This window comes from Pararhodospirillum oryzae (assembly GCF_007992075.1).
In the GTDB taxonomy this organism is placed as follows: domain Bacteria; phylum Pseudomonadota; class Alphaproteobacteria; order Rhodospirillales; family Rhodospirillaceae; genus Pararhodospirillum; species Pararhodospirillum oryzae.
Genome location: NZ_BJZO01000012.1, coordinates 1 through 57671 on the forward strand (window position 1 = coordinate 1; position 57671 = coordinate 57671).

At 66.2% G+C, this 57671-nt stretch carries 48 protein-coding genes and 2 tRNA genes (1 of these 50 running past the window's edge); 29 read left to right on the top strand and 21 right to left on the bottom strand.

The features are described from left to right. The first annotated feature begins 156 nt into the window (after window positions 1–156). From ROR02_RS03470 to ROR02_RS16540, 6 genes are all read left to right on the top strand, one after another. A tRNA-Gly gene (locus tag ROR02_RS03470) sits at window positions 157–231 on the top strand. A gap of 76 nt (window positions 232–307) precedes the next feature. After that, window positions 308–382: transfer RNA gene (locus ROR02_RS03475), tRNA-Gly, on the top strand. 205 nt (window positions 383–587) lie between these two features. Next, window positions 588–4331: an SIR2 family protein gene (locus ROR02_RS03480; protein ID WP_147162624.1), complete on the top strand. Its 3744-nt coding sequence runs from the start codon at window positions 588–590 to the stop codon at window positions 4329–4331. Between the two features lie 47 nt (window positions 4332–4378). Continuing rightward, a complete protein-coding gene (locus tag ROR02_RS03485; protein ID WP_170244936.1) occupies window positions 4379–4972 on the top strand; it encodes a class I SAM-dependent methyltransferase in 594 nt (197 codons plus the stop codon). Between the two features lie 189 nt (window positions 4973–5161). Continuing rightward, window positions 5162–5809, top strand: a complete 648-nt coding sequence (locus tag ROR02_RS03490) for a DUF6962 family protein (protein WP_147162626.1) — start codon at window positions 5162–5164, stop codon at window positions 5807–5809. 184 nt (window positions 5810–5993) lie between these two features. After that, window positions 5994–7082, top strand: a complete 1089-nt coding sequence (locus ROR02_RS16540; RefSeq protein ID WP_170244937.1) for a cyclic nucleotide-binding domain-containing protein — start codon at window positions 5994–5996, stop codon at window positions 7080–7082. Between the two features lie 43 nt (window positions 7083–7125). On the opposite strand, the gene ROR02_RS03500 is transcribed toward ROR02_RS16540, so the two are convergent. Continuing rightward, window positions 7126–8292 carry a glycosyltransferase gene (locus ROR02_RS03500; protein WP_147162627.1) on the bottom strand — a complete coding sequence of 389 codons (1167 nt, stop codon included), beginning with the start codon at window positions 8290–8292 and terminating at the stop codon, window positions 7126–7128. Between the two features lie 329 nt (window positions 8293–8621). Here ROR02_RS03500 and galE point away from each other — a divergent pair, with 329 nt between their 5' ends. Genes galE through ROR02_RS03515 form a run of 3 tightly spaced genes read left to right on the top strand, consistent with a single transcriptional unit; the run spans window position 8622 to window position 11804 of the window. Further along, a complete protein-coding gene (galE, locus tag ROR02_RS03505) occupies window positions 8622–9626 on the top strand; it encodes a UDP-glucose 4-epimerase GalE (protein WP_147162628.1) in 1005 nt (334 codons plus the stop codon). A gap of 28 nt (window positions 9627–9654) precedes the next feature. Next, window positions 9655–10623: a fatty acid desaturase family protein gene (locus tag ROR02_RS03510; RefSeq protein ID WP_147162629.1), complete on the top strand. Its 969-nt coding sequence runs from the start codon at window positions 9655–9657 to the stop codon at window positions 10621–10623. After that, window positions 10620–11804: a glycosyltransferase family protein gene (locus ROR02_RS03515; protein ID WP_147162630.1), complete on the top strand. Its 1185-nt coding sequence runs from the start codon at window positions 10620–10622 to the stop codon at window positions 11802–11804. The genes ROR02_RS03510 and ROR02_RS03515 overlap by 4 nt, the downstream gene beginning before the upstream one ends. 19 nt (window positions 11805–11823) lie before the next feature. Here the strand turns inward: ROR02_RS03515 and ROR02_RS03520 are convergent, their stop codons facing one another. Beyond that, the gene (locus ROR02_RS03520; protein WP_307725137.1) at window positions 11824–12117 is read right to left on the bottom strand and encodes a tautomerase family protein; all 294 of its coding nucleotides are present in this window, start codon (window positions 12115–12117) and stop codon (window positions 11824–11826) included. A gap of 59 nt (window positions 12118–12176) precedes the next feature. On the opposite strand from ROR02_RS03520, the gene ROR02_RS03525 reads away from it, so the two are divergent. The 9 genes from ROR02_RS03525 to hxsA all read left to right on the top strand — a co-directional run bounded on the left by ROR02_RS03525 (window position 12177) and on the right by hxsA (window position 22340). Beyond that, complete coding sequence (locus ROR02_RS03525; protein ID WP_147162632.1) at window positions 12177–12623, top strand: hypothetical protein; 447 nt, start codon at window positions 12177–12179, stop codon at window positions 12621–12623. Continuing rightward, window positions 12607–13935 (top strand): ImmA/IrrE family metallo-endopeptidase, encoded by a 1329-nt coding sequence (locus ROR02_RS03530; RefSeq protein ID WP_246135381.1) that lies wholly within the window; start codon window positions 12607–12609, stop codon window positions 13933–13935. The genes ROR02_RS03525 and ROR02_RS03530 overlap by 17 nt, the downstream gene beginning before the upstream one ends. A gap of 598 nt (window positions 13936–14533) precedes the next feature. Then, window positions 14534–15253, top strand: coding sequence for a hypothetical protein (locus ROR02_RS03535; protein WP_147162634.1), 720 nt, complete (start codon window positions 14534–14536; stop codon window positions 15251–15253). A gap of 190 nt (window positions 15254–15443) precedes the next feature. Then, the gene (locus ROR02_RS03540; protein WP_147162635.1) at window positions 15444–16142 is read left to right on the top strand and encodes a hypothetical protein; all 699 of its coding nucleotides are present in this window, start codon (window positions 15444–15446) and stop codon (window positions 16140–16142) included. 368 nt (window positions 16143–16510) lie between these two features. Next, the gene (locus ROR02_RS03545; protein WP_147162636.1) at window positions 16511–18541 is read left to right on the top strand and encodes a glycosyltransferase family protein; all 2031 of its coding nucleotides are present in this window, start codon (window positions 16511–16513) and stop codon (window positions 18539–18541) included. A gap of 383 nt (window positions 18542–18924) precedes the next feature. Then, complete coding sequence (locus ROR02_RS03550; protein ID WP_147162637.1) at window positions 18925–19167, top strand: hypothetical protein; 243 nt, start codon at window positions 18925–18927, stop codon at window positions 19165–19167. Further along, window positions 19164–20588: a radical SAM protein gene (locus tag ROR02_RS03555; protein ID WP_147162638.1), complete on the top strand. Its 1425-nt coding sequence runs from the start codon at window positions 19164–19166 to the stop codon at window positions 20586–20588. Before ROR02_RS03550 ends, ROR02_RS03555 begins: the two co-directional genes overlap by 4 nt. Continuing rightward, window positions 20575–21657: a radical SAM protein gene (locus ROR02_RS03560; protein ID WP_170244938.1), complete on the top strand. Its 1083-nt coding sequence runs from the start codon at window positions 20575–20577 to the stop codon at window positions 21655–21657. Before ROR02_RS03555 ends, ROR02_RS03560 begins: the two co-directional genes overlap by 14 nt. 107 nt (window positions 21658–21764) lie before the next feature. Then, window positions 21765–22340 (top strand): His-Xaa-Ser repeat protein HxsA, encoded by a 576-nt coding sequence (gene hxsA / locus ROR02_RS03565; RefSeq protein WP_147162640.1) that lies wholly within the window; start codon window positions 21765–21767, stop codon window positions 22338–22340. Between the two features lie 123 nt (window positions 22341–22463). Here hxsA and ROR02_RS03570 read toward each other — a convergent pair whose 3' ends face one another. The 3 genes from ROR02_RS03570 to can form a co-directional block, all read right to left on the bottom strand. Beyond that, complete coding sequence (locus tag ROR02_RS03570) at window positions 22464–22940, bottom strand: hypothetical protein (protein WP_147162641.1); 477 nt, start codon at window positions 22938–22940, stop codon at window positions 22464–22466. 114 nt (window positions 22941–23054) lie between these two features. Further along, the gene (locus ROR02_RS03575; RefSeq protein ID WP_170244939.1) at window positions 23055–24503 is read right to left on the bottom strand and encodes a sensor histidine kinase; all 1449 of its coding nucleotides are present in this window, start codon (window positions 24501–24503) and stop codon (window positions 23055–23057) included. 39 nt (window positions 24504–24542) lie between these two features. Beyond that, on the bottom strand, window positions 24543–25184 hold the full coding sequence (gene can, locus ROR02_RS03580; RefSeq protein ID WP_147162643.1) for a carbonate dehydratase: 642 nt from the start codon (window positions 25182–25184) through the stop codon (window positions 24543–24545). Between the two features lie 220 nt (window positions 25185–25404). Between can and dut the strand changes: the two genes are divergently transcribed. Further along, entirely contained in the window at window positions 25405–25860 is a 456-nt protein-coding gene (dut, locus tag ROR02_RS03585; protein ID WP_170244941.1) for a dUTP diphosphatase, read from the top strand. 48 nt (window positions 25861–25908) lie between these two features. Continuing rightward, entirely contained in the window at window positions 25909–26766 is an 858-nt protein-coding gene (gene thyX, locus ROR02_RS03590; RefSeq protein ID WP_147162645.1) for an FAD-dependent thymidylate synthase, read from the top strand. Between the two features lie 62 nt (window positions 26767–26828). Here thyX and hrpB read toward each other — a convergent pair whose 3' ends face one another. Continuing rightward, window positions 26829–29351 carry an ATP-dependent helicase HrpB gene (gene hrpB / locus ROR02_RS03595; RefSeq protein ID WP_147162646.1) on the bottom strand — a complete coding sequence of 841 codons (2523 nt, stop codon included), beginning with the start codon at window positions 29349–29351 and terminating at the stop codon, window positions 26829–26831. 186 nt (window positions 29352–29537) lie between these two features. Between hrpB and hspQ the strand changes: the two genes are divergently transcribed. From hspQ to ROR02_RS03615, 4 genes are all read left to right on the top strand, one after another. Beyond that, entirely contained in the window at window positions 29538–29867 is a 330-nt protein-coding gene (gene hspQ / locus ROR02_RS03600) for a heat shock protein HspQ (protein ID WP_147162647.1), read from the top strand. Between the two features lie 64 nt (window positions 29868–29931). Continuing rightward, on the top strand, window positions 29932–30465 hold the full coding sequence (gene msrA / locus ROR02_RS03605) for a peptide-methionine (S)-S-oxide reductase MsrA (protein WP_147162648.1): 534 nt from the start codon (window positions 29932–29934) through the stop codon (window positions 30463–30465). A gap of 454 nt (window positions 30466–30919) precedes the next feature. Continuing rightward, the gene (locus tag ROR02_RS03610) at window positions 30920–34201 is read left to right on the top strand and encodes a putative bifunctional diguanylate cyclase/phosphodiesterase (RefSeq protein ID WP_246135382.1); all 3282 of its coding nucleotides are present in this window, start codon (window positions 30920–30922) and stop codon (window positions 34199–34201) included. Then, window positions 34198–34836, top strand: coding sequence for a GntR family transcriptional regulator (locus tag ROR02_RS03615; RefSeq protein ID WP_147162649.1), 639 nt, complete (start codon window positions 34198–34200; stop codon window positions 34834–34836). The genes ROR02_RS03610 and ROR02_RS03615 overlap by 4 nt, the downstream gene beginning before the upstream one ends. Before the next feature lie 57 nt (window positions 34837–34893). Here ROR02_RS03615 and ROR02_RS03620 read toward each other — a convergent pair whose 3' ends face one another. The 3 genes from ROR02_RS03620 to ROR02_RS03630 form a co-directional block, all read right to left on the bottom strand. Then, window positions 34894–36360 (bottom strand): sulfotransferase, encoded by a 1467-nt coding sequence (locus ROR02_RS03620; RefSeq protein ID WP_147162650.1) that lies wholly within the window; start codon window positions 36358–36360, stop codon window positions 34894–34896. 145 nt (window positions 36361–36505) lie between these two features. After that, window positions 36506–37522 (bottom strand): porphobilinogen synthase, encoded by a 1017-nt coding sequence (gene hemB / locus ROR02_RS03625; protein WP_147162651.1) that lies wholly within the window; start codon window positions 37520–37522, stop codon window positions 36506–36508. After that, window positions 37519–38811: an O-acetylhomoserine aminocarboxypropyltransferase/cysteine synthase family protein gene (locus tag ROR02_RS03630; protein ID WP_147162652.1), complete on the bottom strand. Its 1293-nt coding sequence runs from the start codon at window positions 38809–38811 to the stop codon at window positions 37519–37521. The genes hemB and ROR02_RS03630 overlap by 4 nt, the downstream gene beginning before the upstream one ends. Window positions 38812–39076: 265 nt before the next feature. Here ROR02_RS03630 and ROR02_RS03635 point away from each other — a divergent pair, with 265 nt between their 5' ends. The 5 genes from ROR02_RS03635 (at window position 39077) to phaC (ending at window position 45468) form a co-directional block, all read left to right on the top strand. Then, the gene (locus ROR02_RS03635) at window positions 39077–40216 is read left to right on the top strand and encodes an acyl-CoA dehydrogenase family protein (RefSeq protein WP_147162653.1); all 1140 of its coding nucleotides are present in this window, start codon (window positions 39077–39079) and stop codon (window positions 40214–40216) included. 60 nt (window positions 40217–40276) lie between these two features. Then, window positions 40277–41329, top strand: coding sequence for an enoyl-CoA hydratase/isomerase family protein (locus ROR02_RS03640; protein ID WP_147162654.1), 1053 nt, complete (start codon window positions 40277–40279; stop codon window positions 41327–41329). A gap of 111 nt (window positions 41330–41440) precedes the next feature. Then, window positions 41441–42331, top strand: a complete 891-nt coding sequence (mmsB, locus tag ROR02_RS03645) for a 3-hydroxyisobutyrate dehydrogenase (RefSeq protein WP_147162655.1) — start codon at window positions 41441–41443, stop codon at window positions 42329–42331. Window positions 42332–42590: 259 nt separating this feature from the next. Beyond that, window positions 42591–43550, top strand: coding sequence for a glycosyltransferase family 2 protein (locus ROR02_RS03650; RefSeq protein WP_170244942.1), 960 nt, complete (start codon window positions 42591–42593; stop codon window positions 43548–43550). Between the two features lie 112 nt (window positions 43551–43662). Next, window positions 43663–45468 (top strand): class I poly(R)-hydroxyalkanoic acid synthase, encoded by a 1806-nt coding sequence (gene phaC / locus ROR02_RS03655; protein ID WP_246135383.1) that lies wholly within the window; start codon window positions 43663–43665, stop codon window positions 45466–45468. A gap of 40 nt (window positions 45469–45508) precedes the next feature. Here phaC and ROR02_RS03660 read toward each other — a convergent pair whose 3' ends face one another. From ROR02_RS03660 to pdxR, 12 genes are all read right to left on the bottom strand, one after another. After that, a complete protein-coding gene (locus ROR02_RS03660; protein ID WP_147162657.1) occupies window positions 45509–46345 on the bottom strand; it encodes an Eco29kI family restriction endonuclease in 837 nt (278 codons plus the stop codon). After that, complete coding sequence (locus ROR02_RS03665) at window positions 46342–47505, bottom strand: DNA cytosine methyltransferase (RefSeq protein WP_147162658.1); 1164 nt, start codon at window positions 47503–47505, stop codon at window positions 46342–46344. The genes ROR02_RS03660 and ROR02_RS03665 overlap by 4 nt, the downstream gene beginning before the upstream one ends. Next, window positions 47502–47918, bottom strand: a complete 417-nt coding sequence (locus ROR02_RS03670) for a very short patch repair endonuclease (protein WP_218032758.1) — start codon at window positions 47916–47918, stop codon at window positions 47502–47504. Before ROR02_RS03670 ends, ROR02_RS03665 begins: the two co-directional genes overlap by 4 nt. Before the next feature lie 223 nt (window positions 47919–48141). Then, window positions 48142–48972: an alkaline phosphatase family protein gene (locus ROR02_RS03675; protein ID WP_147162659.1), complete on the bottom strand. Its 831-nt coding sequence runs from the start codon at window positions 48970–48972 to the stop codon at window positions 48142–48144. After that, complete coding sequence (locus ROR02_RS03680; protein ID WP_147162660.1) at window positions 48969–49766, bottom strand: ABC transporter permease; 798 nt, start codon at window positions 49764–49766, stop codon at window positions 48969–48971. Before ROR02_RS03680 ends, ROR02_RS03675 begins: the two co-directional genes overlap by 4 nt. Window positions 49767–49785: 19 nt before the next feature. Next, on the bottom strand, window positions 49786–50823 hold the full coding sequence (locus tag ROR02_RS03685; protein ID WP_147162661.1) for an ABC transporter permease: 1038 nt from the start codon (window positions 50821–50823) through the stop codon (window positions 49786–49788). After that, a complete protein-coding gene (locus tag ROR02_RS03690) occupies window positions 50816–51922 on the bottom strand; it encodes an ABC transporter ATP-binding protein (protein ID WP_147162662.1) in 1107 nt (368 codons plus the stop codon). Before ROR02_RS03690 ends, ROR02_RS03685 begins: the two co-directional genes overlap by 8 nt. A 101-nt stretch (window positions 51923–52023) precedes the next feature. After that, complete coding sequence (locus ROR02_RS03695) at window positions 52024–53178, bottom strand: extracellular solute-binding protein (protein WP_147162663.1); 1155 nt, start codon at window positions 53176–53178, stop codon at window positions 52024–52026. Window positions 53179–53364: 186 nt separating this feature from the next. Next, window positions 53365–53715, bottom strand: a complete 351-nt coding sequence (locus ROR02_RS03700) for a hypothetical protein (RefSeq protein WP_147162664.1) — start codon at window positions 53713–53715, stop codon at window positions 53365–53367. A 23-nt stretch (window positions 53716–53738) separates the two neighbouring features. Next, window positions 53739–55292, bottom strand: a complete 1554-nt coding sequence (locus ROR02_RS03705; RefSeq protein WP_147162665.1) for a cobyric acid synthase — start codon at window positions 55290–55292, stop codon at window positions 53739–53741. Between the two features lie 146 nt (window positions 55293–55438). Further along, entirely contained in the window at window positions 55439–57091 is a 1653-nt protein-coding gene (gene bchE / locus ROR02_RS03710; protein WP_147162666.1) for a magnesium-protoporphyrin IX monomethyl ester anaerobic oxidative cyclase, read from the bottom strand. Window positions 57092–57443: 352 nt separating this feature from the next. After that, a protein-coding gene (pdxR, locus tag ROR02_RS03715; RefSeq protein ID WP_246135384.1) for a MocR-like pyridoxine biosynthesis transcription factor PdxR crosses the window boundary here: on the bottom strand, window positions 57444–57671 show its 3' end. The gene runs 1320 nt beyond the window's last position; only the last 228 of its 1548 coding nucleotides appear in the window; its start codon lies off the right edge, out of view; its stop codon occupies window positions 57444–57446.

Below are 57671 nucleotides of genomic sequence, written 5' to 3' on the forward strand. Positions count from 1 at the left end.
CGGGCGGGGGGGCGAGAAAAATCGTAAAAGGGCCAAAAAAGGGCTTGCAAAGGCCGCCGGCATGGCTATTATCCGCCTCCACCGAACGACGGCGGCTCCGACGACAGGGAAACTTTCCCTGAAGAATCAAGGGGTTGATCGTCCGGCGAAATGGATGCGGGTGTAGCTCAGGGGTAGAGCACAACCTTGCCAAGGTTGGGGTCGTGAGTTCGAATCTCATCACCCGCTCCAATCCGCCGGGACTGGCTCTTGCAGGGCTGGGGCGTTCAGGGTAAGTAGGTCTATGGGGCGCGCGTCCCGTTCGGATGCGGGTGTAGCTCAGGGGTAGAGCACAACCTTGCCAAGGTTGGGGTCGTGAGTTCGAATCTCATCACCCGCTCCAATTCTTCTTGATCTTCGTCAAGACGCCAAACGGTCCTTCGGGGCCGTTTTTTGCGTTTGGGCCTTTTCGTTTTTCACGAAAAGATTGAGTTGATTTTCAGACCCGGCGTAGGCTGGTGAAACCGCGAGCACAAGCTGTTTCGTGCTGTTTCGTGGCGTCAAGGGGCTGGCCGTTCGGGAACGGTGCGGGGGAAAGGGATGAAGCCGTGAAGCTGTCCATCCGAGTGCCGACCGAGCTTCTTTCCGCCCACGACGACGGCCAAGTGGTGTTTTTTTGCGGGGCCGGAATCTCGCGCTACACCGGGTTGCCGGATTTCAAGAAACTGGTCGAGGATATTTTCAAGAAGTGCGGCCTGCCCCTGGTGCCAGAGGGGCAGGCCGCTACCGGTACTGCTCCCGTGTTTGCGACGCGAACGCCGGAAGAAGAAGCTTTTTGCCGTGGGGCGTATGATCGCGCCTTGCATCTTCTGGAAGCAAAAAGCGAGTACATGCGTCCGGCAACGGTGGAACTGCTGGGAGGAGATTCCACGGATCCGGCGCTGGCCACCCACAAGGCACTGCTGGCGCTCTCAAGTCATCCGGGTGGGGGGCACCGGCTGGTCACCACTAATTTCGATCTCCGGTTCGAGGAAGCCGAACCGGGGGTGCCGTTCCAGGCCGGGCCTTTCTTGTCGATGCCGCGAAAGGAAAGCTGGCGGCGACTGACGTATCTTCATGGCCGCCTTGACCCGGCAAACGATCCGGAAGGCCGTGATCTTGTCCTGACCAGCGGGGATTTCAGCCGCGCCTACCTTCAAGATGGGTGGGCGGCTCGTTTTGCCTTGAGCCTGCTGGAAAATTATACGGTCGTGTTCGTCGGCTACAGCCTGAACGATCCGGTGGTGGGCTACTTGATCGACGGCGTGGCCGCCGACATGCGCTGTCGGGGCGAAAAACTGAACGCCTATATTTTTGCCGACCACGATGGAACGCCCGCCGATCAGCGAGCGGTCGAGACTTCATGGACCTCGCGCGGGGTGACGCCACTTCCCTTCAACCGGGCGGGTGACTTTATCGAGTTGCACCAGACCTTGCAGGAGTGGGCCGCCCTCCACACCGCCCGGCGCGCAGGGAATTTTTCGGTCCTTCTGGCTCCTTTCCAGCGTCCCTACGATTCGAAGGAGGTGGACGAGGCCGAGCGTGAACGGCTGGTGTGGCTTTTGTCGGCGGGGCAGGGCGCCTTGGCCACCGCGTTTGCCAACACCGATCCACCGCCGGATGTTTCCTGGCTGAGCCCTCTTGCCAAGACAAAAGTAACCCTTGCCGGGGGCAGGGATCCCGTCTCCCTTTTTGATCTGCCCTCGCCCCGGTTGCCAACCGTGCCTCTGGCCGGTCCTGGGGCTGTTCCCGGGGTGGGACTCCCGTTGTCTCCGGTGACGTTTCAATTGGGGCGGTGGCTGGCCAGGCATCGCGACAAAAAAGAACTGGTTGAATGGGTGATCGATAAGAAAGGTATCCTTCATCCCGGGTGGGCGTTCTTTATACAAAATGGGTTGAACAAAATCCCCGAGCCCTACGCGGCATTCTGGCGCCTTGTTCTTGATATTCAGCGCCATGCGGGGGGCGGTGAGATTTTCTTGCGCGATCGTCCCCTTGGCTCCGGGCCATGGCCCATGAATGGGGATGCCCGGCTTGCCCAGGCCGTGAAGCTGCGCCCCCGGCTTTCCAAGTCGTTCCGACGTTTTTTCGCTAAGGATTTGCAGGCGGGGGACTCGCAGCCCCGGCACCTCTCCGACCTTGTGGAGATCAAGCTTGAAGAGGCGGGCGCTGATGATCTTGCCTCTATTTGGGACGCCCGAACCCAACCCGAGATCAGTACCGCTTTGGTCCGCAATGCCGATGTGTTGACCTCGGCGCTGGCCGAAGGGGCGCGGCTGCTCCGGGCGTTTAATAGGCCCATAAAGTTACATTCAAGACGTTCCGCGTTTCGAGCGGGCGAGGACCAGAACGATTCTGCGGGTATTGAGATGGCGCCAAGGGGCGTTGCCTTGGTCGCTCGTTTATGCTTGGCAGCGTTCGAGGCGGCGCGGGAGGGGGCTCCCTTTCAGGCTGCCGCGTTGGTTCACCGCTGGATGGCCCTGGGCCGGGGTGAAGACCTGTCGATTTTTCGCCGCATGGCGTTGCACGCCCTCGCCACCGTGCAGCCGGGGACGGCTGACGAGGAACTGGGGCTGGTGTTGGAAAATCACGGCGCGGTGCTTTGGGGGGACGAGTACGAAGGAGAGCTTGGACGTTACCTCCGCCAGCGGGCCCCCGCGCTGCCCGCCGCTGCCCGGGACCGCTTGATCGCCGCGATCACCAGCGGGCCGACGCGCGAACTGTGGCCAGGGTTTACCGGTTCCGGTCGGGAGTTCAGGAAACGCGTCTTGCGGGATACTGCAAATCGGCTGGCCAAGTTGAGGGAAGGGGGCGTTGCCCTTTCCGCGGAGCAGGACGAGCTCGTCAATTCATGGGAAACCAAAGATCTTGAACAAGATGCGCCTGTTCGGAGTGTTTCTGATGGCGGGGTCCCCGAGGAAAAAGCCGACTCATTGCTGGATCTCTCGTCCGAGGCAATGGCGGATCACTTTGCCAAGACACCAAACACTGATGCGGCGGAGGAGCGTCTAGCCGATCTTTGCGCCAACCATCCGGATGTCGCGGTTCAAGTGATTCCCCTGCTGGCGGAGCGCGTGAACGGGGCTTCCCTCCTGTGGGGCGGTATTTGGAATTTCCGCGACATTAAGGACGCGACTCAACGTTTTTCAATCCTGCGCATGCTGTCCGACGTGTTTTCCCCTCATCCCCAGATGGTCGAGGCTAGGCTGTGCTGGGCGTTGGGCGAGATCTTGAAGACCTTCGCCGAAACCATTCCGGACGCGGGCGAGGAACGGGGTGTGTTTCTGGCTTTTTGGGAAACGGTGTGGACCCGCGCCGTGGCCGGTGCCGCCGACGGCAAACAGGATCTTCTCACGGCGATCAACGAGCCTGGGGGCGAGCTGGCTACTGCCGTGGTCGATCTTGCCCTGCGGGGCGAGGGACCCGTGCCCCCCGATGTGATGGCGTTGCTTGAGCGGATCGTTGACGGCGAGACACCCACCCATCGCCTGGGCCGGATCGTCCTGGCCTCGCGCTTGTTATGGCTGTATCGGCGGAATCCGGCCTGGACCCAACAGCACCTGATGGCCCGCATGAACGGGGATCACCCGGAAGCCCCGGGGCTGTGGCAAGGTTTCTGTTGGGCGAAACGGCTTGATCGCTTCTTGATGGTTGCCCTGCACGACGCCTTCCTGTCCGTCGCCGGCCGCATCGAGGATTGGGAGACCAGGAATGCCTGGAATGACCTGTTTGCCGAAACACTGGCGGAGGCCCCGGATCTTTTCACGGCGGGGGAAGTCGGCCAGGTCATGAAAGGCGCGACGGGGCAGGATCTTGCCCAGATGGCCTCTCAATTGACCGAACGGCTGAAACGGGCGGGGGACAAGGCGCCGGCGCAGTGGGCGACCACGATTCGCCCGATTATCGAAAACAAGTGGCCTTCAACGACCGGGCAGCGCACGAATGAGAGCGTTTCTGAGTTGGTGAACTTGGCCCTGGCCGCGCAATCCGAGTTTCCCGACGCCATCGCGTTGATGCGAACGCGCAAGCTGCTGGGCCCGTTTGATGGACGGACCCGCCTGTTTTACTGTTTTGCACGTCGCAAAAGCGGCGAGATCGATCCCTGCGCTACCTATCCCGAGGCAGTCCTTTCGCTTTTTGATGCCATTGTCGGCGATACATGCTTGCTTCAGCCCGAGGGACGTTGGGTTGCCCGGGATATTGCCGCCTGTCTCGACCGGATCACGACGGCGGCCCCCTCCCTGGCCCGGGACCCGCGCGTGGAACGTTTGCGCCGTCTTTTGGGGGGGGCCGGGTTTTCGGCGCCCTCCTGATCGGCGGCACCTCCGCGTCCCTTGCCCCCCCAGATAAGGCCCCCCCCATGATCTCTGCTTTTCTCAAATTCTGGAACACGTTGCCGGTGTCGCAGGCGCGGGCGCGGGGGTTGCCGGGGCGGTTGCGGGGGTATATGCCGGCGGGGGGCAGCGTGCTGGATGTCGGGGCGGGGAATGGGGTGATCGCCAGCCGGCTGCTGCACGAGGGCGGGCTGGCCCGGATGGAAGGGGTTGATGTGCTGCCCCAGCCGGATCCCCTTATCCCCGTGCGCGTGTTCGACGGCCGGAACCTGCCCTTCGACGATGACTCCTTCGATCTCGTGACCCTGATCGACGTGCTCCACCACACGCGCGAGCCCGAACGCCTGTTGGCCGAGGCCGCGCGGGTGTCCCGGGGGCCGGTCCTGGTCAAGGATCACGACTGGAAAACCCGGCTCGACTGGTGGATCCTGGCGGTTGCCGATTACCTCGGCAACAAGCCCTATGGGGTGTCGCTGCCTTACGCTTTTTTGCGCATGGACCAGTGGGCGGCCCTGTTCGAGTCCCTGGCCCTGACGGTGGCCGCGACCGAGCACTTCCGTTACGCGCCGTATGACCGCGCCCGGCAGGTGATTTTCCTTCTCGTGCCCCGGTCGCGATAACCGGCTCCTTCCGTCCCTCGTCTCCCACGGGGAAGCACGGGAAGCGGCCTGGCCGGCACGGAGGCGTTGAAAACGCCAGCCGTGATGATCAACGTAACGATCGAAAGGGCCTCTTCGTTCGTACAGGTCCTCAACAATAGCCCGCCCCGCGTGAGTGCGCCCCCTTTCCCCACGCCCCGAGGTGCTCCGATGCTGTCCGAACTCGCCCTTTCCGCGCTCACGGATGTTATCCTTGCGAGTTTCCAGGCCTTCGCCGCCGGGCTGTTGTTCCGGCCCGGGTTGCGCCGGGGCTCGGCCGCCGGACTGTGGGCCTGGACCATGACCCTGGTCGCTGTTGCCTTCCTGATCGGTGCCGTCGATCACGGGTTTTTGGAGCCCATCGACCATCCGTTCCACCCCTTCCTGATGAGCGTGAACCGGGCCGTGATCGCGCTCGCGGCCTTCCTGATGGTCGCGGTGGCCGCCGTGCGCTTCCTGGGGCCGCGCGTGCGCCGGGCGGTGCTCACCCTCGCGGGGGTGGCCACGGCCGTGGTGGTCGTTCTGGTGTTCCTGTCCGACAACTTCTTCATCGTCATCGGCTGTTACTCCGTGGCCCTTTTGCTCCTGCTGGGGCTCAACGTCGCCGCTCTCCCCCGGGGCACGGGCTCGCCGGCCATGATCGCGGGGATCCTCATCACCCTGGGGGCGTCCGCCTTGCCCCTTGTCGGGTTCCAGGGGATTGCCGGCCTGGGAATCTACGCCACATACCATGTTACCCTGATGCCGGCGGTGGTCGCCTTTTACCTGGCCGGTCGGGCGCTTGACGACGATCGGGCTTCGCCCGCCGCTCCTGCCTGAGCTTTTTCCTGCCTGGCCTGCGTTTCGGGGGGGCTTGGGCCGGCAGACCTCATGACCGCGAACCGACCAGGAAGAGCCGATGACTGCACTGCCTGCTCCCCCTCCTGCTTCCTCGCTTGTCCCTCCTTTTGTCCCCCCGTCGCCCGACACATCCCCCAAGAATCGGGCGAGCGTTGAACCGCCCATGACCGCCGGCCTGGAAGGGATGTTTCCCGGCCTCGCGCCCGAAATCCTTGATGCGGTGCGCCAGACGGTGGAGGTCCACGCGCTGCCCGCCGGTGCCCTGATCATGGCGGCGGGCGACGAGACGACTTCCCTTTATCTGATCGACAGCGGCCGCATCACCGTGTTTCGCGACATCGGCAGCGAAGGGGGCGAGCGGGTTCTGGCCACCTTGTCCGCCGGGGCGATCCTGGGGGAAATGGCGCTGCTGGACGGACAGCCCCGATCCGCTTCCGCCCGCGCCGAAACCGACTGCCGCCTGACCGAAATCGATCCCGCGAAAATCCTGGCCCTGCCCAACGGCGATCAGGTTCTGGGTGCCCTGCGCGGGTGCCTGGCCGTGGCCGTCACCAACCGCATGCGGACCCAAACCGACAAGTACGTGGCCGCCGTGGAACGGGAAATGGCCGCGATCAGGGAGCGCCAGCATTTCGGGCAGTTCTTCATCTATGCCCTGGGCATGATGACCATCGGTTTGCTGATCAACGATGTCATCTCGAAGCAGATCCTGAAGGTCGATGTCTTCACGCCCACTTTTGCCTGGGTTTACCTGCTGATCATCCTCATTCCCACGTCGGTGATCATCTGGCGGATGAAGATTCCGCTCAGGGATCTTGGCATCACCGCCGTGGGCATGAAGCGTTCCCTTGTTGAAGGCGCCGGGCTGTCGGTGCTGATCGTGGCCGTGGCCTTCGCCGCCGCGTGGGTCCTGAGGGTCACGGGTCTGCACGCCGGCACCCCGGTACCCGCCGAATGGGGGCCTACGACCGGGTATTTCTTTCACAGCGTGTTGCAGGAGCTGGTGGCGCGCGGGCTGTTGCAATCGTCGTTTCAGCGGTTCCTCGACGACCGCCGGGGGATCCAGTCGGTTGTTTTGTCCTCGACCCTGTTCGGGGTGTTCCACATCCATTTCGGCTTCATGGCCGTGATCGTGACCATCCTTTCCGGTTTGCTGTTCGGCGCCGTCTACCTGCGCCACCGCAACCTCGCGGGTGTCACGCTGCTCCACTTCTTCGCCGGCGGCGCGGCGTTTTGGAGCGGGTTGCTTTAACAAAAAGTCCGGGGCGCGCGCGAGGAGGCGCCCCGGAGCCCCTTCACCCCAGCAACAGATCGGCGACCGAGCGGCAGGCCGCGCCCCAGTCAAAGCGGGCCCGGGCCTGCGTGGGCGCCACCACCTCCGCCGTCAGGGCATGGCGCAGGGCGGCTTGGCCTTCCTCGGGCGTGTCGTAGACGTGCACGTTGGGCAGATCGAAAAACGGCTGGTTGGCCGGGCAGCGGGGCACGACAACCTGACGCCCGGCCACCAGGGCCTCGGCGGTGGTCGAGCACAGAACTTCCGAAAACGACGGATTGAAGAACACGCGGTAGTTCTCCATCACCTCCCACGGGCTGGCCGTGGGGCCAAGGAAGCGCACGGGCGCCCCTGCATCGGCGGCCGCCTCGCGGATCGCCGCCTGGTCCGGGCCTTCCCCATGCACATCGATGGGCAGGTCCAGGGCCTTGGCGGTGTCGATCACGTCGCGCAGGCCCTTGTCCCAGGTCAGGCGCCCGAGAAAATAAACGCCCCGGGTGTCGTCGGTCACCGGGGGCACCTCGGCGAAGCGTTGCAACACGCCGGTGACCTGCCGCCAGGCGATCAGGTCTTCCAGCCCGCGCAGGTCCAGGGCCGGCGACAGGGGCACGATCACGTCGGCATGGCGGCGCATCAGGCGTTTGTGGGCGCGCTCGACCAGGGCGGCGAAGACCGCGCGGTCGGGACGCCCCGCCCGGCGGATGTAATGACCGTAGTTGGTCATGACGATGCCCACGATCTTCTCGGCGCCGACGCGCTGTTTGGGGCTGGTGACCGGCAGCCAGCCGAAATGCTCGGGCTCCTGGACCAGGAAGGCCCGGGCGGGCGGCGCGGCGGCAAACGCATCCCCGGTGATGAAGATGCTGAACATCGTTTTCGAAAAAACGCCGTTGAAAAAGAAGATCTCGGGCAGGGGTGGGGCCCCCAGGCGCCGCGCCTCGGCCCGCAGCCAGTCCGCTTGCGCGTTGCGATCGGAGAACACCACCTCGCCCCACAGGCGTTTTTGCGATGGAGCCTCCAGCCAGGGAACGCCATAGGCCACCCGATACCCCAGCGCCGCCAGGCCCCCGGCATGCCACAAGGAAAACAGGGCCGGCCCCGTGCGCCAGGGCAGCGCCGCCGTGGTGAGAACAACAATGTCAACGGGGGAACGGTTTACATGTCGGCGTGGCTCGGAAAGAAGCGGCATGGAAAAACCTTTTTCGATCAAGGTCTACTCAACAACGCGACCGCCTGCGAGGGAGGTGGGGGCAGGGGATTTGGCAGTGTATGCGGTGTTCTCTTGATGTTCGCCCGAGATTTTCCGGTGTCGAACACAAAAAACGCGAGCAAGTCACATTTTTATCGTCTTGTCATGGGATGTTTCCTCCCGTCTCGCTGATATTGGCGGTCGTTCGCATTGACTCCGAAAAACTTACGTGAAAACCTTCTGTTTGTGCCGCGCGTTTCGAACAGGATTTCATCGAATCGCAACATAACAGACGACGATTGCCACGAAATTTTTCAGGGATTGGTGCGATGCATGCTAGGGCCGTTCTCGTGACCGGCGGAGCCGGCTACATCGGCAGCCACGTTTGCAAGGCGCTCGCCGAAGCCGGATGGACGCCCGTGGCCTACGACAACCTGTCGAACGGGCACGCCTGGGCGGTGCGGTGGGGGCCGCTGGAAAAGGGTGACATTCGCGACCGCGACCGCCTGCGCGCCGTTGTCGCCACCCACCGGCCCGACGCCGTGCTGCACTTCGCCGGACGGATCGAGGTTGGCGAATCCCTGAAGGCTCCCCTGGAGTTCTACGACGTGAACGTGAGCGGCACGCTCACCTTGCTGGATGTCATGGTCGAGGCGGGCATCCAGGCTTTGGTTTTTTCCAGCACCGCCGCGACCTACGGCGTGCTGGAAAGCACGCCCGCGCCCGAAACCCACCCGTGCGATCCCATCAACCCCTATGGCCGCTCCAAGCTGGTGGCGGAACGGATGATCGCCGACGTGGGCGCGGCCACCGGCATGGGCTGGACCAGTCTGCGCTATTTCAACGCCGCCGGCGCCGACCCCCAGGGCGCGATCGGGGAAGCGCATCGCAACGAAACCCATCTTATCCCCCTGGCCATCGAGGCCGCCCTGGGGGAGCGCGGGGTGTTCTCGGTGTTCGGCCGCGACTACCCCACCCCGGATGGTTCTTGCATCCGCGATTTCATCCACGTGTCCTATCTGGCCCAGGCCCACGTGCTGGCCTTGAAGCGCCTGCTGGACGGCGGGGCCTCGACCACCTTCAACCTGGGAACCGGCCTGGGGGCCTCGGTGCTGGACGTGCTTTGCTGCCTGGAAACCGTGGCCGGCGTGCCGGTGCCCACCGAATACCGGGAGTCGCGGGCGGGGGATCCGCCCGCCCTGGTCGGCGACCCCTCGCGGGCCAAAACCGCCTTGTCGTGGACGCCCTGCCGCAGCGACCTGACCTCGATCATCGCCGACGCCTGGCGCTGGCATACCGGCGACATGTTCTCGCGCTCCTTCGCCGCGGTGTGAGCGGAAGACGCAAGCAGGGGGGCTGATCATGATCGACAGAACGTTCTTCGAGCCGGATCCCCGGATCTATTTTCGGGATCTGTTCGTGTCCCTGTTCGTTTTCCTGGTGGCCTTTGTCTGGGGCCTGGGAACAACGGGGCCGCTGGTGATCGTTCCCTGGGCCCTGGCCGCCGCGTTCCTGGCCCGGGCCGGAATCTTCGGGCACGAGATTTCGCATCGCCCCAACGACGCGCGCCTGAAAACCTTTTATTGGGTCTGGCACCTGACCGTGGGCGTCGTCACCCTGGTGCCCACGGCGCGCTTCGCCGAACCGCACCGGATCCATCACACCACGGGCATTTTCGGAACCCGGAACGACCCCCAGTACCTGCTGGTGCGCAGCAACAAGGCGCTGGCCTTTTTCGTGCTGGTCGTGCTGCCTTTCCTGACCCCGATTTACACCTTGTTCCAGGTGGTTGTCGCCAGTATCGGCGGCATCGCGCTTGAGGAGCGGCTGGACCGCTTCACGCAGCGGGTTTTTAATTTCTCGATCAGCACCCCCTTGCCCGAAAAGAGAAAAGCGGAAGTAACATGGCTATCCCGCCTGTACCTGCTTGCCTTCGGGATTTATGCCGTTTTGCTCCCCGAGGGGGTGTTGTTCTATTACGCGGTTCTGGTGGGGGCTTGGCTGATCATCGTGTTGCGGATTCCCCTGGAACACGAACTGGTGGCCCATGCCGAAACCTCGTCGCGCCAGGACCAGATGCGCGACAGCTTCACCGTTGAAACGCCCCTGGCCCTGCTGATCCAGCCCATCGGCTTTCGCTATCACACCGCGCACCACATGTACCCGGGCGCGCCCTACCACAACCTGCCCGCCCTGCACGCGCACCTGAAGGCCACCGAGCCCGGGTATGCCGACAGCATCATTTCCTATTGGAGCGCCATGCGCGGTCCCAGGCCGGCCGCCCGCGCGGGTGCCGTGCCGCCGCCGGCCGAGCCCGGGACTTCCTCATGACCGATCGCAAGCACGTCGTTGTCTTCTACACGGTGGCCGGAGGCGGCCACGTCGCCGCCGCCAACGCCTTGAAGGAAATCCTTGAAGGCACGGGTGGGTACCGTGTGACCCTGGTCAATCCGTATGTGGAATTGGTGGCGGATCTTGATCTGTGGCAGCGCTTCACGGGGCGCACGGGCGAGGAGATCTATAACGAGTCGATCATCCGCGACGGCAAGACCGGGCTTTATTGCCTGGGCTTCTACGCCGGGGGGATCTTGAACCTGCGCCTGACCCACCGCGCGGCGCAACGGCGGGTGGCGGCCTGGCTGGAAGAGCAAAAGCCCGACCTGGTGATCAGCGTCATCCCGCTGTCCAACCGCATTGTGTTCGATGCCCTGAACGACTACCGGCGCCAATCGCCCGGGCGCGCGGCCGTGCCGGGGGTGGTTCTGATCACCGACTGGACCGAGTACGGGCGCCATATCTGGTTTCCCCGGGGCGCCGACTATTTCGCCATCTGCGGCACCGGGGAGGCGTACCGCCGGGCGAACAGGTATCCCTCCTTGTCCGGGCGGGTCTTTCGGACGCAAGGCCTGCTGCTCAAGCCCTCCTTCCAGGGGGGACCACCGGAGGACAAGGCAGCGGCCAAGGCGGCCCTGGGGCTGACGCCCGACAAGCCGGTGATCTGCATGCTGTACGGCGCCCATGGCGGATGGCGCATGCGCGACATGGCCCTGGCCCTGAAGGACCTGGCTCCCGATGCCCAGGTTCTGTTCTTGTGCGGGCACAACCAGGACCTGGCCACGGCCCTGGCGGCGACGGACTGGCCGTTTCCGACCCAGGTGGTGGGTTTCACCCGCGAGGTGCCCCGGTACTTGGGGGCGTCCGACCTGTTCATCGGCAAGCCGGGCCCGGGAGGGGTGAGCGAGGCACTCAGCTACGGCCTGTCCCTGCTGCTGGATCGCACCATGGGCCTGCCGCAGGAAGCCCCGGTCGTGCAATGGGTCGAGCGAACCGGCGCCGGGGCTTCGTTTCGCGGCCCCAGGGAGTTCCTGGACCGCGTGCACCGCCTCCTGACCCAGCTTACCCAGGGCATCAACCCACCCAAACCCCACCCCAACACCGCCTCCCTGGAGATCCCCGGCATTATTGGCGCGATTCTTGAGTGGGGCGAGGGGCACGGGGGCGTGACGGCGTGACCTCCAAGAGGCGGTTCCATCAGGCTTGTTCGTCGACGCCCGCCTTGCCGTAGCCCGGGCCGAACGTGTCGGCATGAAGCTGGCCGCCCGTCGCCCAGTTTTCCCGGTCGTATTCCTCGATGAGGACGGTAACCCATTCCGGCCGCACGTCGAGGGTTTCCACCACGGCCTTTGTCACGGCTTCGGCGACGGCGCGCTTCTTCTCAATCGGGCGGCCTTTGCCGATCCGGATCGTGATCACAGGCATGGGGGGGCTCCTTGCCGGGCGGACGGCCTTGGTTGAAGCGAGGCGCTTGATTTTCGGGTTGTTTATACGTCACCGTGACGCCTTTAATGGTTTTCGGTCAAACGCACCTTTTCGGGATCGGGTTGATGAGCATCCGCAAGCGCGAGGGCAACCGGCCCGATCGCAGGTTGGTTCACGAAACCGTTCCGTCGGAGGCCGAGCGCGAGGCGCTTTGCCGGCGTATTCGGTATGTCGGGTCTGCCCTGCATAAGCTGCGACCTGGTGATTACGGTTTTGTTCCGTCCCATAATCCCAGGCCGTCCAAATCTCCTTGCGATGCGCTTCGCTCCATTCCCCTCGCGGAAGCCTCGGCATTGATGGAAAGAGGCGTGATGCTTGGCATGGTGAGCCGATTCGACGCGGGCGGTGTTCCGAAGTATATTTGGGCCGTTGACGAGGCCGGAGACGTTTACGAAGCCAAAACAAGCCCGGAACGGGAGCGAAGCTACCATGGGTATCGGCTTGGCGACGATGAGCGCGACATGCGCGAACTTATCTTGAATGAATGGAAACGTCGTGTCGGCAAGTCTTGAACTGGGCTTGGCTCCCGAACGCCTGGACGAGGGGAGCCCCGAGGAGCGGGCCGCCTTTGGTGTGTTCACGATACGCAGTTCCGAACAGTACCTCACCGAGGGGTTCGATTGTTTCCTGAACAGTCTTCGGCCGGGCCCGCTTGTTTCCGGTTATCATGTTGCACAGTGGTTTGCCTGGAACTGGTGGCGGTTGCGCTGGGAGCCGCGCTCTGCCGTCGAAGGATGGCCGTTTGCGCACAGAATGAACACGATCGGCGAAGGTTATGTCTGGCCGAACATCGATATCTGGTCGGATGGTGTTCGAACCATGCTGATCTCAAGCCCGTCGGTGAAGCCGGATTCAAAACCGTTCAGATATTCGGGCGCTTTTCCGACCATCGTTCCTTCGTCTCAGTTTGAAGGGGCACTCGACGAATTCCTGCCGCGAATCATGGGTCGCCTGCGAAGCGAAGGGGTGGCGGAAACCAATCTCGACAGGCTGTGGCGGGATGTGCTGGCCGAGCGTGCCGATCCGGAACTCACGAAGCGGCGTCGACTTGAGGCCTTGATGGGCCGTGATCCCGATGCCGTTGACGACGACGCGGTCGAAACACTGGTCAGGGATGCGAATCGCCTTGGCGAGGACGCGGTCAGGGAAGTCGCCGCGGAACACGGTCGCGCGATAAGCGGCGACAAGACCGTGTTGACCGCCCAGGTGTTGGAAGACATCGCGCGGGAAGTTGGTTTTCGGGCATCACCGGGTGATGCCGTTGTCCTCAGCACCCGCGATCAATTGCCTGACCCCGCCGACGTTCCGGGATGGGTACTGGGGCGCGCAGCCGCCGTCGCTGTTCGTGAGCAGGAGAAGCTAGGAGAAAAACAGGTCCCGGACCAAAGGCTCGCTCAACTGGTCGGCACGACCCCGGATGCGTTGATCAATGACCCTCGTAAAGAGGTTCCTCTGTCGTATGCGCTCGATGAGACTGCCGGTCACGATTCCCGTGTGGTGCTTCTCTCGCACTATAAGACTGGGCGTCGCTTCGCGTTGGCGCGCCTTCTCGGCGATCGTTTGATGTATCCTGACGGCGCGCTTCATGCGGCCACGCAGGCCTATACCTACCGGCAGAAAGCGCAACGGTCGTTCGCCGCTGAATTTCTTGCCCCGTTCGATGCGGTGGAGGACATGCTGCAGGGCGACTATTCAGAAGAAAAGCAGCAAGAGGTTTCTGAATATTTCGCAGTTTCCCCCATGGTGATCGATACACTCTTGAAAAACCACAAGCGGATCGAACGCGATCAGTCCGACGAGGATTTATACCCCAAGTATGCCTAACGCATCGTGCGTGAGATGTTGGAGGGGGGTGATCCTGGCAGCAAAACCCTGATCGTGGCCGGTGGGCCAAAAACAAAAAAGGCAAGGTCCCGAGCGACCTTGCCCCCCTTGTGCCGAGGCGATGACGGATGCCCGTTTCGCCTTCTTGTCTGTCCGACCAAATCCCTGCCTGTTCCGACCTGGCCCTTGGATGAACCGGTCTTTATCTTTTAACGCATGGCGGGTGGGCCCGCCTTTTGGTTTTGGCCCGGTCACGCGGCGGTGTGCCGTCGTGGCGGGCTCCCTTGTGCCGGCGGTCTCCCATCCGGCGGTGCGTTCTTGTCGCCGTTGTCCGGCGATCTCCTCCCCAAACCCGGGCCGCGGAGTCAGGGGAGCCGGGGCTCCGATGGTTCCTTGGCCTGCCCCTTGCTGGGGCTGAGCCGGACTATACGCAGCCCTGCGGGGGCCTGTCACGAAAAATCTCGATAACAGGTACCGAAAAACGATCGGGGGAGTTGTGCAGCGCAGCATGGGGCAGGGCTATCCCTTTGCGCCACCGCGATGCTACACTATATGCACCAGGAGACGCCGGGGATCCAGGCGCCGGGAGACTGGGACCATGAGCACGATACCAAGCCGTTCGCACGCGTCGGGATGGATTTTGGGGCTGGCCGTGGCCGGTGGCGTCGCCCTGATGGCGGCGGCCGGGCCCGCGCACGCGGCGGACCGGGGACAGGCGAATCCGGGAGCCCCGGGCCTTGGCGCTTCCGGGCCGCTGAATGGCCGCTGGGTGCCTGTGCGCGGGCCTTACGAGGATGGCAAGGACCGGGGCAACCCATACGCCCAGCCCTACACCCAGCCCTACACGGCGCCGCCTGGCACGTATTACGTGCCCCAGCCCACGCCTTCCTTGCCGCCCGGGACCTATTACGTGCCCGCGCCCACCCCAACGCCCTCGCCACCTCCCGGGGTGTACGTGGTGCCGCCGCCGACCCAGAATCCGCCGGGGGGGTATTACGTGGTCCCGGCCCAGCCCCGGGGCTATCAGCCGTGGCCGGTGCGGGTCACCTCGGCCGACTGCGCCCAGCTGGTGCCCGGCTGGGGACGGGGGCAGCCCCCTTCGTTCGCGCGGGGCGAATCGTTCACCATTACCCTGGGCATGGATCCCGACGGCGACGGCTCGTCGTTGTCGTGGCGGTCCACGCCGCCCAACGTGGCCTTGGGGCTGCACATCAACGGGGTGTCGGGCGAGCTGTCGGTGGATGGCCGCCGGGTGCCCGACCGCGAGGCGGCCCGCGTCTACGATGCCTGCCTCGCCCACGGCGCCCGCTGGCGCTAGGGTTTGCCCGCTTCCATCCGAAGCCGACGGACTCCAGGCGCCCGCTCAAGCCGGGCCCCCGCCGTGACCAAGGCGTCCTCCCCCGATCCGGCGCCCCTTGCGAGAAAAAGGGAGGGTGGGGTGCCGGTCCGTGGCTCTTGAGACGGCCGGGCGGGGGATGAAGACGCAACCGGAAGAGGGAAGGGATCCCATGATCATTCTTGGCACCCGGGAGGGGTTCCGGCGCGGCATGAAGCATCTGGTGGTGGCCATGATCGCCCTGCTGGCTGGTGCCGGGGCCGGGGCGGTTCTGGCGGCCGAGGCACCCTCCGTGCCCGGGTCGCGAACGGATCCGGCCGCCCTGTCCTCCACCGTGCCCCGCGCGTCGAAACCGGAGGAGCCGGTTTTTGTTCCGCCCGAAACCCGCGCGGTGTCGTTTCCGACCGGGGCGGTTTCCGCTCCCGCCGTGGTGCCCGTGTCCTCGCCGTCGGGGCGGGCGGAGCGGGCCCCTCCGTTCCCCGCCGCGCCGGCTTCCGCCCCCGCGAGCGCGCGCGAGGTGCGGGTGACGGCGGCCGACTGTGCGCGGCTGGTGGCCTACGAGCCCGGCCCGGACGTGGCCTATCGCCCGGGCGTGGACGTGCACGGCAACCCGGTCGCGCCGGCGGACCTGGAGGACTGGTCGCGCTGGACCGGGGGCGTGGAAAAGGGCTTCGTGCTGCCGTTGGCCATTGATCCCTTCGCCGCCAGCGGCCTGAGCGCGCCGCATGGTCTGTCCCAGCCCGCCGTGAGCATCGGTACCTTGGCCTACGACGTGGCCAGTGGCCGGATGACCCTGGACGGCGCGCCGCTTTCCGATCCGCAGACCAGCGCGATCGCCGCCGCCTGCCGCGCCCACGACCCCGGACGCTAGAGTCCGTCCGCTTCACGGTGAACCGGACAGACTCCGGATCCCTTTCCTTGAGCTGGCCAGGGAAAAGGAGGGCACTGTTTTTCCCGGCAAGAAGATGAATCCACACAAGGAGAGCGGGCGCCTGTTCACTTTCATCCGAAGTGGACGGGCGCCCGGCGTCTTTCAAGCCGGCCGTCTGCCCGAAGGCGCGAAAACGGGGGGCGTGGGCTCGTTGCCCCACCCCTGGGAAAGAGTCGGGCGTTTGCCTGTTTTTTCGTGTCCCTTGATTGCATTGTGACGACGAAGCGGAAAAAGTGGCCGGCCACGATTGCCACGGGGGCCGGGTCTTGCTAAGCCACGGCCGCATAACCGTCCGATGGAGTCCACAGATGAAGATTGCCCTCGTCGATGCGTTCCCCAACCGTCCCCGGACGGCGGAGCGGGAATTCATCCGCCGGTCCGTGCGCGCCCTTGCGAACCTGGGATGGAGCGGCCACAGCGTGGTGACCAGCGACGAGATCCTGGCGCTGGAACCGGATGTGGTGATCGCGACCCACGAGTTCATTCCCAAGGTCACGCCCTTTCCCACCATCGGCCTGATGTGGAGCCCGCCGGCTTTCTTCCGCGATGATCCCTTTCGCATCCGGGCCCTGCGCAGCTACGACGGCTATTTCACCGGCTCGGACTTCGTGACGCGGTTCCTTGAGGATCAGCTGTTCGCGATGGACAAGAACGCGCCGATCGTGGGCCCGTTCCTGCCCACCTGCTACGCCACCCCGTTTGTCGGCGCCCGCGAGGTCAAGGGCCTGTTTTACGTGGGGGCGAACTGGGACAGCCGGCGCCATGGCAATCTGTTCTCGATCCTGGAAAAGCGCATTCCGTTGCGGGTGCATGGCCCCAGGGACCGCTGGACCGGCCTGCGCCGGGGCTACGTGGGCGAGCTGCCGTTTGATGGCGAGGCGGTGCTGTCCGCCCTGCGCGCGAGCGGCGCGGCCTTGTGCTTGAACCGGCGCGAGCACAACGAGGCCCTGTTGCCCTCGGCCCGCTTGTTCGAGGCCGCCGCCGCCGGCGTGGTGGCGATCACCGATCCATTGCCGATCATCCGCGAAACCTTTGGCGACACGGTGTTCTACATGCCCGACGTCGAAGGCGCGACCGACCGCGCGGCGGCGGTGGTCGAGCTGTGGCGCGAGATCCGCACCAATCCGGGCCGCGCCCGCGAGATGGCGCGCGCCGCCCATCAGGTTTTCGTCGAGAAGTTCTCGCTGGAGAAGATGTACGAGCCGCTGCCCCAGCTGGTGGCGGCGTGCCGGGCGTCGGGGGGCTGGCAGCCGCACCCGATGACCGATCCCCTGGTGCCGGCCCCCGAGGAGCCGACCACCACGCTGCGGGCCTCGGGCGTGGCCACCCCGGTGATCGAGCCTCCGAAGGAAGCCGAGGCTGCCGCCCACTCCGACGAGGCCGCGTTCCCGACCGTGGAGTACATTGTGCGCGTCGGCGGGCGGCCGGTGCCCTATATCCGGCGCTGCTTGCAGGCGCTGGCTGATCAGACCTGGCCGAATCTGGCGGTGGTGATGGTGCGCTACCGCGCGGTCGAGGGGCTGGACGGACTGCTCGACGAGTTCCGCGAGCGCTTCCGCTGGATCAAGGTGGTTGATCAGCACCCCCTCAATGGCCAGCGCAGCACCACGTTGTGGTGCGGTCTGCGGGCGGTGTCGGCGCCCTATTTCGCGAACCAGGACGACGACGACACGATGCACCCCAATCATGTCGCGGCGGTGATGGATACCTTGCGCCGGCATCCCGGACGGCTGTTCGCGTATTCGGGGGCGGTGCGCCACGAGGAAGAAGCAGGGCACTACGTCTTCCAGGAAAATTTCGGCGGCGAAGGCAAGCAGGTGGTGCCGGAAACGCGCGAGCTCAAGTTCCTGCATCCCCATGACCGCCAGGAACTTTATCGGGGTCACAATTACATCCAGTCGAACGCCTGGATCGCCGCGCGCGAAATCCTGCGCGAGGATGTGCTGAAGGATCCGTATTACGAGGTGGGCGAGGACGTGTACCTGTACATGCTGTTCTCGCGTCATACCGACTTCGCGGCCAGCTGGCGCCCGACCATTCAATGGAACTGGCGCTCGACCTCGCGCGATAATTCGATGTTCGACGAAGAGAAGTGGCACTACATCGGCTACCGCACCGGGGTGCGCTTGCAATACGACCTGCCGCCCCGCCCGCCGGCCAGCCTGCCCGAACAGGTGGTCGAGGTCGCCCGCCAGCCGGCGCGCAACTGGGTGAAGGCGTTTGCCTGGCATTCGATGCGCTTCTTCTATCACGCGTGGCGGGCCCGGGCGCCCGAGATGGCCGACAAGGGCAAGCTGCTGTTCCAGCGCTGGGAACGCAGCCGCCGCTTCAAGCGTTAGAGTGCGTCAGGGAAAAGGGGGCACCGCTTTTCCCGAAAGGACGAACGCAAATAATGGGATCTGGAGTCTGTCCGCTTCACCGTGAAGCGGACGGATTCTGGAGCGGGCCTCGAAAAACGGACACCGCTTTTTGGAAAAGCCGGGCGTGAAAACAAGAACCGGGAGCGCCGTGCCCGCATCCGGTCCACGGCACGGTGCTCCCGGCGAAGGTCGATCGGCCACGTTTCCCCGCACGTGCCTTGGGGACGCGGTTGTCTTGTGGTTTCCCGCTTGCCTTGCGCGCGTTTTAACAATCATGGCGGGTTTTTGTTAAAAAACACTTCGTTGAGTTTTTGAGTCAAAAGGCTATACTCTCCTCCAGCCCCACGACGAAAGGGGGAGGAATGGTCTTGCGACATGTCGAGATACCGGACGGATTCGCGGCCTATGTGGGGCCGGCCCTGTTGCGATGGGGCTATTTGTACCCGGGCGTGAGAGCCGAGGTTCGGGACAACACCATCGTGTTGGAATCGGACCAGAATCTTGAAGAACCGGCGGCGTCCTTGCGTCACCAGTTGTATCGTGAGCGCATTTATCAAGAAACCCTGCCCATCCGGTGCCGGCTTTACGAAGGGCTGGCCCGATGACGCACCTGTTCCCCTATCGGTTCCAGGCGCTGGCCCGGGATATTCTGTTCAGCACCGATACCGGGGATTTTTTCACGGCGTCCCCGGCGTTTCTCGACCGGCTGGTGCGCGGCGACCTTGATGCCGGAGAAAAGGCCTTCCTGCGCGAACGCGGGTTCGCGTGCGAGGAGCCGGGCGATTTTTATTGGGAAAGCTATCGCCACCGTCTGGCGCGCAAGAAGCGAATCGGCGCCACCTTGTCCTATGTGGTGCTGGTGCCGACCATCCGCTGCGACCTGGATTGCCGGTATTGCCAGGCCAGCCGGGCCCGGGTGGAGGCGAAGGAAAGCGACTGGTCCGCCGATACCCTGGCGCGCGTGCTTGCCTTTCTCGACGGGTTGCCCACCGACCGGATGTTGATCGAGTTCCAGGGCGGGGAACCCACGCTGCGCCTGGATCTGGTCGACGCGGTGATCACCCACGCCCGCCAGCGCTTCGCGCATACCCGGTTCGTGATCTGCACCAACCTGAACCAGGGGCCCGGGGCGGTGCGCGACCTGCTGCGCGCCGACGATGTGAGCCTGAGTACCTCACTGGATGGTCCACCGGATTTGCAGCAAAAAAACCGGGGTCTTTCTCCCGGGCGCGCCCGTGCCTTTTTCCGGGCCCTGGAAGAGCTGCTGACCACCTTCGGGCCCGAGAAGGTGGCCGCCCTGCCCACCATTTTGCCCGAGGACACGCCCCGGATTCCCGACATCATCGAAACCTATCGGGCGTTGGGGTATCCCGGGGTTTTCCTGCGTCCCGCCAACCGTCAGGGATTCGCCCGCCGCCTGCTGGGGCACGGGGCAACGAACCAGGAGCCCTGGCCGGCGGCCTGGCGCCGCGCGCTGGATTATCTGCTGGCCACGCACCGGCGCGGCGCCCGCCCGATGCGCGAATTCGGCCTGGAAACAGCGGTGCGCCGGATTTTTTCCCCCAATCACACGGCGCACGTCGATCTGCGCAGCCCCAACCCCGCGGCGTGCGACCATGTTTTGATTGACCACGACGGGACCTTCTACCCAAGCGACGAGGCGCGCATGGTAACCCGCGTGGGGGTGGCCGACCTTTCCTTGGGCACCGTGCGCACGGGCCTGGATCCGGCCCGGGTCCGGGCGTTTTCGTGGAGTCAGATGGCCGACGTGCAGGAGGACTGCGTGCACTGCGTGCATCTGCCCTGGTGCGGCATTGACGGAATCGACGATATCGCCTGGCACGGGCGCGCGGATCCGCCCAAGCCCGAAACCCACTTCTGCCGTCAGTATCGGGCGGTTTTTGACTACGTCTTCGACGCCCTTGTGTCGTGCGATCCGGACCGGCTGGCGTTTCTTTCGTTTCACCTGAATGGGTGCTTCGAACCTACTCCCTTCGTGGGACCGTTTCGCCATGACGCCCCTTGAAGGCCGGTTGCTGGATCAAGATGCCACGCGGCCGCCCTTTGTCGTGCGCTTGAAGCAAGACCCCGGAGCCGATCCCGACGACGCCGGTTTCTGGCGCGATCCCACGGGAGCGGTTCATGTCGTGGCCCGGGCCGGGGCGTTTACCTTTGTTCCCGCCGATCCTGGCGTCGTGTTGGACGGGGTCGTGGCCCTGGTGGTTCCGGCGGACGGGCTGGTTTCCTTTTTGATCCGGCCGGGCGAGGGGCGCGACAATACCTTCTTGCTGACCGAGGCGTGTGATCAGGCGTGCGTGATGTGCGCCCAGCCGCCTCGTCCGGTCCATCATGCCCGCTGGGACCTGCTGCGCACGGCGGTGCGGCTTGCCCCGCCGGACGCGATCATCGGTCTGACCGGGGGCGAGCCCCTGCTGTTGAAAGGCGCCCTGTTTCCCTGGCTGGCCGCGTGCCACGCCGAGCGTCCGGACGTGGCCTTTCATCTGCTGACCAATGCCCAGCGCCTGGAGCCCGGCGACGCGTCGGTCTTGCGCGCGTGCGCGGGCTGGGTGCTGTGGGGGGTGCCGCTGTATGGGCCCGACGCGGCCAGTCACGATCCGGTGGTGGGCAAGGCCGGCGCCTGGGCGCGCCTGTTGCCGGCCTTGAACCTTCTGGCCCAAACGGGATCGGCGGTCGAGCTGCGCACCGTTCTCATGGCGTCCACCGTGCCCGTGATGGCGCGCCTCGCCGACTTTGTCGTGCGTCATCTGTCGTGGATCGAGGTGTGGGCCCTGATGCGCCTGGAAGCCCAGGGGTTTGCCCGGGAGGCTTGGGAAACCCTGTCCGTGGCGGGGGAGGACGGGTTCGCGCCGGTGGCGGCGGCGTTGCGTCAGTGCGAAACGGCCGGGGTCGCGGCCGTCTTGTACAACTTTCCGCGCTGCACGATTCCCGAAGCGTGGCGGTCGTGGGCGGTGGCATCGATTTCCGACTGGAAGCGATCGTATCCGCCCGAGTGCGAAGGCTGCCCCGAGCGTGGCCCGTGCGGGGGATATTTCTCGTCCGACCCCGTTTTTTCCCCCCTGGAGCACCGGGCGTAGGACCGGAACCGGGCGTGGCGTTCTCACTCTTTATTTTAAGGTCATAGCTATCCCCAAAAAAACGGTTCCTGCTTTTCGGGTCTCACTCTGGAGGAAGAGCGATCGTCATGAGCCTTACGTCTTTCTTGATCCCTACGTTGCTGGCGGCAGGCTTCCGGGCGCCCGCGCTGGATCCCCTGCCACCTCGCGCCGAGGCCGACGCGTCGCCGGCCGGGCGCCTGGTCGAGCGCTTTGCCCCCCAGCGGGATTTTACCTTGGTGGGGCATCGCTCCCACCGCAGCCATCGCTCCCATTCCAGCCATCGTTCGTCCACCGGGGGGAGCACCTGGTACCGCTCCACTCCCCGGGTATCTCCCTCGGTCCCGCAGGCCGCGCCTCGTGTTGCCCCGTCGCCCGGCTTGACGCTTCCGCACTCCTCGGGAACGGCCTCGTCGTCCCAGGCGGGGGCAGCCACCGATGGCGCCGGCGTCAAGCGGATCCGGGGCAACACGGCCGCCTTCAAGGCGCTGGTGAGCAAGGTCCAGCTTTCCTTGTATGCCCTGGGCTATTACACGGATCCCATTGACGGGGTGTTGGGGCCCCGCACAAAGGACGCCATCACCCGTTTTGAAACCAGCCGGGGTCTTCCACCCACCGGAACCGTGTCGGATCGTTTGCTGGATGCCCTGGGAATCAGCCGCTGACCCGGGCTTTTGTCCCAGGCTTTTGCGCGTTTTGAAACGGTGGCGTCCGGCGTCCTCGTGTCCAGCGGCGCCAGGACCCCGGCCTGCGGGCGAAAAGCAGGCCGGCGCGCGGTGGGGATCCCCTCAGCGTCCGATCATGGCGTCGATTTCGGCTTGGTCGAGGGTCGCGCTTGAGCCGTGGATGATGGCGCTGGCCACGTCCATGAGTTTTTGCAAGGAGCGGCTGGCGGCGCGGGCCCGCTCGCCGGCGCGTTCCATCGTGCCTTCGTTCAGCATTTCCTCGATCCAGGCCACCGAGTCCAAGGCCAGGTGATTCATGTGCGCGATGGTTTCGTTGAACGGATCCTTGAAACGGGCCGGAGCCTGCAAGAAGGCCTCGATCGCCAGATCCTTGTCGGAGAACACACTGTCGCGGAAATGATCGACATAGGACTTGGGCGCCCATGACCGGCAATCCTCGATGATCTCGGGCATGTCGGGCACCATGTCCAGCAACATGATGATTTCGTTGAAGTGGTTCAGGTAGTCGGTCGCAAGAAGGGTTTCCGGATTGATGTTCCGGCCTTCACAGCGCGCGCGCAGGGTTTCCAATGAATCCATGGGCTAACGATCACCCTGAAGTGGTTTGGCGAGGGGAGGGTATCTTGTTTCGCTAGCGAACTCTTTTCGTCGGACCCGCCCTATGCTCACCTATTGGGTAAAAAGTTTAGCCGATTACGACGCGTTTGTCTTCCCCGGGGATCGAGGTACCGCGATTCGGGCAGGCAGGCGTACGGAAAAAATGGTGCCCCGTCCCAGTTGTGAAGAGAGCGCCAGATCAAATCCAAGGAGCCGTGACAGCCGGTCGACAATGGCCAGCCCCAGGCCAAGCCCCTGGTCGTCGGTGCCGGCTGGATGATCCAGGCGGGTGAATTCCTCGAAAATGCGCTGACGGTCGCGGGTGGCGATGCCCACGCCGGTGTCGGCCACCACCAGGGCCGGCCCGTCGGCATGACGGCGCACGCCAACCACGATCCCACCGTGCAAGGTGTAGCGAATGGCGTTGGAGAGCAGGTTGGACACAATGCGCTCCAGCAACACCGGATCGGTGCGGATCCGCAGGCTGGTCCGCACCAGGCGCAGGCTCAGGCCCTTGGCGTTGGCGTCGCGGGCCTGGGCGGCCACTACCCGTTCCAGCAGATCGTGGAGCACCACTTCCTCGTAGCGCGGCGTCACGGTTCCCGCGTCCAGGCGCGAAAGGTCGATCACGGCGCGGACCAGGCGATCCATCGCCTGATGGGCCGCCTTCAGGTCGGGAATGACCCGGCGCATGGTTTCGGGATCGCCCGCGCCCCGGTCCAGGATGCCGGTCAGCATGGCGGCGGCCCTCAGGGGCTGCATCAGATCGTGGCCCACCGCCGCGAGAAAGCGCGATTTGGAGCGGGTGGCGCGCACCGCCGCCTCGCGGGCGTCGTCGATGCGCCGGGTCCGTTCGCGCACCTTGGCTTCCAGGTCGTCGCGCGCGCCTTCCAGGGCCCGCATCTGGGTGCGGATCTGCGCCACCATGGGGTTGAAGATCAGCAGCGCTTCCAGGAGAAGGGTTATCAAGGTGAGGGCAAAGGCGCCCCCGTGCAAAATGCGCAAGCGGTCGTGATCGGCCACGGCCTCGTCTTGGATTCGCTCGACCAGGTGGGCGATGTCGCGCGACAAGGCGCCCGTGGCCTCGGTCACCACCACCCGCCGGGCGGCGTCGATCATCGGGTCGGCTTGCGAGCGGGGATCGTCGGGGGCGACCAGAACGGTGCGCAAGGCGGCGATGTACAGCCCCAGCCGCTGGTCGATGTCACCCGCGATGGTGGCCAGATCCAGCGCCTTGACCGCCGGACGCACCTGATCAAGCAGGGTATGGGCTTCTTCCAGGGCCTCGGTGGCCTCGCGCAGGGCCTCGCGCCCCTGGGCGCCATCGCCGCGATAGGGGATTTCCCCCAGGACATCGGTGTAAAGCGCGGCCTGCTGGGCCAGCATCCCCAGGTCACTGGTGGCGCGGGTCAGGGCCAAAACCCGCTCGTGGCGGGTGCTCTGCGATTCAAAGGCGCCAAAACTCAGGCAGGCCAGCAGCGCCAGGACCGCCAGTGCCAGAAGATGACGACGCGTGACCCACCCCAACGCCAGTGGTGGCGTCATCCCCTCCTGCCCCGACATGCCTGGCTCCCGTGTGGGTGATCAGTCCGTGTCGGAGAAGGTCAGACGCAAGACCTCCGGCAGGGCTTCGGGCCCGGCCATCGACACGTTGAGATCTCTTACCAGACCATCCTTCAGGGAGTAAATCCACCCATGGACCTGAAGCGGCTGGCCGCGGTGCCAGGCCGCCTGAACCTGCGAGGTCCGGGCCACGTTCAGCACCTGATGCAGCACGTTGAGTTCGCACAGACGGTCGACCCGGGCTTCCTCGTCGGGGAGGGCGTCCAACTCGGCGGCGTGAATGCGCGCAATGTCCTTGATGTAGGCCAGCCAGTGGTCGATGGCCCCGAAGGTCTGGTTCGTGAGCGCGGCGCGCACGCCCCCGCACCCGTAATGACCGGTCACCATGATGTGTTCCACCTTGATGACCTGGATCGCGTAGTCGATGACCGTCAGGCAATTGGCGTCGGTGGGTGGCACCACGTTGGCGATGTTGCGGTGAACGAACAATTCCCCGGGCGCCAGTCCGACGATTTCGTTGGCCGGAACCCGGCTGTCCGAGCAGCCGATCCAAAGAAACTTGGGCGCCTGGATCGCGCTGAGTCTGCGGAAGAAACCAGGTTCGTGCTCCTCGCACCGGGAAGCCCATTCCTGATTGTTCACAAGCAGTTGTTCAAGGTCCAATTTTTTACCCCTTGTCCTGACAGCGCCCTGTGTCAGGGAGGTGACACTACGGGGTCGGTGCTTCCCCGTCCAGATCGTTTCGTGTCGGTTGATATGCGTTGATGTCATTCCGGGGTCCCGGCCAGTGGGCAGTCGGGGAGGCGGCGCCGGCGCGGTGGCGGGGGGGACGCGCATGGGGTAAGAAGGGGGCTGCCGTTCTTGACACAGGGAACCCATCACCGTGAGTGCCGCTCTTCTTGTTCAGTACCTGCCTCATTACGACCAGGCCGCGTTTGGGCCCCTGGCCTATGCCCGGCCCGGCGACGCCGGCTTCGACCTGCGCGCCGCCATCGACGCGCCCGTGCCGGTGGAGCCGCGCGCCATTGTCCTGGTGCCCACGGGCATCGCGGTGGCGGTTCCGTTCGGGTTCGAGCTTCAGATCCGGTCGCGGTCGGGATTGACGTTGCGCCAGGGGCTGGTGGTGGCCAACGCGCCGGGCACGGTGGACGCGGGCTACCGGGGCGAGGTCAAGGTCATCTTGACCAACATTGGCGCGGTGCCGTGCCTGATCGAACCGGGCATGCGCATTGCCCAGGGGGTGGTGGCGGCGGTGGCGGCCTTGCCGCTGCACGCCGTCGAGAGCCTGCCCGACTCCGAACGGGGCGCGGGAGGTTTTGGCTCCACCGGCCTGGGCTGAGGGCGGGCGTCTCTTGCCCGTTGTTTTTCTTCTTTCGGAGATGCGCTGATGCCCGAGCTTTTGTTCGCGCCCACCGCCACCATCATTGCCGCCTCGGGCCTTGGTGAAGCCGGCCTGGTCCAGTGGGCCCGGGAAATGGCCTGCGACGGCCTGCTGGACGATCCCGCCACGCCGTTGGCCGCGCTGGCCCGGGCGGCCGCCGAGGGACCGGGGGCCGATGCCCTGCCCGAGTTCGCCGGGCGGTTCTGTTACCGGTCGTTTCGCAAGGGGCGGCCGGCGGACGCCTACGTGGGTCACATCCTGGAAAGCGGGCACGGCTCGGTGCTGGAGCACGCGAGCGTGTCGTTCGCGATCGCCGGCGTTTCGCGCGCCCTGACCCATGAACTGATCCGCCACCGCGCCGGCACGGCGATCAGCCAGGAAAGCCAGCGCTACGTCGATGCCGCCGAGGTGCGTTTTGTCGTGCCGCCGCTGCTGGTGGCCGAGATCGAGCGGCTGCGCGAGGCCGGCGCGACGGCCGAGGCCGATGCCCTGACCGAGTCGTTTCGGGCCGACTGCCGAGGCGCGCGCGATCGCTATCTTGCCTGGCAGGAGGCGTTTCGCGCCCAGGCCGGGCTGCTGGAAGGGGGGGACGCCACCCGCGCGCGCAAGCGGATCAACGAGGCGGCGCGCGCCTTGCTGCCCAACGCCACCGAAACCCGGCTGGTGTGGACCATGAACCTGCGCGCGGCGCGCCATGTGGTCGCCCTGCGTGGCAGCCGCGAGGCCGACCTGGAAATCCGTCGCCTCGCTTGCCTGATGGCCCGGCGGCTGAAAGCCCAGGCCCCCCTGGTGTTCGCCGATGTCGAGGTGGGCCCGGACGACGACGGTCTGGAAAGCGTGCGCGTGCGGTACGCCAAGGTCTGAGGCCGGACCCCGGGAACGAAGGGCGCGCGTCCGGCGCGCGTCCCTGCGCTTCGAGGCGCGCCCTACCTTTTCCCCCGGGGCTTGGCGCGGTTGGTGGCGTCGGCCAGCGTGGGGTCCTCGGGCCAGGGGTGCTTGGGGTAGCGCCCGCGCATGTCCTTGCGCACGTCGGCATACGACGTGCGCCAGAACCCGGCCAGATCGCGGGTCACCTGCAAGGGACGCCCGGCCGGCGACAGCAGGTGCACGACAACCGGCCGTCGGCCGTCGGCCACCCGGGGGGTATCGGTCAGGCCGAAGAGTTGTTGAACGCGGGCCGCGAGCACCGGCCCGTCCTCGGGGCCATACTCAAGCGGGATCGAGGCGCCGCTGGGCACGGTGACGTGGGTCGGGGCCCAACGGTCCAGCCGTGGGCCATGCCCCGGGCCCAGGGCGGCGCGCAGGGCCTCGCCCAGGGCCACGCGCGCGAAATGAGCCCGCCGGGTGACGCCGGCCAGGAACGGCCCCAGCCAGTCCTCCAGGGTGTCCAGCAAGGCGGCTTCCGAGAAATCGGGCCAGTCCTGATCCGGGCAGGCACGGGCCAGGAAACGCACCCGTTCCACGAGGCGGGTGGCCTCGGGCGTCCACGGCAGGCAGCCCAGGCCCAGGCGGCGGATACCCTCGATCACCGCGTCCTGGGCCCGCTCGCCACCACCGCCCGGCAGGTCGCGCGCGGCCAGGACCAGGGCGCCCAGGCGCCGCTCGCGCCGGGCCACCACGGCCTCGGTCCGGGGATCCCAGGTCACGCTTTCGATGGTTTCAATCCGGTCGGCCAGCACGGTTTCCAGCTCGGCGGGATCGAGGCGGGCCGCCAGGTACACGCGCGCCTCCACCCCGGCGCCGTCGAGATCGGCGACCACCAGGGCGGGGGCGCCGGCCAGGGGATCGTCGGTCGCAAGACAGGCCCCGCGCCCCGAGGCCAGCAAGAAGCGCCCCGGCGCACCAGGACGGGCCAGCGCCACCCGGTCGGGGTAGGCCAGGGCCAGCACCGCCCCGGCCCCGGTCGGTGAACCCAAGGCGGATCCACAGCCGGCCAGGCGGCCGAGGCGCCGCGCCTCGGCCCGAACCCGCGCCAGCCGTTCGTCAAGCGGCCCCTTGCCGGCGCGCGGGGAACGAGGCGCGGCCAGCAGGGCCAGGCGACTGGCCACGTCGGCGTCGCGGGCCTGTCCGTTGCCCGCCAGCAGGTCGCGTTCCTCCAGCATCGCGGCCAGCAGGCAGGCGAGGGCGCCCTGATCCGGGCCGCGAGCGCTGGCCCGCACCACCATGTGGGCGAGGCGGGGCGGCAGGGGGAGCGCGGCCAGGGCGCGGCCGTGCGGGGTGATCCGCCCCGATGCGTCCAGGGCTTCCAGGGCCCTCAGGATATCCCGGGCCTGGGCCAGGGCCCCGGCCGGCGGCTGGGTGGGAAAGGCGAGGCCGGCGGGGTCGGGGGCACCCCACAGGGCCAGGTCCAGGGCCAGCCCGGCAAGATCGGCGGCCAGGATTTCCGGGGTTTCCTGGGCGGGCAGGGCGCGGTGCTCGGCCTCGGGCCACAGGCGCACGCACAGACCGGGCTCCAGGCGTCCGGCGCGGCCCCGGCGCTGTTCGGCGCCGGCTTGCGAGATCCGCACTGTTTCCAGCCGCCCCAGGCCCCGGCGGGGATCGAAGCGGGGCACCCGGCGCAGGCCGCTGTCGATGACCACGCGCACGCCTTCGATGGTCAGGCTGGTTTCGGCGATGTCGGTGGCCAGCACCACCTTGCGCCGTCCGGCCGGGGCCGGTCGCAAGGCCAGGTCCTGGGCCGCCGGCGCCAGCGCGCCGAAAAGGGCATGGACGTCCACGGTGTCGGGAAGGCCCTGGGCGCGCAACGCGCCGGCGGTGGCGCGGATTTCGCGCTCGCCGGGGAGAAAGACCAGGATACTGCCCGATTCCCGCTCCAGGGCTTCGGCCGTGGTCGCGGCCACGGCCGCCGGCAGGGCCCGGGGCAAGGGGCGTTCCTGGTGGCGCACCGCCACCGGAAAGGCGCGGCCCTGGCTTTCCAGGACCGGGGCGTTGTCCATCAAGGCGGCCACGGCGGCCCCGTCCAGGGTGGCCGACATCACGATCAGGCGCAGGTCGGGGCGCAACACGCCCTGGATGTCGCGCAGCAGGGCAAAGGCCAGATCGCCGGTCAGGCCGCGTTCGTGGAATTCGTCAAGCACCACCGCGCCCACCCCTTCCAGGCCCGGGTCGTCGTGCAGGCGGCGGGTCAGAATGCCCTCGGTCAGGACCTCGACCCGGGTGGCGGCCGAAACGCGGGCTTCGTTGCGAATGCGATAGCCAAACGTCGCCCCCACGTCCTCGCCGTGCTCGGCGGCCATGCGGGTGGCGGCGGCGCGCGCGGCGAGGCGACGCGGCTCCAGCATCAGCACCCGGCGGCCTTCCAGCCAGGGCGCGCTCAGCAGGGCCGGCGGCAGGCGGGTTGTTTTCCCGGCTCCCGGAGGGGCGATCAGGACCAGGCCGGGGGTCCGGGCCAGGGCCGCGTGCACGGCGGGAAGGAGGGGATCGATCGGCAAGGGGACAAGAGCGCTCATGCGGGGCACGGGTCCAGGCGGGCGACGGGAAAGGGAAACGGCACGGAAAAAAGGCTGGGGGCTTCCTGTGGCGAGGGCCCCGACGGAAGGCTTGATTTCAAAGGGGCAGGGCGGGCACACTCGGTGCGCTTCGTTGGGTCGAAACGGAATAAACAAGGCGGCCGGGCGTCATCAAGGAGGGGACCCATGGACATCCGGGTAGCGAAGTTTCACATCGGGCAGGTGGTTCGCCACCGGGTTCATCCGTTCCGGGGCGTTATCATTGATGTCGATCCGGTTTATGGCAATACCGAGGAGTGGTACGAGGCGATCCCCGAGTCCTTGCGACCGTCTCGCGATCAGCCCTTCTATCATCTGTTGGCCGAAAGTGGGGAAACCACCTACACGGCCTATGTCTCGGAACAGAACCTGCTGGCCGAGGATGACCCCCGCCCGCTCAGTCATCCTTCCCTGGGGGATTTTTTCGATACGGTCGAGGGTGGGTTGTACGTCAACCGGACCCGGCGGACGCACTGATCCAACAGGAGGGCAACGGGCGTAAGGGAGCCAATGGGTATCCCTGATGCCAAGGAGTTCCCTCATGTGTTGTGCATCTGTTCCGGACCTGGACAAGTCGTCCGCGATTCCAGACACCGCCCCATCCAGGGCCACCTTTGCCGCTGGCTGCTTCTGGGGGATCCAGGAGGTCTTTTCGGGCGTGCCTGGCGTGATCGCCACCCGGGTGGGCTACACCGGGGGGCATTGGTCGCATCCGACCTATGACGAGGTGTGCTCGGACGCCACCGGCCACGCCGAGGCGGTGGAGATCCAATACGACCCCGCCCTGGTTTCGTACCAGGATCTGCTCACCCACTTCTGGGCGTGTCATGATCCAACCTTGCTCAACCGCCAGGGCCCGGATATCGGGTCGCAGTATCGCTCGGCGATCTTTTGTCACGACGAGGCACAAAGCCAGGCCGCCCGGGCCTCGATGGCCGAGCAACAGGCCTCGGGGCGCTATCGCCGGCCTCTTGTGACCGAGATCGTGCCCGCCGGCCCCTTCTGGGAAGCGGAAGCCTATCACCAGCACTACCTGCGCCGGACGGGAAAAACCAAAGGGTGTTCCTTCCGGTAAGGCTAGGGCATTTTCAGCCGAAATGGACACCGTTTCGGCGCTTCGAAAATGCGATCATTCAAAAAACTGGAGCGCATTCACGGATCCATTGCGATCGGAATGCGCTCTATGGCGAGCCCCGAGAAGCGGGACGCGCGCTTCGTAAAAGCCGAGCGTGAAAACAAAGGACGAGAGAGCCGTTTCCGGATCCGCTTCAAGGGGCGGCGCTCCCCGAGCTTTTCGCGAGCCCCCCGGCCTTTCCTTCCGTTTGTCCGGGGACGGGGGCCATGGGTCCGGGATTTTCCTTGGGGATGGCGGAAACTGGCCGTATTGCAAACGCCAAAGATCCGTTATCGTTCATCAAACACCCCGGACGGGTATGGGGGCACGTCCGGGGGCCTGATCCAAGAGCGACGGTCAAGAACCGTGGTTCCAGCATGGGGAACCACCCGGCGCGAATGTTCCCCCGGGGCGGATGGCCATGCGGTTAATCGCGGTATTTGTCGTTCTGGGAGGGCTTGCCGCCTGGGTGATCGGTGACCAGGCCTCCCGGCGCGAAGCCGAGCGACTGACAAGCCAGGCCCGGATTCTTGAAACCGGGGTCACGGCGGTCGTGGAAGGGGTTGCCTCCAACAACCGTCTTTTGCATGGGCTTCTGGCCAAGGATCCCGAAACGGTCGAGCGCATCAAGGCGCTGGTGGCCCTGGGGGGCGGAACGCCTTTCGAACGCGCCCCGTTGCTGCAGGCAACCGTGGATCAATATCGCGATCTTCTGGCCCAGGGCCATCTGCACGGGTTGTGCGTGCGCGATCCCACCGGCACCTTGATCGCGCATCTGCCCCGGTCCGACTGGCCCCCGGAGCAGGGGAGCGCCGAGACTCTGGAAGACATCCCCGCCACGATTCCCCTGGATCTGATCGAACGCGTCCGGGAAACGGGACCGGCCTGGGGGATGGTCCTGACCGGAAACAGGGTGGTCTATCGCCTGACAAGCGCGGTTCAGCAAGCGGGGCGACCCGTGGCGATCCTGGAAACCGTCGTCTCGGCGAGCGCGCTGATCAAGGCCCTGGCCCAGGGCATGCCCGGGTGGACCTTCGATATCGTGACGTCCGGCGCCTTGGCACGGCAAGACGCCGGGCCCGCGTCCCTTGCGTTCGGGACGGAAGGAGAAAGCGGCTTCATGGCCGCCGCCCGGGGGGTGGACCAGGCCCTGGGCGCGGTGGATCCGGCGCGGCTGAAGGCAGGGCTGGATTCGAGGCAGTCCTTTGCGCTGGCCTCCTGGGTGGGGGATACCGCCGTGGTCCTGGCCTTGCGTCCCTTGATCGACATGGATGGCCAGGTGCTGGCCTATGCCGTGGGGGCGTGGCCCAGCCGGGAAGGGCAGACACTGCGCGCCATCGCGCTGGCGGCTCTTGCCGGCACCGAGGGGCTGTTGCTGGCCTTGTGCCTGCTGACCTTGCATTTGCGCCGGATCTGGCAGCGGGCCGAGGAAGGGCGACGCCAGCTGTTGACCATCACCGATACCATGAGCGAAGCGTTGTACGTGGTGGATGGCGGCAACCGGATTGTCTTCGTGAACGCGACGTGCCGCCGGTTGCTGGGGTATCCGGAAGAGGAAATGCGTGGAGCCTTCGCCCATGCTCTGTTTTCAGGGCGGGTCAGGGCCGACAAAGGACCGCGCGCGGTGGGGATCGCGCTGGGGCCCCTGGAGTCCGCGGTTTTGGAACGCAGGCCCCTGGCGCCGACACTGATGTCCTTCCTGCGCCAGGACGGCACGTCGTTGATGGTGGAGGTGCGGTGCAATCCCCTGAACGCCCTGGCGGAACCCACGACACCGGTTTCGGCCTGTTTCGCGCGTCTGGCCCGGGTCGCCCTGGGCTGGGATCCGGCGCGGGCGCCGTTCCGGGGACCGGCGGCGGTGGTGACGTTCGTCGATGTGAGCGAGCGCGCGCGCCGCGAGTCGGCGTTGCTCAAGCTGTCGCGCGCGGTTGAGCAAAGCTCGGCCAGCGTGATCATCACCGACGCGAGCGGGGTGATCGAATACGTCAATCCAGCCTTCAGCCGGATCAGTGGCTACGCGGCCGAGGAAGTCCTGGGGCAACGGCCCAGCGTGCTGAAATCCGGCCGCGTGGCCCCCGAGGTCTACCGCGACCTGTGGGAAACCTTGCGCGCGGGCCGGGAATGGCGGGGCGAGTTCCATAACCGCCGCAAGAATGGCTCGCTGTATTGGGAACAGGCCACCATTTCCCCGGTCAAGAACGAAGCGGGCGAAATCACCCATTACGTGGCGGTCAAGGATGACGTGACCGAAAAGAAGGAAATCGAGGAAGAGCTGTTCCATCGGGCAAACTACGATGCCCTGACCGGCCTGCCGAACCGGCAGTTGCTGATGGACCGCTTGAACACGGCACTGGCGGTGGCCCGTCGCGAGTCCTTGCGGGTGGCGGTCATGTTCATGGACCTGGACCGCTTCAAGCAGATCAACGACAGCCGGGGACACAACGCCGGCGACGTGCTGCTCAAGCAGGCGGCCTCGCGCCTGTCGGCGGTGCTGCGCCCGCAAGACACCCTGGGGCGGTTGGGGGGCGACGAGTTTCTGGTGGTGGCGCCGGGGTTGCACAAGGAAAGCGAAGCGGTGACCATTGCCGGGCGGCTTCTGGACGTGGCCCGCCAGCCTTTCACCGTGGATGAACGCGAAGTGTACGTCACAACCAGCATCGGGGTCAGCCTGGGCCCCGCCGACGGCCAGACCCCCCAGGTCCTGATGCGCAACGCCGACGCGGCCATGTACCAGGCCAAGGAACAAGGCCGCGACCGCTACCACTTCTTCACCCCCGAGGTGGAAGCGGCCTCGCTGAGGCGCATGGCGTTGGAAGGGGGACTGCGCCACGCGGTGCGCGAGGGGGGATTCTCGCTGGTGTTCCAGCCGATTTTTTCCAGCGATGGCACGGCGATGACCAAGGCCGAGGCCCTGTTGCGCTGGACCCATCCCGAACTGGGGCCGGTCTCGCCGGCGGAGTTCATCGACGTGGCCGAGGAAACCGGCCAGATCGTGGCCATCGGCTCCTGGGTGCTGGAAGAAGCCTGCCGGGCGCTGGTGGCGCTTGATCCCCCCCGCGACGGACGCTTCCGCCTGGGGGTGAACGTGTCCAGCCGCCAGTTCTCAGCCGATCTTGTGGGAAAAATTCAAGAACTGCTGGATCACCACGATCTGGATCCGCGCATGCTGGAGATCGAAATCACCGAGCGCCTGCTTTTGCATCCCTCCAGCGAGGTCCACGATCAGCTTGAAACCCTGCGCGCCATGGGCATCAGCATTGCCATCGACGACTTTGGCACGGGATATTCGGCGCTGAGTTACCTGAACGCTTTTCGGATTGATACCTTGAAGATTGACCGGTCGTTCGTCATGTCGATGGAAACAGACGCCCGCGCCCGCGCCCTGGTGGGCGCGATCACGCGGCTGGCCCATACCCTGGAAGCGCGGGTGGTGGCGGAAGGGGTGGAGACCCCCGAACAAGCGAATTTGCTGGCCGCGCTGGGGGTGGATTCCCTGCAAGGCTTCCTGCTGGGCCGCCCCATGGCGCTGGAGGCGATCCGGGGGTTGCTCTATCGCACCGGCCTGCCCCATGAAGGGCCGTGGACGCCGCCTTCCGGGGATCTTGGAACGACATCGTCCTCCGGCGATCTTGAAACGGGGGAAACGGTCGCGCGCCTGGAAGGGCCGGCGGCGGGTGGCCGGATCGCCTTCTCATGAGCCGGGAAAAATCGGAAACCCTGGCGGCCCGGATCGCCGAGGTGCTCGCGGAGCGCATCATCGCCGGCGCCCTGGCCCCGGGCGAGCGCTTGCGTCAGGAAGGGCTGGCGACGGAATTCGGGGCCAGCCATGTGCCGGTGCGCGAGGCGTTCCGCCGGCTGGAAGCGCAGGGGCTGGTGGTCAGCGAACCGCGCCGGGGGGTCAAGGTGGCGCCGGTGGATCCGGCCGACGTGCGCGAGGTCGCCGAGATGCGCGCCGCCCTGGAAGGCCTGGCGCTGCGCCACGCCGTTCCCCACCTGACGGACGCCATCTTGGATCAGGCCGAGGACGCCCTTCGGGCCGGAGACAAGGCGCCGGACGTGCGGGCCTGGGAAGAGGCTAACCGCCGTTTTCACCGCCTTTTGCTGGCGCCGTGCGGCATGAAGCGGCTGCTGTCGGCGCTTGACGACCTGCACGCGGCCAGCGCCCGTTTCCTGTTCGCGGGCTGGCGTTCGGAATGGGAGGCTCCCTCGGATCGCGACCACCGCGCGATCTTGAACGCCCTGCGCCAGGGCCATGCCGACACCGCCGTGGCCATCCTGGTCCGCCATGTCCAGGCCATCGCCCAGCCCTCCGCCAAGGTCCGGAAAGGGTGACCGGGGGTCGGGGAACCGGGAGGCCCGCGTTTCCCCGCCCCCCGCGAGGCCGGGCGATCAGGTCTCGGGGGAGAAGGGGGCCTTGATTCCGCGCAGGCGCATGTAGCGGCCCAGCAGGCGCCCGCCTTGCAGCTCGGTGATGAAACGGCGCAGGCGTTCCACTTCCCCCTTCAGGTAGGCCACGTCGGCTTCAAGGTCCTCGCCATGCGCCATTTCGGCCTGCAGGCGATCGCTCAGGAAAGCATTTTCGCCCTTCAGGCGTTCGTGCCCCTCTCGCAGCCGCTTGATTTCGGCCTGGGTCTCGGCCCGGGTGGCGTTCAACTCGGCCCGGGTGGCGGCCAGGTCGGAAAAGGCGACCTGCGCCTTGCCCAGTTCGGCCAGCACCGCTTTCTTGTCGTTGCGCAGGTCCTGGGCGGCCAGATCGGCCTCGTGCAGAAGCTGTAGGCGCTGGGCCGCCTCGCGCAGGGCGTCGGCCAGGCGTTCGCGCAGATCCGCGATCGCCACGGCCTGGTCGTGCACGGTACGCGGTTCGGCGTAGGCGGTGTCCAGGGCCACCAGCAGTTCATCGACCCCGGGAGTCATGCGGCTGGTGCGCAGGCAGTCGCGCAGGCGCGTGGCCTCGTCGGCGGCGAAGTCCTGGGCCTGCAAGGCCGCCAGTTCCTCGGGGGGCGGCTGGGCGCCGTCGGCCTGGGCCTGGGCCAGGGTTTCGCCGTAGCCCAGGCGGTGCAACAGGTCCGCGCCCCACAGGGCAAGGCCGGCCTGCTTTTCCTCGCGGGTCAAGGTCGTGCGCCACACGTCCAGGCTATCGGCGTGCACGCGCTTGGTGGAGAGGATCTTCTGGTCGCCCAGCGCCGAGGCGCGGTAGGCGGCGGGCGCTTCCAGGGGCGCGTCGGGGGCGGAGACGGGGGCGTCGAGGTCCAGGAACTCGAAGAGGCGCGCCATCTGGCCGGCGGTATCGCGCACTAGGTCCTCGTAGCGCATCACCAAGCGGCGGGGGTGGGGCGTCGTGGCCTGCTCGGCCAGGCGGCGCAGGCCCACGGCCAGGTCGGTGTACAGCGCGAGACGGCGCCCGGCCGGCCGGTCGTTCAGGATGTCGAAGTCCCAACTGCTCTTGAACGACGCCAGGATGGAAAACGGGTTGCGCAGCAACACGATCTGGCGGGCGTTGGGGAACAGGGATTCCAGGCGGTCCCCCAGCATGTGGTAGCGCGGCGTCTTGTCCACGAACAGGTCGGCGCCCTGCTGGGCCAGTTTCTGATTGTAAAGATCGACGGCCAGGGAACGCGTCAGCGCATCGCGGTCGATGCCGGTCAGGAACTGGGCGAACCCCTCGCCGATCAGGGGCGCGCCGGCGGGATGGCGCGGCGGGATCTGGCCCAGGCTGTCAAGGGCGAGCAGCAACCAGGGTTCGGGAGGCGCCATGACGCGGGGGTGACGATCAAGGAGCACCGACAGAAGCGTGGTGCCCGAACGCGGCATTCCCAACAGGAAAACAAGATTATTTCCTTGGCAATCAATAGGCATCAAGAACCTCTCCCCACGGGCCGACGGCCCCGAGTATAGGGGATTTCCTTGCGCCGCGTCTTGGTTCGATTGGGATCAAAGGGGGGCTATCCCGCCGGTTCCCTTCCCCGTGGCGGACAGCCCGGGGAAGGGAACGGCAACGGGGTCAGGCGCGGGCCTTCAGCAGGCGGGCGGCCTCGACGGCGCAGTAGGTCAAAACAGCGTCGGCGCCGGCGCGCTTGAACGACATCAAGGTTTCCAAAACGGTCTTGTCGTTGTCCAGCCAGCCGTTTTGCACCGCGGCCTTGAGCATCGCGTACTCGCCGCTCACGTGGTAGGCGAAGGTGGGCAGGCCAAAGGTTTCCTTCACCCTGTGGATGATGTCCAGGTAGGGCAGGCCCGGCTTGACCATGACGGTGTCGGCGCCTTCCTGGATATCCATCGCCACTTCGCGGATGGCCTCGTCCGTGTTGGCCGGGTTCATCTGGTAGGTTTTCTTGTCGCCCTTCAGCGCGCCATGGGTGCCCAGCGCGTCGCGGAACGGCCCGTAATAGGCGCTGGCATACTTGGCGGCATAGGAACAGATCTGCACCCGCTGCAAGCCCTCGGCGTCCAGGGTCTCGCGAATGGCCCGGATGCGGCCGTCCATCATGTCGGAAGGCGCGATCACGTCGCATCCGGCCTGGGCCTGGACCAGCGACTGCCGGCACAGGGCCTCGACGGTTTCGTCATTGAGGATCTGGCCGTCCTTGACGATGCCGTCGTGGCCGTCGGAGTTGAACGGATCCAGGGCCACGTCGCACAGCACGCCGATATCGGGCACGGCGGCCTTGATGGCGCGCACGGCCCGGCAGACCAGATTATCCGGATTGCCCGATTCCCGCCCGTCCGGCGTCTTCAAGGCGGGATCGATGCACGGGAACAGGGCAATGACCGGAATGCCAAGATCGCGCGCCTCGCGGGCGGCTTCGACCAGAAGGTCGATGGACAACCGGTCCACGCCCGGCATGCTGGCGACGGCTTCCCGCTTGCCTTCGCCTTCAATGACGAACACGGGCCAGATCAGATCATTGGCCGTCAAGGTGTTCTCGGCCACCAGGCGCCGGGACCAGTCGTCCCGGCGTGGGCGGCGCAAGCGGGTGTGGGGAAAGCTCCCCACGGCGTAAGGATGGGGTGTGTTCACAACGACTCCAGCGCTTGTCTCAGGTCACCGATGATGTCGTCGATGTGTTCGATTCCAATCGACAGCCGGACATACCCCTCTGAAACGCCGGATGCAAGCTGGTCCTCCGGCGACAACTGGCTGTGGGTGGTGGTCGCCGGGTGGATGGCCAGGCTGCGGGCATCACCGATGTTAGCGACGTGATAGAACAACTTCAGGGCGTCGATGAAGCGCCGTCCGGCCTCGCGGCCGCCGGCCAGCTCGAAGCCCAGCAAGGCGCCGTGCCCGCCCGACAAGCCGGCGTCACGCCGGCGGGCGTCCTCGCCGGTTTGAAGGCTGGGGTGGATGACCCGGGTCACCGCCGGGTGCGCGGCCAGGAACGCGGCCACCTGGGTGGCGTTCGCGCAGTGGGCGCGCATGCGCAAGGCCAGGGTTTCCAGCCCCTGGATCAGCATGAAGGCGTTGAACGGGCTGAGCGCCGCCCCCAGGTCACGCAGCAAGGTGACGCGCAGGCGCAGGATATAGGCGATCGGCCCCAGGGGCTTGGCCGCGTCGATCCAGCGCGCCCCGTGATAGCTGGGGTCGGGATCGGACAGGGTGGGGAAACGCTCGGCATGGGTTTCCCAGTCGAAGGTGCCGCCGTCCACGACCAGGCCGCCGATGCTGGTGCCATGTCCCCCCAGGTACTTGGTCGCCGAATACACGACAACGGCCGCGCCCAGGGCCAGCGGACGGCACAAAATGGGGGCCGCCGTGTTGTCGACGATCAGGGGCACGCCCAGCTCCTTGCCGATCGCCGCGACCTCGGCGATCGGGAAAACGCGCAGCTTGGGATTGGGCAGCGTTTCGGCGTAGTAGGCCCGGGTGCGCGAATCCGTGGCGGCGCGGAAGGCCTCGGGGTCGGCCGGATCCACGAAGCGCGCCTCGATCCCCAGCTGCGAGAGCGTGTTGCCAAACAGGTTCCAGGTGCCGCCATAGAGGTCGGTCGAGGTCACGAAGTTATCGCCGGCCTGGCACAGGTTGAGAATCGCATAGGTGCTGGCCGCCTGGCCCGAGGCCACGGCCACCGCCGCCGCGCCCCCTTCCAGGGCCGCCACCCGTTGCTCCAGCACGTCGGTGGTCGGGTTCATGATGCGGGTATAGATGTTCCCCAGCTCCTTGAGCGCGAACAGGTTGGCCGCGTGGTCGGTGTCGCGGAACTGATACGAGGTCGTCTGATACAAGGGCACGGCCACCGATCCGGTGGTGGGATCGGCCCGGTAGCCGGCATGCAAAAGCAGGGTTTCGGGATGAACGCTGTTTATCGACATGGGGCGGGTTCCTTGGCGAAGGGTGAACGAGACGTGCGCTCTGTGGCCCTGACTGTGGGCGGAACAGTCGAGGGTTTCAAGGGAAAAGCTCGATTTATCCATTAGATAATTTCATGTGAAAGCGACCCGGGGTCGGGCAGGGAGTCCGGGCGGTCCGTCAGCGGGTATCGGTTGACGTAAACGTCAGTTTGCCCCTTTCCCGGGGGCGGCCGGACCGCTATAGTTGGCGCAACCCATAAGGGACGAACCGGGAGGAAAACAGGGAATGACCTTTGATCTGACCGAGGACCAGCGCCAGTTCCAGGCGGTGGCCCGGGCCTTCGCCGAATCCGAGATACGCCCGCACGCGGCCCGCTGGGACGAGGAAAAAATCTTCCCCGAGGACACCTTGCGCGCCGCCGCCGCCCTTGGGTTCGCGGGCATCTATTGCCGCGAGGAACTGGGGGGCGCGGGCCTGACCCGTCTGGATGCCGCCTTGATCTTCGAGGAACTGGCGAGTGCCTGCCCCTCGACCACCGCCTACCTGACCATCCACAACATGGTGTCGTGGATGATCGACCGCTTTGCCACGCATGACCTGCGCCAGCGTCTGCTGCCGTCCTTGCTGAGCATGGAGCTGTTTGGCAGCTACTGCCTGACCGAGCCCGGGGCCGGGTCGGACGCGGCGTCCTTGCGCACCCGCGCCCGGCGCGAGGGCGAGGACTATATTCTGGACGGCCAGAAGGCGTTCATCTCGGGCGGCGGGCGCTCGGATGTGTATGTGGTGATGGCGCGCACCGGTGCCGAGGGCGCGCGCGGCATCACGGCCTTGGTGGTGGAAAAGGGGACGCCGGGGCTGTCGTTTGGCAAGCAGGAAGCCAAGATGGGCTGGAACAGTCAGCCCACGTGCACCGTCTTGTTCGATGGGGTGCGGGTGCCGGCCGAGAACCGCCTGGGCGAGGAGGGGGAAGGGTTTCGCTTCGCCATGATGGGCCTGGATGGCGGACGCCTCAACATCGGCGCCTGTTCGCTGGGAGGTGCCCGCGCCGCCATGGCCGCCGCCCTTGATCATGTCCGCGACCGCCGCCAGTTCGGTCAGGCCATCGCCGATTTCCAGGCCACCCGCTTCAAGCTGGCCGACATGGCCACCCATCTGGAAGCGGCGCGGGCCTTGCTGCACAAGGCCGCCGCCCGCCTGGACGCGGGCGATCCCGACGCCACCCGCTGGTGCGCCATGGCCAAGCGCCTGGCCACCGACACCGGCTTCACGGTGTGCGACGAAGCCCTGCAATTGTTCGGGGGCTATGGCTACATCAAGGACTATCCAGTCGAGCGCCTCTTGCGTGATCTTCGCGTGCACCGCATCCTTGAGGGCAGCAACGAGATCATGCGCGTGATCATCGGCCGCCGGCTGGTCGCGGACTAATCGCGCTGTTTCGTTGTCCTGTTTCGTCGTGTCTCCACGCAGAAGGACAGAGTCTTCACCATGAGCTATGACGAGATCCTGTTTTCGGTCGCCGACGGGGTGGCGGTGGTCACCCTCAACCGCCCCCGGGCGCTCAATGCGTTGACCCTGGACAAGATCCGCCATCTTGACCCGGCGCTCAGGGTCTGGGCCGATGATTCCGACGTGCGCCTGGTGATCATCGAGGGCACGGGGGAGCGCGCCTTCTGCGCCGGGGGCGACGTGCGCGCCATGGCCCAGGCCGCGGGACAAGGGCGCTTCGCCGACAACGAAACCTTCTTCGCCGAGGAATACCGGCTCAACCGCCTGATCAAGACCTACCCCAAGCCGTTCGTCGCCCTGATCGACGGCATCACCATGGGCGGCGGCGTCGGGGTGTCGGTGCACGGGCGCTTTCGTGTCGCGACCGAACGCACCCAGGTGGCCATGCCCGAAACCGGCATTGGCATGCTGCCCGACGTGGGCGGCACCTGGATCCTGCCCCGCTGTCCGGGGGAGGTGGGCACCTGGATGGCGCTGACCGGGGCGCGCCAGGGCGCCGCCGACGCCCTGGCGGCGGGCCTGGCCACCCATTACGTGCCCTCGGAACGCCTGCCCGAGCTGAAGGCCGCCCTGTGCGCCCCCGGCGCCGATCCCGAGGCGGTGCTGGCCCGCTTCCACGCCGATCCCGGCCCCGCGTCGTGGCCCGCGCGTCAGGCCCTGATCGATCGCTGCTTCGCCGGCGACGACGCGGAAACCATCCTGGAGGCCCTGGCGGCCGAGGGCGATCCGTGGGCGGCCGAGGCCCGGGCCACCGTGTTGACCAAGTCCCCCCTGTCCACCCGGGTGACGCTGCGCGCCCTGCGCGAGGGCGCCACCCTCGATTTCGATGGGTGCCTGAGGCAGGAATACCGGCTGGCGTCGCGTCTGACCCGGCTGCCCGATTTCGCGGAAGGGGTGCGGGCGGTCCTGATCGACAAGGACAATCAACCCCGCTGGTCGCCGGCCACCTTGGATGGCGTGGACCCGGACGCGGTCGAGGCCCTGTTCGCCCCCGGCCCCGAGCCCGACTTGAACCTGGGACCCCGGCTGTAGGGGCTCCGGCCCGGCCTTGGCCCGACGTTGGAACGATCCTGTCGTCTTTTCCGACCCCCCTGAAAAAACAGACGCCGGCGCCAAAGCCGGCCTGCCAAGCGGAGGAATTCCATGGGAGACATTGCGTTCATCGGGTTGGGGCACATGGGGGGCCCCATGCTGCGCAACCTGCTGAAGGCGGGCCACGCGGTGCGCGCCTTCGACCGGGTGCCCGAGGCCCTCGACGCGGCCACCGCCGCCGGGGCGCGGGCCGCGTCCTCGCCCGCCGACGCGGCGCGGGACGCCGAGATGGTGGTGACCATGCTGCCGGCCGGCCGCCATGTTCGATCCGTCTACCTGGAAGACGGCGGCGTGATTGGCGCCGCGCCCCCGGGGGCCCTGCTGATCGACTGCTCCACCGTGGACGTGACCACCGCCCGCGTGGTCGCCGAACGGGCCCAGGCCCGGGGGCTGGACATGGTGGACGCGCCGGTTTCGGGCGGCGTGGCCGGGGCCGAGGCCGGTACCTTGACCTTCATGGTCGGCGGCCCCGATGACGCGTTCGAGCGCGCCCGTCCGGTGCTCACGGCGATGGGCAAAACCATCGTGCACGCCGGGGGAGCGGGCACCGGGCAGGCGGCCAAGATCTGCAACAACATGCTTCTGGGCATTTCGATGATCGGCACCGCCGAGGCCTTCATGCTCGGCAAGCGCCTGGGGCTCGATCCGCAAAAACTGTTCGAGATCAGTTCCAAGGCCTCGGGACAGTGCTGGTCGATGACCAGCTACTGCCCGGTGCCGGGACCGGTGCCGCAAGCCCCCTCCAACCGCGACTACCAGCCCGGATTCGCGGCCGCGATGATGCTCAAGGACCTGAAACTGGCCCAGGAGGCGGCGGCCGGGTGCGATGCCGCCACCCCCCTGGGCGCGGCGGCGGAAGCCTTGTACAGCCTGTTTTGCAACGCCGGCCACGGTGGCCTTGATTTCTCGGGCATCATTCGCCTGATCGACGGCCGCGCCTGAGCGGACGGGCGGCGGACTGGCGACCCGTCGCGCGACGGCGGGCCCGCGGTCTTGCGAAGCGGGGGGAGAGAGAGTGCAAAGAGCGCTCCTCTGCGTTATGGTCGATGCCATCCCCCCCCTTTCAAATGCCGCCAAGGGAGCCCCGAGTCCATGCCGCCGGCCGCTTGCCTCCTGCCCTGGTTTCGCGTCGGGTCGCCGCCTGGCCTGGGGGCGGTTGTCACGCGCCTTGCCGCGCTCTTTCCGTCCTGAGGGCCGGGGCATGGCTTCGCTTCCCGTTGCGACGGGCGCGCCGCTGGTCAGCGTCCTGATCCCCACCTTTCGCCGTCCCACCTGGTTGCGGCGCGCCTTGCTGGCGGTCGCGGCCCAGAGCGGGCCCGATCCGGAGCGGGTGGAAATCGTGGTGGTCGACAACGACCCCAATGCCTCGGCCCAGCGGGTGCTGGCCGCGCTGGCGCCCTCGTGGCAGGGGCCGGCGCTGATCAGTGTTCACGAACGCCGCCCGGGCATCAGCGCCGCGCGCAACACCGCCGTGGCCCTGGCGCGCGGCCCGTGCCTTGTCTTCCTCGACGATGACCAATGGCCGGAACCGGGCTGGCTGCGCGCGCTGCTGGAAACCCATGACACCAGCGGGGCGGGGATCGTGTTCGGCCCCGTCGTGCCCCACCTGGGCGCCGACGAAACCGATCCCCTGCGCCCGTTGCTGGCGCGCTACTTCGGCCGGACGTTCGCGCTGGAGGAGGGCGCCAGCCTGACCGGGCGCGGCATGGCCCTGGGCCTGCGCAACAGCCTGCTCGACCGCCGGCGCCTGCGTCTGCCCGATCCGCCCTTCGACCCCGACCTGGGCCGCACCGGTGGCGAGGACAGCGTGCTGATCCGGCGCCTGATCGCCCAGGGGGCGCGTCTCGCGTGGTCGCCCGGGGCGGTGGTCAATGAAAGCGTGCCACGGCCCCGCTGCACCGTGACCTACGTGCGCCGGCGCCGCTTCCGCGACGGGCAGGCCCATATCCTGGCCGGGGTGCGGCTGGGACGGGCGGGGCTGCCGTCGGTCATCCTGGGGATGGTGGCGGGGGGGCTCCAGGCGCTGGCGCACGCGCTGGCCTGGGTGATTGTGCGCCCCCTGGGCCGCGCCCGCGCCGCGCGCCACGAGGTGGGGATGTGGGCGGGCCTGGGCAAGCTCCTGTGGGGCCGCCCGTTCCGCTTCCCCCTGTATGGCCTGTAGCCCCGAAGGACGGCGTTCCCTTCCGGTTTCCTGTTGCGTACTGGCTTACGCGCGCGATGCGCGTTAGGGTGTTGGGAGACGCCTGTCTCTCGTTTGACCAGGAGCCTTTGCCATGAGCGATGCCAAGCCGGGTCCGCACACCCCCACCCGTTCCGAGACAACGTTCGCCGAAGCCTGGACGACCTGGCTGGACTGGATGGAAAAATCCCAAAAGCTGTGGATGGCGGCGGTGAACGCCCAGGTCTCCCGCCCCGAGGTCGAGGTGCCCGACCCCGACGCCATGGCCGAGAGCTTCCGCCGTCTGGCGCTCAAGCTGGCCGAGAATCCGGCCCCGTTCCTGGACGCGCAAGCGACGTGGTGGCGCGATTACCTGGCCTTGTGCGAGGCCTCGGCCGGGCGGCTGCGCGGCCAGAAGGCGGCGCCGGTGATCACGCCCGGCCCCGGCGATCGCCGCTTCAAGGATGACGCCTGGGACGAGGATCCCCTGTTCGATCACCTGAAGCAAAGCTACCTGATGACGGCGCGGGCCATCTTCTCGGCCGTGGACCGGATCGAGGGCCTGGACGAGGGCGCCAGAAGCCGGATCGGCTTTTATACCCGCCAGATCGTGGATGCGCTCTCGCCCACCAATTTCGTGGCCACCAATCCGGCGGCGCGCCGGGCCCTGGTCGAAAGCGGCGGCAAGACCTTGCTCAAGGGCATGGAAAACCTGCTGCGCGACCTGGAGCGGGGCGAGGGGCGCTTGCGCGTGGCCATGACCGACGAAACCGCCTTCGAGGTGGGGCGCGACCTGGCCCTGACACCGGGCAAGGTGATTTATCAAAACGCGCTGATGCAGCTGATCCAGTACGCCCCGACCACGGAAACGGTGCGCAAACGCCCGCTTTTGATCGTGCCGCCGTGGATCAATAAATTCTACATCATGGATCTGACGCCCAAGAACTCGCTGGTGCGCTATCTGGTCGAGCAGGGGTTCACGGTGTTCATGATTTCGTGGGTCAACCCGGATGCGTCGCTCGCGGACAAGGACTTCGGCGACTACATGGCCGAGGGCCCGCTGACTGCCCTGGACGTGATCGAGCAGGCCACCGGCGAACGCGAGGTGGCCCTGATGGCCTATTGCATCGGCGGCACCCTGGCGGCCACCACCCTGGCCCACCTGGCGGCCAAGGGAGAGAACCGGGTGAAGGCGGCCACCTTCCTGACCACCATGCTGGATTTCTCGGATCCGGGCGAGCTGGGGGTGTTCATCGAGCCTCATCTTCTGGACAAGCTCGACGCTTGCATGGAGCGCAACGGCTACCTGGATGGCCGCTACATGGCCAACGCCTTCAACATGCTGCGCGACAATGATCTGATCTGGTCGTTTTATGTGAACAACTACCTGCTGGGCCGCGATCCGCCGGCCTTCGATTTGTTGTATTGGAACGCCGACTCCACCCGCATGCCGGCGATGATGCACACGTTCTATCTGCGGCGCATGTACGAGGCCAACGAGCTGGTTCAGCCCGGCCGGCTGGTGGTCAAGGGCACGCCCATCGACCTCGGGCGCATCAAGTGCCCGACCTACCTGCTCTCCACGCGCGAGGATCACATCGCGCCTTGGAAAAGCACCTTCAAGGCCACGGGCCTGCTGGGCGGCCCGGTGCGCTTCGTGCTGGCGGGCAGTGGTCACATCGCGGGCGTGATCAACCCGCCGTCCCGGCCCAAGTACGGCTATTGGACCAACGGGCGCAAGGTGAAGGATCCGGACGCATGGCTGGAAGGCGCCAAGGAAAACCCGGGCTCGTGGTGGCCGGACTGGGTTTCCTGGATGGACAAGCACGCCGGCGACCCGGTCCCCGCCCGCGTTCCCGGCACCGGCGCCCTCCCGGCCCTGGAAGACGCCCCGGGCCACTACGTGAAGGCACGGCTGTAGGGGGGGAGGGAGACAAGGTATTCCCCGTGGAGGGCAAGGATCACGCTTGCCGTAGTTCCTCCATGAAATTTTGAAGAACCGCTTCGAGGTCGGGAAAAACCGGATGGGTGGTGAAATGGGTCCTTAGTTCATCCGCGATATGCTGGGGTGTCTTGGAATCAACGAGGCGTTCATCCGCGGCCCAGGCGCGCCCAGGATGCAAGGTATCCCAAGGCGAGCGTTTGTTGGCGCGTGTGTCCGCTGCGTCACCGTGCTTTCCGAGGCCGTATAGAATGCCTGTCTCGCTATTCCAGATCGGTCGGAAGAGGTGGATCAAATAATCCTCGGCCGCTGTCTCCCAGCCACTTTGAACGACAAGGGCGCGGCACTCGAAATCGTCAAGATTAAGAGTCGATGTCGCTTTTCCAATATTCTTTCGGTGATCGTCGAGGCGCCGGCAAAGTCTGTCTCCTTGTTCCATGGGGGTTTTCGCGTTATTGACCTGGGGGGCTGCTTGTCCAACATAGATTGGTGTTTCTTGCCTGGACAAGGGGGCGTACAGAGGGAATTCCCCTTTGTAGTAAATTGCATAGACCCCTGAGCCATAGAAGCGAGCAACCTCGGAAAGAGGGTGCCGGGGCTGGGCGACAAGCGCCAACGAAATAAAACGGCCAACAATTTTTGGATTTCCGGGGTCGAAAACCGATTTTGGTTGCCCAATGGGATCCAGATCCGTCAAGAAATCGCCAAGTTCCTCCATGATCCCACGAATTTCGGACTCCAATGCCTTTCGAGCCAGTGTCTTGAGGGCGGGTTTATCGGTTTCCACCACAAGACGTCGCAGGGTTTGGCGGAATTCCTCAATGATGGAGGTCGACGGGCCGGACTTGGCGCTCATGTGGTTTCCCTCAAGCGATTCGCGACGTCGTGGCCAATGATGCGCGCCAAGGTAACCGGCACCGCGTTCCCGAGCTGCCGCATGGTTTCGCTCCATGAGCCGTGGAAAAGATAATCATCCGGGAACGCTTGAAGCCGGGCGCTTTCCCGTACCGTGAAATACCGAATGCTTCCATCCGGCCTGAGCAACATGTTTTCACCGCCTGGCACACCGTGGACACCGGCCTTCAGCGTCTTGGCCGGCTCGTCAAGCGGGCTGCCCGTGTGGCCCGGATAGGAGCGCGCGCCGGGCTGGAAGCGGTGGTTGAGCCAGGCCATGGCCGCGCTCGGGCTGTGTTCGGGGTCGGGGAGGTCATGGACGGCGTCCCTGACGGTACGCCAAGGCAATGTCGCGGGCCTTTCCTTGAGGGCTTGTCCTCGAAGCGACAGGCGTTCGGGAAGCGCGCGAGCCTTGCGAGCCACGCGATGGTGCTCCCAATAGGAGCCATCGCGCACTTGAATCCAGAGCAGGGCTTCCATGGAGTGCGTTTCCCGAGGGAAGCACCATTCCATGTCCAGATCATCACGAAAGCCCACGAACACGACCCGTTCGCGTTTTTGTGGAACGCCGTAGTTGGCCGCGTTAACCACCCGTGAAACAACGCGATAATTAAGACCCGCGCGCCGGCCCTGGACATGGTGTCTTTCCAGGCGAGCCATGTGCTCCATCCAGCTCTCGTTGTCTCTTTTTTCTATCTCCGGGTGCTCCATTTGAAGGCGTATGTATTCAAAATAATTTCTAAACGCCGAACGGGTGAGACCTTTTACATTTTCGAAAATGAAGGCGCGTGGCCTTGCCTCACGCACGGCCCGAATCGCCTGTGGAAACATGTCGCGCGCGTCGTCATGGGCGCGGTGTTTTCCTCCGAGGGAAAAGGGTTGGCAAGGGGGCCCTCCCGAAATCAGGTCCACTTGACCACTGTAGGGGCGGAAATCGATCGATCGCACGTCCCCCTCGACGAGTGGCCAATTCACGACGTGATTAATGCAGCGTTCCTTGTTCTCTCGAATGGTATCGCAACAATATCTATCCCGCTCAATAACCTGAATCGGTTCGAACCCAGCTTGATGAAGGCCCATTCCCAAGCCGCCAGCCCCTGCGAAAAGCTCGATTGATTTCATCGTCCGGTTCCTTCCAGGAACTCCATTATTTTCTTTCTGATTTTTTCCTTGTCGACAAGCTCGCATTCCCAGACCGTCAGCACGCGCCATCCCAAGGCATCAAGGGCCGAGAGGGTTCGAGCGTCTCGTTCCTTGTTGGCTTCAAACTTTGGCAGCCAAAACTGGAGATTGGATTTCGGTAATCGGCCAAGGTGGCAGTCGTGCCGATGCCAAAAGCAACCATGCACGAAAATGACGCAACGCCGTCCGCGAAAGACAAGATCGGGCTTTCCTGGAAGATCGCGGACGTGAAGACGGTAGCGGTACCCCATGGCATGAACGAGGCGGCGCACGACCCATTCGGGCGCGGTGTCGCGTCCACGTATCCGTCGCATCCTTTCGCTTCGTTCGGTCTTGGTCAGGGTGTCCATCATCGCGTTATCATGCCCGTCCTCGTCCATGGGCGCGGCGGTGAAGTGCGAACCGAGGTCGTGTGAACATCCGTGCCATTCCGTCGGAGGGTATCGTCTCCGCGAAGGCATGAAAACAAACAAGGAACATGTCAAGCGTTGGATTGGCTCGCGGCCAAGCAGCCGTTCCTTCGCGTTTCGTTTTCGGGGGTGGGAAAGGGATTGGCGTGGCCCGTTCGGCCCCGTCCTACACCAGGGGCGCGGTGGGCAGGGACGACGGGAGCGGCAGGCCCAGCAGGCGGAGCACGGTGGGGGCCACGGCGGTTTGCTCGATGACGGGGGCGATCACCCCCGCGAGGCCGGCGTGGATCAGGTACAGGGGCACCAGGCGTTCGTCGTCGGACGGGCCGCCGTGGTAGGCATCGGCGTTCATGCCGTGGTCGGCGGTGACCACCACCCGGTAGCCCGCCTCCAGCCACCCGGGGATGACCTGGGAGAGCAGTTCCCCTTGCCGGGCGGCGGCGCGGCGGTAGGCCAGGGAGCCGCCGCCGCCCTGGTGGCCCTGGTGGTCGCAGCCCATGGGGTGGAGCAGCACGAAATCGGGCGCGTGGCGGGCGATCAGGCGGGCGGCCTGGGTGATCGCCTCCTGGTCGGGGAAGTCCTCGGCCTGATAGAAGCGGCCGTGATGCAGCGGTCCGGGGAGCTGGTCCCCCTCGCCATCGCGCACCGGGTCGAAAGGCGGCCCCATGACCAGTTCGTGGATCCAGAAATACGCCACCGCCGCCGTGCTCCGCCCGGCCTCGGACGCCAGTGAAAACAGGTGCGGCACCGTCAGCCGGCGCGCGACACCATTGCCGGTGATGCCATGCGCGGCCGGCACCAGCCCGGTGAGCACGGTGGCGTAGGTGGGGCGCGACAGGCTGGGCAGAACCGAGCGCACGCACGCGCGGGCCGCCCGCCCGGCTTCGACCAGGCCTTCGAGATAGCCCAACTCGCGCACGGCGGTGTCGAAGCCGAGGCCGTCCAGGAGCACCAGAACGACCTTGGAACAGGCGGTGGGGGACGGGGCGGCTGTCATCTGGCATGGCTCCGGCGCAATTCGTGATGGCGGACCAGCACATAGGCGGTGGCCGCCGCCACGGTGATCAGGATGAACACAACGCCGATGACGTTGATCACCGGCGACAGCCCGAAGCGAAACCGCGAGCCGATCTCGGTGACCAGGGTCCAGTCGGCCCCGATGGCGAACACGGTGGTGTTATAGTTCTCGATCGATTGCAGGAAGGCAAGCACGGCGGCCGTGAGCACGGTGGGGCGCAGGAAGGGCAGGGTGATGCGCCAGAACACCCGCAGGTTCGAGGCGCCGAGGTCAAGGGCCGCGTCCTCCAAGGTGGGATCCTGGCGTTGCAGCCGGGCCAGGAATAGCAGCATGGCATAGGATGCGATGAACGACGACTGGGCCAGGATCGCGGTCACGAGCCCCGCCCCGAACCCCAGGCTGCCCCAGAAAATCAAGGTGGAGACGCCCAGCAGAATGCCGGGAATCAGGATCGGCGACACCAGCACGCTATAAAGCACGGTGTTCCAGCGCGATTGCAGGTGTGACAGCAAAAAAGCCCCGGACAGGCCCAGGGGCAGCGACACCGCGATCACCCCCAGGCCGATCAGCACCGAATGCCACAAGCCGGTGAGGATGCGGCTGTCCTGGGCCAGGGCCGCGAACCAATGGACCGTGAACCCCTGCCACTGGGTCACCGACGGGTAGGGGTAGGCATTGAACGCGGCCAGGGCCACGACGCCCAGCGGCAAGAACAGGTACAAGAAGAAAACGATCAGATAGACGTTCAAGATCAACTGGCTGGCGCGGGACATGCCGGGACTCCTGGATCGTTTACTTCGCAATGTCGCGGATGCCCACCTTGAACAGGCGCATCATCAAAACGATGAAGCCAATGCAGGTTGCCAGCAGGGTAAAGGAATAGGCGGCGCCGACATTCCAGTTGAAACTTTCGAAAAACTGCCGGTAAATCAACTGACTGAACCAGTCTCCGGCCTTGCCGCGCGTGATCACCTGCGGCACGGAATAAGACCCGGCCGACAGCATGAAGGTCATCAGGCAGCCCACCGCGATGCCCGGCTTGGCGTGAGGGATCACGATCCTTTGGTGGATCCGCCAGGTTGGGGCGCCCAGGTCGCGCCCGGCCTCGATCTGGTTGTGATCAAGGGTTTCCAAGGTGTTGTAGATGGGAAACACCATGAACAGGATGTAGGTGTAGACCATGGCCACGAACACCGATCCCGAGGATTCCAGGAACGGGATCCAGGTGCGCGCCTCGAAATCCACGAGGCCCATCCACGCCAGCAGGGTGTTCACCACGCCCTGGTAATCCAGGATCATCAGCCACGCATACACCCGCAACAATTCGTTGATGGCATAGGGCACGATCAGGCCCAGCATCATCAAGGCCGCGCGCGTGGGCGGAGCCAGATGGGCCACGGCGTAGGCCACGGGATAACAAACCATCAGGGAAAGCGCGGTCACGCACAGGGCATAGGCAATGGTTTTAAGAAAAATGGTGAAATGCAAGCTCGACATGCGGGTGTAGTTGGAAAGAGTATACACCTTGCGCGGCGCGCTTTCCCGGGCTTCCAGGGTTTTGATTTCCGCTTCAAGCGTGGCGATCTGCTCGGCAACCTGGGTCTTGCGTGCCTCTGATTTGGCGTCGGCCAGATCAAAGCGCTTGAGTTCCAACGAGCTGTACAAGGCGTTGATCCGCAGCTCAACCGAGGTATCGCGTTCCTCGACCCACAGCGAGCGCTCGATCATCACCGCCTGGGGCAGGGCGATCAGTCCCACCGCCCACAGCGCGGTGAGCAGAAGGAAGAGGGCACTCAAGGGGCGGCCATAGGTGGCGATCAGGCTATTCATGGGCCAGGGCTCCCGGGGGCAGCACCCGGGCCTCGTCGGGCTCGAAGCCCAGCCGGTGCGTGCCGGGCGCCGGCACGGTGCCGGTGTTGGTCTGGTGCACGACAAGGGACTGGCCGGCGGCCTCCAGGTGCAGGTGAAGGAAGGCGCCTTCCAGGTCGCGGCGGTGCAAGGTGGCCTCGAAGGCGTTGGCCGGCGGCTTGGTGGCGCCGTTGAGCAGCCGCATCCGCTCGGGGCGCACGAACAGCAAGGCGGGGCTGCCCGGGGTCAGGGCATGGGGGTTCAAGGCGTGCAAGGGACCCAGCGGGGTGTCGATCCGGCACACGCCGTCGTGGGTGGCGCCCAGCGTGCCCGGCACGGTGTTGTGCTCGCCCACGAAGGTGGCGACAAAGGCGGTGCGGGGCTGGTTGTAGAGCACGTCGGCGGCATCGACCTGTTCGATCACGCCCTGGTTCATCACCGCGATGCGATCCGACATGGTCAGGGCCTCGCCCTGGTCGTGGGTGATGTACACGAAGGTGATGCCGATCTTGCGCTGGATGGCGCGCAGTTCGGCGCGCATGTGCTGGCGCAGTTTCAAGTCCAGGGCCGACAGGGGTTCATCGAGCAGCAGCACCGCCGGCTCGACCGCCAGGGCGCGCGCGATGGCGACCCGCTGGCGCTGCCCCCCCGACAGCTCCGAGGGCCGCTTGTCGCCCTGGTCGCCCAAGGCCACCAGCTCAAGCAGGGCCTGGGCCCGGCGCTTGCGTTCGCCTCGGGCGACGCCCCGTGCCTCCAACCCGAAGGCGACGTTTTCCCACACGCTCATCAACGGGAACAAGGCCAGGTTCTGAAAGATCAGGGCGGTGGGGCGCTTGTTGGGCCCCACCCCCTTCATGTCCTGGCCGCCGATGAGAACCCGCCCGTCGGTGGGCTGCAAGAAGCCCGAGATCATGCGCAAGATCGTGGTCTTGCCACAGCCAGACGGGCCCAGGATGGAAAAGAACTCGCCGGCGTGAATCAGCAAGTCGGTGGGCGCAACGGCCTGGAACCCGCCAAAGCGCATGGCGGCGCCTTGCAGGTCCACGTCCTTGCCGTGGGCGAGGGCGGCGGCAACGGTCATCGGGCGGCCTTCGGGCTGGAGCGCGACCAGGAAACCCTCGGGCGGTCCGGGGCGGGGGGGCAAGACACCCCGCGCCCGCCGGAACCGCCCGGGGATCCGGTTCACGCGTTGGTCAGCTTTTCCACGAACTCGGTGCGCAGCTCGCCAAAGAACGCGGTTTGCGCCGGCCACCACCACAGGCCGTCAATCGCGGCCTGTTCGGGATAGGCCATCTTGAACGCGGCCTGGTTGGCCTCGCTCAGGTGGTTCTCGGCGCCGACGGCGGCCGAGTTGTAGCCGGTGTTGTTGGCCATCATGGCGCCGATTTCCGGCGTCATCAGGAAGTTGATCAGGGCGTAGGCCTGTTCCACGTTGGCGGCGCCCCGGGGCATGCCCACGGTATCGATCCAGCCCAGCCCGCCTTCCTTGGGCATGGTGTAGCGCCATTTGGCGTCCACGTCGCGGTGCAGCAGCACCCCGGTGGTGTCCCAGGTCTGGCCGATGGAACAGCCGGCATCGGTGAAGGCGGCGGTGGCCTCGGTGGCGTTGTTCCAGAAGGCGCCGATGTTCTTTTTGTGCGCCACGGCGAAGTCGTAGGCGGCCTGGAAGGCCTTGCGCGCCGACTCCTCGTCCTTCACCAGATCCATGCCGCCGCCGGCCGAGATCGCGCCGGTGGCATCCAGGTACAACACGATGCTGACCAGCACCGACTTTTGCCGGCACGCCACCCGGCCGTCCAGCCCGTCGGCCCACAGGTCGCCGTAGGACAAGGTGCCGAACTTCAAGTCGGGGTGCTTGGTGCTGTCGAAGGTGAGCGCTTCCGTGCCCCAGTTGAACGGCGCGAGGTAGCGCTTGCCGCGATGGGTGGCGCCCAGGGTCACCGACTTGCGATAAATCGAGGGAATGATCTGGTCGGCCTTGAACCGGGTTTCGTCAAGCGGCTGCAACAGATCGTCGCGGTAGTAGTTGGGACCGGTGTCGATGGACGGGAAGATCAGGTCGAAGCCCGCGCCGCCGGCGGCGCGCAGCTTGTTTTCGCATTCCTCGTTCGACCCGTAGGTGGACAGGTTCATGGTGATGCCGGTCGCCTTCTCGAAGGCTTCCTTCATGTTGTCCTTGATGTAGTCACCCCAGGCGAAAACGTTGACGCTGCCCGAGCTGGCCCGGGCCCCCTTCAGGATCCACGGGGCCGCCAGCGTGGCGGCGCCGGCCACGGTCGCGGTCTTCAGCAAGGCACGCCGGCTCATCGGCGCCAGGGCATACGAAGGCTTGGTCATGACTTTTCCTCGCGGGCGAAGAAGGGGTGGGGGCGCGGCGCATGCCAGAACCCCGGGAATATCCCCGCCACACTAGAGACAAGCCATTGCAGAACCGGGACGGTGCCGTGACGTTTGGATGAAATCAACCGAAAGGGGGGGAGGGGCCCTTGCAACCGAACCCCTTGAGCCCATCGCGCCGTCGCTTCATCCGGGCACGGCCGGGATGATCTGGCGCAGATCCGGTTCATTGTGAATGAACGTCATGGTCAGGGAGACCGTGATTTCCGCCCCCGCCGGGGCCGGCGCGGCCATCGCCTGATCCAGGGCCCGCAGACTGTCGTCATCCAGGCCCAGGGCTGTCTCGACCATGGAATCCCGCCATGTCTTCAGGCCGGTGGGCTCCAGGGCGAAGCGGATCATCACGGCAAGATTCGAATAGAGTTCGTGGTGAACGATCCACCCGCCGGCCGCGCTGATCCGGTCGCTGATTTCGGCAATCACCGCATGGCGATCCTTGCGGGTGATGCCGGAAAGCATGAGAGGGCTGCGTTTCATGGCGGTTCCTTTCAAGAAGGGCGCTACCGCGCGCAGGCCAGCAGGGCGTCCAGGTCCAGGTTGGCCTCAATGTGGTCGGCCAGGGCGTCCAGGCTGGCGTCCAGGGCGGTTTCGGCATCGAGCAGGGCGGCCCGGGCCCCCACCTGGCCCAGCCAGTGGGCCCGAAACGCGCCTTGGCCGAACAGGCCGTGGAGATAGCTGCCCATCACCCGCCCGTCCTTCGACACCGCGCCCTCGGGCCGCCCGCTCTCGGGCCGCCCGCTCTCGGGGCCGTCGTCGGTTTCCAGGCACAGCCAGGGCCGCGCGAGGCCGGGGCCGGTGGTGCGGCCCATGTGCATCTCGTAGCCCCGGATCAAGGCGCCGCTGATCCCGTCGCGCGCGGTGATCGGGGTCAGCACCTTGTCGCGGGTGATCACCGTTTCGATGTCGAGAAGGCCCAGGCCCGGGGTTTGTCCGGGGGGGCCCTCCAGGCCCTCGGGATCGTCCAGCACCCGGCCCAGCATCTGGTAGCCGCCACACAGGCCCACCACCCGCCCCCCCTGGCGGACGTGGGCGCGCAGGTCGTCGTCCCAGCCGGCCGCGCGCAGGTGGGCCAGATCGGTGGCCGTGGCCTTGGAGCCGGGCAGCACGATGACATCGGCGTCGCGGGGCAGGGGTTGGCCGGGCGCGATCCAGCACAGATGCACCCCGGGCTCGGCGGCCAGGGGATCGAGGTCGTCGAAATTGGCCACGTGGGGCAGGCGGGGCACGGCGATGCGCACCCGCGCGCTGGCGTCCCGGCGCGAGTCCCGCGCGCCCCCACCCCCGGGGCCCAGGGCCAGGGAATCCTCGGCCGGCAGGCCGGCGGCGCCCGTGAACCAGCGCACCACGCCCTGGCAGGGCCAGCCGGTGCGTTCGGTGATGATCGCGCACGCCGGGTCGAACAAGGCGAGGTCGCCGCGAAACTTGTTGATCAGATACCCCACCACCCGGGCCCGCTCGGCCGGGCTCAGCAGGGCGTGGGTGCCCACCAGGGCGGCCAGCACGCCGCCGCGATCGACATCGCCCACCAGCAGCACCGGCAGGTCGGCGGCCTCGGCCAGGGCCATGTTGACGATATCGCCGGCCTTCAGGTGAACCTCGGCCGGGCTGCCGGCGCCTTCCACCAGCACGAGGTCGGCGCCCGTTCCCACCCGTTCCAGGGAATCGAGGACCACGGGCAGCAACTGGCCCCGCATCAGGGGATATTGCCGCGCCGGGCTGGCTCCGATCACCCGGCCACGCAGCACGACTTGCGAGCCCACCCCGGCCTGGGGCTTGAGCAGCACCGGGTTCATGTGCACCGAGGGCGCCACCTTGCACGCCGCTGCCTGCAGGGCCTGGGCGCGGCCGATTTCGCCCCGTCCGGGACGGGTGTCGTCGGGATCGGCGTCGCCGTCGGCGGTCACGGCGCTGTTGTTGCTGATGTTCTGGGCCTTGAACGGCCGCACGGCCAGGCCGCGCCGGGTGTAGGCACGGGCCAGGCCGGCCAGCAGCAGGGTCTTGCCGACGTCGGAGCCGGTCCCCTGGAGCATCAGGCGGCGGGGTTTGGGACTCATGGCACGGGTTCCCGCGACAGGGGGGCCCCAAAGACCAAGGGCCGCGCCGCCGGAGTGATCCGAACGCAACGCGGCCCCGGGAAGGGACACCGGAAAGAAGCCGGGGCGAAAGGACCCGGGGAGGCAGCCTCCCCGGGGGTCGGGCCTTACGCCTTGGGGGCCACGGTGTTTTCCGGCAACTGCTGGTCGCCGCCACCACAGGCCATGACCTTGGTCGGGGCCTGTTCCTCGGCCATTTCGCCCTCGGCGCCGCCGCAGGCCTTCATGGCCGCCGCGGGACGCTTGTGCTTGGGCGCGCTCTTCCAGGAATCCTCGACTTCGTCCACGCGGGCACGCGACTTGTCGAACTCGAACTTCACCCACTTCTTCGACTGCGGGCCCCAGTAGTTGAAGCGGCCGAGGTCGTAGAACTTGCGCTGGAAGGCGCTGAGCAAGAACGCCTTCAGGCAGCCCAGCAGGTACTTGCGCCGGGTCGGCTCGCGCACCCACGGATAGCCCAGGAACGACTTGTACATGTAGAAGCGGCGATAGTTCGCCATCACCCGGTCGAGCAGCTCGGCGCGGTCCATGGCGAGCGGCTTCATGATCGGGGTCACGAAGTTGTACTTCTCGAAGTCGAAGATTTCGACCTTGTCGCCCAGTTCATGGAACAGGTCCGAGAACGGCCACGGGGTGAACATCGACCAGTTGGCCATGTCCGGATTCCAGTCCATGACCATCTTGTAGGTTTCTTCAAGGGTTTCGGCGGTTTCGTTTTCCAGGCCCACGATGAACTGGGCTTCGGTGACGATGCCATTGGCCCGCAGAAGGTCGATCGCCTTCTTGTTCTGGGCGACCGTGGTTTCCTTGTTGAACAGGTCCAGCTTCAGCTGGGCCGCCGCCTCGGTGCCGAGCGAGATGTGGACTAGGCCGGCCTTGCGGTAGAAGGGCAGCAGCTCTTCATCGCGCAGGATGTCGGTCACGCGGGTATTGATGCCCCACAGGATGCCCAGGTCGCGCTTGATCAGTTCCTCGCAGAACTCGATGAACTTGGCGCGGTTGATGGTGGGTTCCTCGTCGGCCAGGATGAAGAAGCCGACCCCGTGCTCGCGCACCAGGATTTCGATTTCGTCCACCACCTTCTTCGGATCGCGCACGCGGTAATCGCGCCAGAACTTCCACTGCGAGCAAAACGAGCAGGTGAACGGGCAGCCGCGCGCCATGTTCGGGGTCGCGACGGGCACGCCCATCGGAATGTAGATGTACTTCTTCCAGTCGAGCACGCTCCAGTCGGGGACAATGGAGTCCACGTCGCGAATGGAGGGTTCGGCCGGGGTGGCGACGATTTTCTCGCCGTCCATGTAGGCAATGCCGCGAATCGATTCCCGCTCGGCCGGCCAGCGGCCTTCGTCGATGGCGCGCACCAGGTTCAAGGTGACGGCTTCACCCTCGCCGCGCACGATGACATCGATCCAGGGGGCTTCCAGCAGCACCTGCTGGAACATGAACGTCGCATGGATGCCGCCCAGCACCGTCACGGCGTCGGGGCACTCTTCCTTGGCGATCTGCAACAGGCGCTCGGCCTTGTAGATGGCCGGGGTCACGGCGGTGGCGCCGATGATGGCGGGCTTTTCCTCGCGGAAAATGCGCCGCAGGTCATCTTCACTCAGGTCGTCCGTCATCGCGTCGACGAAGCGCAGGTCGGAGTAGCCGCCCGCCTTCAGGTAACCGGCAAGATAGGCGACCCAAGCCGGGGACCACTTTCCCGCGACCTCGGCGCCGCCGGAATGGTAGTTCGGATGGACCATGAGGATCCGCATGACAGGACTCCCGCGCGAACGGCGCCCGCTCGCCAGACCCGCCCCTACGGGAAAGGCAACCCGGGCTATGGGGTTGTGAGGGCGCGACTTTGGCGGCAGGCACGCACCCTGTCAACCCTCCAATCTGCGGCGTTTTCTCGCCTTCCGTGTCGCTTTTTTGGGGGAGCGGTGGGGCTTTGGGGGGCGGGAAGGGGCGGCCTTCGAATACCGTGGCCGGCGCATGAAGGGGCAGGGCGTTGTATTGACGCATTTTCAAAGCGCAATAAGGGGGCGCCGCGAGGGAGGCGCGATCCGGTGGAATCGACCCGGGGGCGCCTCGCGGAGCCGGATCGGGACGGAAGAGGGGCCGGCGCTAGGATCGCGTCAGCCGGCCCAGGGCGCGGGTGATCTCCTCGGGGGTCAGGGCGGCGTAGCCCACGATCAGGTCGCGGCTCAGGTCGGCGTCGCCCGCGCGCAGACCCGAGTCCTGGGCCGGGTACAGGCCCACTCCCACCGCGCGCGCCTCCTGGGCCACCACCCGCGCCGGCGGCGCCTCGGGGGGCAGCGTGCAATAAAGATGCATGCCGGCCTGGGCCCCGTC

Bases quoted from the DNA above. Each gene is read 5' to 3' on its own strand.
- hxsA (WP_147162640.1), top strand. From the start codon at position 21,765: ATGAGCCTTACGTCTTTCTTGATCCCTACGTTGCTGGCGGCAGGCTTC.
- ROR02_RS03550 (WP_147162637.1), top strand. From the start codon at position 18,925: ATGGTCTTGCGACATGTCGAGATACCGGACGGATTCGCGGCCTATGTG.
- galE (WP_147162628.1), top strand. From the start codon at position 8,622: ATGCATGCTAGGGCCGTTCTCGTGACCGGCGGAGCCGGCTACATCGGC.
- thyX (WP_147162645.1), top strand. From the start codon at position 25,909: ATGCCCGAGCTTTTGTTCGCGCCCACCGCCACCATCATTGCCGCCTCG.
- msrA (WP_147162648.1), top strand. From the start codon at position 29,932: ATGTGTTGTGCATCTGTTCCGGACCTGGACAAGTCGTCCGCGATTCCA.
- ROR02_RS03560 (WP_170244938.1), top strand. From the start codon at position 20,575: ATGACGCCCCTTGAAGGCCGGTTGCTGGATCAAGATGCCACGCGGCCG.
- ROR02_RS03615 (WP_147162649.1), top strand. From the start codon at position 34,198: ATGAGCCGGGAAAAATCGGAAACCCTGGCGGCCCGGATCGCCGAGGTG.
- ROR02_RS03635 (WP_147162653.1), top strand. From the start codon at position 39,077: ATGACCTTTGATCTGACCGAGGACCAGCGCCAGTTCCAGGCGGTGGCC.
- ROR02_RS03485 (WP_170244936.1), top strand. From the start codon at position 4,379: ATGATCTCTGCTTTTCTCAAATTCTGGAACACGTTGCCGGTGTCGCAG.
- mmsB (WP_147162655.1), top strand. From the start codon at position 41,441: ATGGGAGACATTGCGTTCATCGGGTTGGGGCACATGGGGGGCCCCATG.
- ROR02_RS03620 (WP_147162650.1), bottom strand. From the start codon at position 36,360: ATGCCTATTGATTGCCAAGGAAATAATCTTGTTTTCCTGTTGGGAATG.
- ROR02_RS03670 (WP_218032758.1), bottom strand. From the start codon at position 47,918: ATGATGGACACCCTGACCAAGACCGAACGAAGCGAAAGGATGCGACGG.
- ROR02_RS03515 (WP_147162630.1), top strand. From the start codon at position 10,620: ATGACCGATCGCAAGCACGTCGTTGTCTTCTACACGGTGGCCGGAGGC.
- ROR02_RS03695 (WP_147162663.1), bottom strand. From the start codon at position 53,178: ATGACCAAGCCTTCGTATGCCCTGGCGCCGATGAGCCGGCGTGCCTTG.
- ROR02_RS03675 (WP_147162659.1), bottom strand. From the start codon at position 48,972: ATGACAGCCGCCCCGTCCCCCACCGCCTGTTCCAAGGTCGTTCTGGTG.
- ROR02_RS03525 (WP_147162632.1), top strand. From the start codon at position 12,177: ATGAGCATCCGCAAGCGCGAGGGCAACCGGCCCGATCGCAGGTTGGTT.
- ROR02_RS16540 (WP_170244937.1), top strand. From the start codon at position 5,994: ATGACCGCCGGCCTGGAAGGGATGTTTCCCGGCCTCGCGCCCGAAATC.
- ROR02_RS03700 (WP_147162664.1), bottom strand. From the start codon at position 53,715: ATGAAACGCAGCCCTCTCATGCTTTCCGGCATCACCCGCAAGGATCGC.
- hrpB (WP_147162646.1), bottom strand. From the start codon at position 29,351: ATGAGCGCTCTTGTCCCCTTGCCGATCGATCCCCTCCTTCCCGCCGTG.
- ROR02_RS03610 (WP_246135382.1), top strand. From the start codon at position 30,920: ATGGCCATGCGGTTAATCGCGGTATTTGTCGTTCTGGGAGGGCTTGCC.
- ROR02_RS03630 (WP_147162652.1), bottom strand. From the start codon at position 38,811: ATGTCGATAAACAGCGTTCATCCCGAAACCCTGCTTTTGCATGCCGGC.
- ROR02_RS03660 (WP_147162657.1), bottom strand. From the start codon at position 46,345: ATGAGCGCCAAGTCCGGCCCGTCGACCTCCATCATTGAGGAATTCCGC.
- ROR02_RS03510 (WP_147162629.1), top strand. From the start codon at position 9,655: ATGATCGACAGAACGTTCTTCGAGCCGGATCCCCGGATCTATTTTCGG.
- ROR02_RS03570 (WP_147162641.1), bottom strand. From the start codon at position 22,940: ATGGATTCATTGGAAACCCTGCGCGCGCGCTGTGAAGGCCGGAACATC.
- ROR02_RS03685 (WP_147162661.1), bottom strand. From the start codon at position 50,823: ATGAATAGCCTGATCGCCACCTATGGCCGCCCCTTGAGTGCCCTCTTC.
- ROR02_RS03705 (WP_147162665.1), bottom strand. From the start codon at position 55,292: ATGAGTCCCAAACCCCGCCGCCTGATGCTCCAGGGGACCGGCTCCGAC.
- ROR02_RS03650 (WP_170244942.1), top strand. From the start codon at position 42,591: ATGGCTTCGCTTCCCGTTGCGACGGGCGCGCCGCTGGTCAGCGTCCTG.
- phaC (WP_246135383.1), top strand. From the start codon at position 43,663: ATGAGCGATGCCAAGCCGGGTCCGCACACCCCCACCCGTTCCGAGACA.
- ROR02_RS03575 (WP_170244939.1), bottom strand. From the start codon at position 24,503: ATGACGCCACCACTGGCGTTGGGGTGGGTCACGCGTCGTCATCTTCTG.
- ROR02_RS03690 (WP_147162662.1), bottom strand. From the start codon at position 51,922: ATGACCGTTGCCGCCGCCCTCGCCCACGGCAAGGACGTGGACCTGCAA.
- ROR02_RS03680 (WP_147162660.1), bottom strand. From the start codon at position 49,766: ATGTCCCGCGCCAGCCAGTTGATCTTGAACGTCTATCTGATCGTTTTC.
- hspQ (WP_147162647.1), top strand. From the start codon at position 29,538: ATGGACATCCGGGTAGCGAAGTTTCACATCGGGCAGGTGGTTCGCCAC.
- bchE (WP_147162666.1), bottom strand. From the start codon at position 57,091: ATGCGGATCCTCATGGTCCATCCGAACTACCATTCCGGCGGCGCCGAG.
- ROR02_RS03665 (WP_147162658.1), bottom strand. From the start codon at position 47,505: ATGAAATCAATCGAGCTTTTCGCAGGGGCTGGCGGCTTGGGAATGGGC.
- ROR02_RS03535 (WP_147162634.1), top strand. From the start codon at position 14,534: ATGAGCACGATACCAAGCCGTTCGCACGCGTCGGGATGGATTTTGGGG.
- ROR02_RS03640 (WP_147162654.1), top strand. From the start codon at position 40,277: ATGAGCTATGACGAGATCCTGTTTTCGGTCGCCGACGGGGTGGCGGTG.
- ROR02_RS03490 (WP_147162626.1), top strand. From the start codon at position 5,162: ATGCTGTCCGAACTCGCCCTTTCCGCGCTCACGGATGTTATCCTTGCG.
- ROR02_RS03545 (WP_147162636.1), top strand. From the start codon at position 16,511: ATGAAGATTGCCCTCGTCGATGCGTTCCCCAACCGTCCCCGGACGGCG.
- ROR02_RS03500 (WP_147162627.1), bottom strand. From the start codon at position 8,292: ATGCCGCTTCTTTCCGAGCCACGCCGACATGTAAACCGTTCCCCCGTT.
- ROR02_RS03540 (WP_147162635.1), top strand. From the start codon at position 15,444: ATGATCATTCTTGGCACCCGGGAGGGGTTCCGGCGCGGCATGAAGCAT.
- ROR02_RS03555 (WP_147162638.1), top strand. From the start codon at position 19,164: ATGACGCACCTGTTCCCCTATCGGTTCCAGGCGCTGGCCCGGGATATT.